Here is a 56,969-nt window from a genome sequence, read left to right on the forward strand (position 1 = left end):
CCCCACAAAATGAGCGCAGTACCTAGAAACGCAAAAAAGATGGTGGTGACACCAAAGAAACCCACGTAAAAAGGGCCAATCCAAAAATCGAACAAGTCACCGCCCACCAAGGTACCCCCTCGGACTCGGTATTTTTTTTCAAAACTGAGCATGGACATGATCGCGCCCCTTACTAGGAAAATTGAAATCAAATTTCAGATGAAGCACTGGCAAGGCCAGGGCTCCATCTGAAACAGCATCAGGTCGATTAAGACTTGACCGCTGGTACGGCGGGAGGCATCGGTGCGTTTTGCACTGATGCTGTGCCAGCTGCTTTGCGTGGGCCGTCGAGCCAATTGAACTTGTTGGTGCTGAGCAAGATCAGATGAATCATTGCGGCCAGTCCGAACAAGAAAATGCCTTGAACAACCATTGCCCGAAGCGGGTCGTACAGTTTCCAAATACGCCACATATTTCTTCTCCTAAGTGATGTGTGACATGAAGGTGTAAACAGCTGCTTTCACGCCAGCCACCAAACCCTTGGCGCTCTCCGCACCTGGCAAGTAATTTCTCCAGTTGATGCCCATCATGGTGGCCATGAAAGCGATCGTGAAAAAAACCAAAAAACCAAGTGCAAAAATGGCCGCAAATGTTTGTGATTCATTGGCACGTGCGTGCCTTTGATCAAGTTGACTGGTGTTAGACATGCTTAACCCCTTCAGATGAAAGAAAACGGCGTTAGAACCAGGGACGCCATGCCCAGACCAGGATGTGTGCCAACACAGCTACCGCCGTGAAAGACACTGTTCCTTGAATCCAGAATGCATGGAATTCCTGAGCCTCTTCGTCCGTCAAGCCAGAGATGGATGTCCGCTGTGACATAAGACTGCTCCTTCACAATTTGACCTTGCGGCCATTGCTGCGCTCAACCCGCGCAACTTGAGTAGCCGCAGCAGAGCGCCACGACATTCCTGATTTGCAAACACATGGGTTTGCAATGACATTCCATTTCTTCATGCGGGTACCGCTGCCAGACCCAAATCTTTGGCTGCCGCGTGCACATGCCCGCTGTCAACCACGTTGCCGCCGGCCTCGCGTGTGATTTGTTCGGACAAATCACGCAATCGCTTGGCCGCTGAAATTTGCACCAACACCGGTTGGCTTTGCACCAGTTCCCGCAACAAACTTTGCGCCTCGTCTTGCCAGGCTGCGTTGGGCACCACCACGCCGCGTGCATGGGTGGCTTCGACCTTGTCCATCTCGGTACCCAAAGGCAGGATGTGGAACAAGGCATCAAACAAGGCGTTGCAGACTTCTTGCACCAGATAGCTGGCACCGCTGTAACCCATGAAAGGTGTACCGGTGTGGCGGCGAATGACGGCGCCTGGGAAAGAAGCTGGGATGAAGGCCGCACGCATGGGACCACCCGATATCTCGGACAAGTACATGCGTTCGTTGTAGCTGCCAAACATGATGAGCGGCGTTTGCTGGTGGCACATCTTGCGCACGCTTTGGTTGTCTGTTTTGGTGCCAGCCGTGCGTGACACGCTGAATTTGCAAGGCAGACCCATTTCCACTTCCAAGAAATTTTTCAAGCCACGTGCATAGGTTTCACCTGCAACCACGGCGAAGCTGGCAGTTGAGAAAAAATCTTGCGTCACCGACCGCCACAGATCCCACAGGGGCTTGAGTGTGGTGTGGCGCTCTCGTTCAATGAAAGGCTCGGGATCGAGGTTGAGCAAACTGCCTAGTTGACGCAAGAAAGCGGTGGTGCTGTGCAAGCCGATCGGTGCTTGCAAATAAGGCCGCTCCAAAGCTTCACACAACATACGGCCAAATTCGCGGTACATGCAAATATTCACATCAGCTTCCACCAAGCGCGACACATCGGCCAAGTGACTGCCCAAAGGAAACACCATGTTCACTTCAGCACCAATGCCGTTGACCAGTCGTTTGATTTCCGCCAAATCGCTGGGACAGTTGAAGGTGCCGTAGCTGGGACCAATGATGTTGACGCGTGGTTTTTCACCGGCAGGACGCTCGGCAAACGGTTTGCGAGCTGGTACTTTTTTCAGGCCATACTCGGTCCACAACCAATACATGGCCCGGTTGGAACACTGCCATTGGTCTTCGTCAATCGTGCGCGGTAAGAAGCGTTGGATGCCGGTGCCCTCGGGCGTGACACCCCCACCAATCATCTCGGCAATCGAACCCGTGACCACGACCGCAGGCAACTCCGGGTCCAAGGTGGCATGGGCACGTTTCATCGCACCTTCGGTGCCCTCGCGGCCCAACTGCTCTTCGGCCAATCCGGTGACCACGATGGGCAATTCGTGCGGCGGCAGTGCATCGGTGTAATGCAGCACCGAAGTGACCGGCAGGTTTTCGCAACCCACGGGTCCGTCGATGACGACTTGCAAACCTTTGATGGCGGTGAACACATACACCGCTCCCCAATACCCGCCTGCGCGATCATGGTCATGTACCAGCATCAGCCCATCTCCTCTGCTTTGCGTTTTTTGGCAATGCGTTCGAGTTGTCGTTTGGTTTCGGCTTTGAACTCGGGGCGATCGACCGGCACACCTTGCCAGACGCCAGTGGCGTGGCCCATGCCGGTTTCACCGAAGAAATCTTTCATGCGGTCAAAGCGGGCTTGATTGCCGATGGCCGACTGCACCACTTGCACCAGCGAGCCCGCTCCTGCAATGCCCATCAGCGGGCGTGCAGAAATCAGATTGGTGAAATACAAGCTGGGAATGCTGATTTCTTTGGCTTTTTGCACCACAGGGGTGGTGCCGATGGCCAAGTCGGGTTTGTATTCGTACACAGCCGCCATGTCCTGCTCGAGAGAGGCACGAAATTGAACCTGCACGCCTTTGCTTTGCAACCAGTCGGCATCGTGTTTGTTCCATGCGGTGGCAGGACAAGCCGAGCCCACATAACGCACATCCGCACCGCATTCAATCAACAAGCGCGCAACCAACAACTCAGAGCCTTCATAGCCGCTGAGGGTGATGCGCCCTTTGATGGGTTTGGCATCCAGCATGGCACGCATAGGCGCCAAGGTTTGATTGCGTGCCAGATCGATCTTGGCTTGTGACACGCCCAAGCTGCGGCCTATCGCTTGCAACCAGTCGTGTGTGCCTTCCACCCCCACCGGCGCGGAACCCACAATCGGCCGACCGGCCGCTTCAAACTCGCGGATGCTGGCGGTGTAGAAAGGGTGAATTGCAGCCACTGCTGCGCAGTCCAAGGCCGCATACAACTCGCGCCATTCGCGTGTGGGCACAACGGGTCCAGCCAAGATATCCATGGGGGCCAGCATTTGGCCAATGATGACCGGATCGGCAGGAAACATTTCACCCAACAGGGCCACACTTGGCTTGTCCTGACGACCACCGCGCGGCGCTTGTACCGGCCCGGACATGATTTCTTGGCGGGCATAACGCAACATGGCGCCAGCCAACACGTCTTTGGCCTCGGCATGGGTGGGCACACCAAAGCCCGGCACGTCGATGCCGATGACGCGAACGCCGTTGATTTCTTTGGGCAGCAACTGCAAGGGCACACCACTGGCGGTGGGCACACACAGGTTGATGATGACGATAGCGTCTAGTTTTTCAGGGTCGGCTTCGGCATGCACCGCTTCGCGGATGTCCTCGAACAACTTGCCGGTGACCAAGGTCTCGGAGTTGAACGGCACATAGCCCACGGTGCGGCGTGCCCCGTAGAAATGCGAGGTGAAGGTCAGGCCATACACACAACAGGCCGAGCCCGACAAGATGGTGGAGGTGCGCTTCATGCGCAGACCCACACGCAGCGAACCAAAGGCGGGGCACATGCTCTGCGGTTGGTCATGGGGGCCAGCGGCTTGGTTGCGCGGATAGTCTTTGGCGTATTGGTCCAACACCTCCGACTTGCCGGCTTGCTTGGCGGCTGCCAACAAGGTTTCACCACCAGCGTGGCAACCCATGCCGTCGCCCTCCAAGGCGGTGCTCACCAGCTTGTCAGGCGCCGCAGGGGTGATGGGAATGGTGCGTGCCATGGCTCAGGCCTCGTCGTAAACAACTTCAAGGCTGGGCTTGACGACATCGTGGCGGCCCACCATGTCGAAGGTGGTGGCGGGCTCGAGCACCACATTGCGTCCCACCACATCAGCGCTGAACAGGCCCAGCAATTCGTCTTGGGTTTGCGGTTTGGGGCGCACTGGCGGGGCCAAGCCCACATTGGTTGCGAGCTCTTCAAACATTGGACCCCAACGGGTACCAGGGATGCCAATAATTTCGTAGCTGGCACTCTTGCGGCGAATGTCTTCGTCGGCAGGAATGGCGGCGAGCACAGGAATACCTGCGTTGGCAGCAAACGCTTGAGCTTCACCCGAGCCATCGTCTTTGTTGATGACCATGCCTGCCACGCCGACATTGCCGCCAAGTTTGCGGAAATACTCCACAGCCGAGCACACATTGTTGGCCACATACAGGGACTGCAAATCGTTGGAGCCGACCACGATCACTTTTTGGCACATGTCACGGGCAATCGGCAAGCCGAAACCGCCGCACACCACGTCGCCCAAAAAGTCGAGCAACACGTAGTCAAAGCCCCAGTCGTGGAAGCCGAGTTTTTCAAGGGTTTCAAAGCCGTGGATGATGCCGCGACCGCCGCAACCGCGACCGACCTCGGGGCCCCCGAGCTCCATGGCAAACACGCCATCGCGCTTGAAACAGACATCGCTGATGCTGACCGCTTCGCCCGCGAGTTTCATGCGCGACGAGGTTTCGATGATGGTGGGGCAGGCCTTGCCGCCAAACAGCAAACTGGTGGTGTCGCTCTTGGGGTCACAACCAATCAGCAAGACTTTTTTGCCTTGCTGGGCCATCATGTAGCTCAGGTTGGCCAAGGTGAAGCTTTTGCCAATGCCACCCTTGCCATAAATGGCAATGATTTGGGTTTCTTTGGTCGGCGCATCGGTGTGCACCGGATCAGCATCCACTGAAGCCTCTTGGCGCAAACGATCAACGAATGTGATCGGATGAGAATTTCCGTTTGCTTGCGTAGTCATGCGTTGGCACTCCAGTCCAAAACCATCTTCAGGCACAAAGCATCATCAAAAGCCGTTTCATAAGCCGCTTTGGCTTGCGAAGGACTTCCGTGGTGCGTGATCAAGCCGTCAAGGGAGAGTCGGTCTGTGTTGACCAACTCGGTGACGGCCAGTAAATCGGGGCGCTTCCATTCGGCGGCGGTGCGGATTTGCGCCTCGCGCATGAAGGCCGGGGCGTAGTCAAACGCCAGCTTGTCTTTGTAAAAACCAGCCAACACCACTTCGCCGCCTGGGGCCAAGCGCAGGATGAGTTGATCGAGCAATTTGGCGTCGCCGCTGACGTCGTAGATGGCTTGGTAGTTGCGGCGATCGTCCTCATCGGGGTGAAGCACTTGGTAGCCCAGTGCACCAGTGCGCCGCGCCGCTTGGGTTTCCCACACGGTGGGGGCGGCAAAACCAGCGGCCACCGTCATCCGGGCCAACAAGCGACCCATGATGCCGTGACCCACGATCAGATCCGGCGGAATGATGTGTTCACGCTTGCCGCCCATGGAGACCGCGTGATAAGCCGTGGCAGCCAAGGCCAACAAGACGGCTTTGGGACCCAAAGCATCCGAGACGGGCATCACACGGCTGTGGTTGGTGACCAGTTGCGATGCAGAAGCGCCGAACAGGCTGCGCACGCCTTCGAAACAATTGGCTCCCGGGACAAACACCCGCTGACCGATGTCCATCGGTACATCTGCGCCAGCTTTGACCACCCGGCCCACGGTTTCGTAGCCTGGTACCAGCGGATAACCCATGCCGGGGAACGGTGGCATGCTGCCATCCCAGAGCAAACGCTCGGTGCCGGTGCTGATGCCGCTGAACTCCACCTCGATCTGAATGTCCTCATGCCCCAGTTCAGGCAAGGTCAATGCCTCCAGCGCCAATTGCTGGGGGTTTTTGAAGACGATGGCGTTTGCGTGCATGAGTGTATTTTTTGTCTTACATTGATTTATGTCAATTTATATTTACAGTTTCAGGTGTTGTACTAGGGGAAACACTTAGGCCTTGCGGCCCAGCAGGATCCGGGCGTGGACCGGCATCGGGTTGGAGAGCAGTTCCACTTGGTTGAATCCGGCCTGGTGCATCAAATGCATCAGCTCCATCGGCGTGCGCAGTCGGCCAGAACCCATGGCCAGCAGGTAGAAATGAAAGTAAGCATCGCCTTCAGGCCGCTGCCCCGGCTCGGAGGCCATGGGCTCGGCCAGCACAAATCGGCCGCCCACAGGAAGGGCCTGGTAGATGGCTTTCAGCAACGCCAGCACCACAGCGTCGGCGTGGTCATGGGCGATGCGCACCAAGGTGATCACATCCGCGCCGCTGGGCAAGTTGTCTTGGGTGAAATCGCCAGGCACGGCCTGCACGCGCTCAGACAGTCCCCTGCCCGCGATCTGCTGCTGACTGACCTGACAAACGTTTGGCAAATCGAAGACCCGCACCTGAAGCTGTGGGTAAGCAAGGGCCAATTCACAGGCGAAACGACCCATGCCGCCGCCCACGTCCAGCGCCGCGCGGTGCCCGTCAAACGCATAGGCCGCCAAAATTTCCTCGATGACAAAGGTTTGCGACGCCGCCATCAGCTCGGAGTAGCGGGCGTAGGCCTGGGCGCTGGTGTTGTCGGGGGTTTGCTCGGCGTTGCCGGCATAGGGCCAGTAGTCGCTCATCGCACCTTGCCAAGAAGCTTGCAGGATGGCCACCGGGTCGTGCAAGTCTTGGTAGAGCAGCTGGTTGTGCTCGATCATGGCTTGGATGCCCGGGTGGCTGACCACCGGTGCCCCCAAGGGTCCCAAGCCATAACGCTGTTGGCTGCGCTGCTCGAGCAAGCCCAGCGACACAGCCGCTTGCACCAAGCGCTGCAAGCCAGCAGCAGGCACCCGTGTGAGAGTGGCCAATTCCTGCAGGGTTTTGGGGGCCTGCTTGACGTGCGTGAGCAAGTTCAGCCGAACACAGCCCAGCAACACCTGGGTATGGACAAAGCCCGCCATCAGGTTGAACACCTGGCGTGTTCGGTATTGGGTGAACCAACGGGAGAACGGGTTTGACACAGCCCATCTGTAAATACCCGGGCGGGTCATCACATCGTCAAACCAAGCGGCAAAACGATCCCGCCAAGCGGGTCGGTCCAGGTGCGTCAGGTCAGCACGGGACAGGTCGAGGTGGCGCATGTCGTTTCTCTCTTGCCCGAATCAATGCTGCAAACTGGAAGCGTTGGCGGCGGTTTTGTAGGACTGGCAAACACTGCTGGGCACCAAGCGCTCGGACTCCATGCGCACAATTTGACGCAATTTGTCGGCACTGGCCACATGCGGCACCGAGTCCACGGCCCGGTCGATCAGGTTTTCAAAGTAGCCAATCGCCCCGCTCAAGCCCAATTCATGGGCCACACTGGGGCGCCCGTGCTGCGCGTCTTGGCCGGTGGGCTTGCCCAAATCGGCGGACTGCCCGATGACGTCCCGGATGTCGTCGGCCACTTGGTAGGCCTCGCCCAAACAATCCCCCAGCGCCCGCCATGGCAACGGATCAGCGCCTGCCGACTCGGCTCCCGCACAGGTGGCGGCCACAAACAAGGCGCCGGTTTTGGCACGCTGGTATTGGCTCAGATCGGCGCGTGGCTCGCACTCCCAGGCCTGACCGGCCACGATGCCGTCAGGCACCCCCACCGCATCGGAGATGGTTTGCATCAAAGCGATCAGCCTGTCTGGGTGGGTCTTGCCTGCATTCAACAGCACCTGGTAGGCCATGACGATCAAACCGTCACCGGTCAGCAAGGCCAAGGCTTCGCCGTAGGCTTTGTGAACGCTGGGGCGGCCACGCCGGGTGTCGGCATTGTCAAAAGCGGGCATGTCGTCATGCACCAGAGAGGCGCAATGCATCAACTCGATGGCCACGCCAGCGGCTTGCGTGAGGTGTGGGGCGTTCATGCCGCAGGCATGGGCCACCGCGGTGCAAAGTTGGGGCCGGATACGGGCACCGCCAGAAAAAACAGCATGTCGCATGGCTGCAACCAGCCTTGGCGGTGCATGGGCACCGATGGCTTGGTTGACATGTGCCGCCAGCGATTGCTCGGCCAGTTGGTGTAAGTCCATTCTGCCCCCTGAAATGTGTTGTCAATTTGAATTGACAGATTATGTTGTAAATGTATCAACACATTTACATTTGTCAACCGTGGTTTTCAGGGTCTCAAAACTGACGTTTCAAGGCCTTTAAGGCGAAAAAAAACACAGGCCGAGGCCTGTGTCTGGGAAGTGCAAGTCAAGCGTTGTGATCTTCAACGATTGCGCTTGTCTCTGAAGTAATTCAGAAGGAAAAAGCCAACCATGACCAGCCAAAGGATCAACAAAATATGGTGCGTTTTCATGGGAATCTCCTTTTTAAAAAATACCTTACGGGCGTTGCTCTGAAGAAAACGGGGAGGTGGTCACCTGCCGAACCAAGGGGGACAGGACAACGGCGGTGAAGATTAGCACGAGCAACTCCACCGCATAGACACTGACATAGCCATTGGACGCCGCCCCCCCTAACAGGTCCACCAGATCGCGCATGATGCCACCCAAGGCCATGGCCAATCCAGCGGCGGTGGCTTGCACAGCCCCCCATGCGCCCAGCGCCAAGCCGCTTTGGTCCTTGGGCGCCAAGTTCATGCATGAAGTCAATGTGCCATGACTGAACAAGCCGCCGCCCAGGCCAATGCCAAACACGCCCAGCGAAAACAACCATTCGGTTTGCAAATAACCGGAACAAATCACAGCCAAAAAGGCAGGTGCGCCAATCAGGACGCCGGTGCGCGCCATCCGGTAAGGGTCTGCGCCTTGGCTGAGCACTTTCGACGCCCAGGCAAAACCAAACAAACCACCCAGCGACAAGGTGGCGGTCAACAGGGTGGTCGCACTCACGCTCATGTTCAAAATCTGTCCGCCATAAGGCTCAAGCAAGACGTCTTCCATGCTGAATGCAAAGGTACCCAAGCCCACCACGACCAAAGTGCGCAGCGCTCGGTGGTCTTTGGTCAAACCGGCCCAGGCTTCTTTGAAGGAAGGCTCCACAACCGGCTTGCCTCGTCGCAAACGGCTGCGCGGCTCTTGCTTCCAAAGGGCAATCACGTTCAACACCAAGGTGGTGACAGCGCAAGCTTGGATGACTTGGATCAATGCCCCAGGGGAAAAGTCAGCCAGCAACACACCAAACATCAAGGCACTGATGATCATGCCCACCAGCAACATGACATACATCAGCCCAACAACTTTGGGCCGAGATTCTTCAGCGGCCAAATCATTGGCCAACGCCAAGCCCACGGTTTGGGTGATGTGCACGCCAGCGCCCACCATAAAAAAAGCAATGGCTGCACCCAACTGTCCCACCCACGCTGGTTGCCCAGCAGATTGACCGGCACCGGCCAACACCAGCAAGGCGAAGGGCATGATGGCCAAGCCCCCAAACTGAATCATGGAGCCCATCCACATGTAGGGGACACGCCGCCACCCGAGCTCCGAGCGGTGGTTATCCGAGCGAAAACCAATCAAGGCCCGCAAGGGGGCAAACAACAAGGGAATAGCCACCATGATGGACACGATGGAAGAGGGTACTTTCAACTCGACGATCATGACCCGGTTCAGAGTGCCAACCAGCAGCACCAAGGCCATGCCCACACTGACTTGAAACAATGACAAGCGCAGCAAACGCGAGAGCGGCAAGTCTTCGGATGCAGCATCCGCAAATGGCAAGAATTTGGGCGCCAGCTCTCCCCAGATCTGCAGGACTTTTGGGTGTTTGGTGGTCATGAAAAAGGTGCAGGTCAGGCGAACGAATCACCCGACCTGCGAAGAGAAAAATTTAACTTTTCCCCGTGGACGTTTCCGTCATGGTGACAGCTGCAGTTGCGCTGCCATTCAGAAATTTCTTAACCCAGGTCGTGTTGGACACGATGGCCAGGTGAACACTGAATGACGCGACGGCGACGGCAGCGATGAACAAAGGGATGCCAACCGAAGGTTTGACAACACACCACATTTTTCCGTAAATCATGATTTACCTCCTTCTGTTACTTCAGCCAAGGGGAATAGATATAGGCCAACAGGTGCGCCAATGCGGCAATCATGCCGAAGATTTGCGTGCCCTGAATCAGCTGTCTATGTATTTCCTCTGATTCGGCCTCGGTTAAACCGGTAGGCCAGACTTTCTGGTGGTCAGACATGGATGACTCCTTGTAGTACTCCAAAACGTGCTCAAACCGCACGAGGTATCTGCGCCCCCCATGGGCACAAATTCTGTGAAAACCTTGGTCTCAATTTGTCATTATAAATTGACACGACTGAGTGTAAGGACAAGTTAACATCATAATGCTTGGCTTGTCAACGAAAACGGCTTGATCGGCCGATAGAGACCTTTAAATGGGGATTTTTCCTAGGGTATTCCCTTGCGGGCGTTTACCTGCTTGCCTAATTGCGTGGGGCTGGCTAAATTTGGTTCAGCAACGGCCATCTTGCTCTTGCACAAGTTCACAGAGCACCCCCCTCCCATGAACCCAAGCGCTGTTTTGCACAAGTTTCATCAGTTTGGTGCCATCTCCAAGATCACTTGGATGGCCATGTCCATGTTTTCCAAGGGCGCACCCGCCTCCAACGACGACTCGGTCAAGCCCTTTAAAGGCAACCCATCGGAATGCCAGTCGTCCATCTTGTCAATCATTGAAGCCGAGATCATCCCCCGACTGCTCAAGGCAGAACGCATCAATTCGATGCGCCTGAGCTTGGTGCCGACCAGCCGCGCCTTGCCCAACGCTGAAGAAATCGAAGAATTTGTGCGACATTGCTTGTCGATGGACCCACTGGCTGCGCAAGCCTATGTGGCCCAAATGATGGAAGAAGGTTTGAACACCGAGCATGTGTTTTTGGAGCTCATCACCCCAGCAGCGCGCTATCTGGGCACGCAATGGGAAACCGACCGCATGGACTTCACCCAAGTGACGCAAGGCTTGGTGCGCTTGCATGCCATCGCCCATGACATTGGCTTTGAGTACAAAGACGGTCCCTTGGTGCAAGGCGACACCAAGCGCATCATGATCGCCTCGGCCCCAGGCTCAGAGCACATCTTGGGCCCGACCATCGTGGCCGAGTTTTTCCGCAAAGAAGGCTGGCAGGTGGTGGTGGAAGTGTCGCCCTCTGCCAAAGAATTGGCCCACGCCGTCACCAATGAATGGTTTGACGCGGTCGGCATTTCGGTCAGCATCGAGCAACAGCTGGCGGGCTTGGCCAAACTTGTGGATCAAATCAAAGCCGCTTCACGCAACCCCCGCTTGGCGGTGATGCTGGGTGGCCCCATCTTTACGCTGCAAAACTTTGAAGCCGCCCAATTTGGCGCGGGCGGCATCTGCACCGATGCCCGGGATGCTGCAGCTTTGACACTGTCTTTGTTGCCCCAAGACTGAGGTTGCTTTCAAGCTTTGAAAGGTGCAGCCAACAGCACATAGCGTGGCGGCATGGCGGGGCTGTCTTCGTTGAGCAGCCCGACCCAATCCAAGGCTTGCAGGTTTTCCAGCACCACTTCCAGTTGAAGTGGATCGACCTGAAGCCGCTGCGCCAATTCCAAATGACCCATCCCATGGCGAGGTGTTTGCCGCATCTCTTGCAGCACTTTCAGCACCTCGGTGGCCAACTGAAAATGCCACCCTGGTGCATCGCTGTGCCGCAAGGCCCCCATCATCAGGCTGGGCCAACTGGCCACCAGTACCGCACCCAGCAACACGATCACCCAGTTCATGTAAATCCAGACCAGCAAAATGGGCACCGTGGCGAACGCGCCATACACCAGCGAAAACGTGGACATGCTGCCCAGATACCAAGTAAGCAAGCCCCTTGCGGCCTCCAATACCACCGTGGTTGTCAAACTGCCCCCTAACACCTGTCGCCAAGGCACATGGGTATAGGGGACGAACCGATACAAGCAGGTGATCCCGGTCCACAACAAGACAAACTCCAACACGTCCAGGGCCAGTTTCATCCCCGGTGCTTGACTGCGCAGTGAGCCTCCAGACCAACTGATGACCGAGGCCATGGTGACCAGGCCCGCTGTCAGCAGCAATGGGCCCAAGGTCAACACGGCCCAATACAACAACACCCGTTGGCCCATGGGTCTGTGTTTTCGCACCCGCCAAATCGCGTTCAAACTCCGGTCGATGGTGAAAATCAGCACCAAGGCGGAAAACAGCAAGACAGCAAAACTCACCGAACCCAAACGACTGGCCTTGGTGGTGAATTGCGTCATGTAACCCAACACTTGGCGAGAGATGCTTTCAGGAATCAGGCTTTCCACAAGCCAGCGTTGCAGCACGTTTTGGAACTGATCGAAGATGGGAAAAGCGGTCACCACGGCCAAGGTGACCGTGACCAGCGGCACCAAGGCGATGGTGGTGGTGAAGGTGAGCGCCCCAGCGGTTTGACCCAAGCGGTCATCGGCAAAACGCAGTCGCAAACTGCGGGCGGCCATGCGCCATGGGAATTCTTGCAAGCCCTGCCAACTGTTTTTCAGATACGAGACAATCATCCGCATATCATGCCATTGCCACCTCCCCCCCTGACCCCCACCGCCCTGCGCCATGTGCAGCTCACCCGTTTCATGGCGGTGGGCAGCTTGCTCGGGCTCATTGTGTTGTCGCTGTGTTGGGAGCTGTGGTTGGCGCCGCTGCGCCCCGGCGGCTCTTGGTTGGTGCTCAAAGCCCTGCCCTTGCTGTTGCCGCTGGTGGGCTTGCTGAAAAACCGCATGTACACCTACCGCTGGGTCAGCTTGGTGGTCTGGTTGTATTTCACCGAAGGCGTGGTGCGGGCCCAAGGTGACCGTTGGCCCAGCAACCTGTATGCAGGCATCGAAATTGTGTTGTGCTTGATCCTGTTCACGGCTTGTGCCCTGCATGTGCGACTGCGCTTGCGCAACGCGGCTTTGGCTGCCGCCCCATTGGACGCCACGAATGGCTGAGCTGCTGGCCCATTTGCGTGCCATTTGCGGCGACGCTCATGTTCTGACCGACCAAGACCTGAGCGCCTTTGAACGTGATTGGCGCGGCCGAGCCCAAGGCAAAGCCCTGTGCGTGGTTCGCCCCGGCAGCACAACTGAGGTGGCCGCCGTGGTGAAGGCCTGTGCCGCCGCTGGCATACCGATGGTGCCGCAAGGCGGCAACACCGGTTTGGTGATGGGCTCAACGCCCGACGATTCTGGCCGCGAGGTGGTGCTGAGTTTGCAACGCATGAACGCGGTACGAGCTTTGGATGCCGCCAACGCCACCCTGACGCTGGAAGCCGGTTGTGTGTTGGAGCGCTTGCAGCAAGTGGCCGACGACGCGGGGTTTTTGTTTCCCTTGAGCCTGGCGTCGGAGGGCAGTTGCACCATCGGCGGCAACCTGGCCAGCAACGCCGGTGGCACTCAGGTGCTGCGCTACGGCAATGCGCGGGACTTGTGCTTGGGGCTGGAAGTCGTCACGCCCCAAGGCGAGGTTTGGCACGGCCTCTCGGGCTTGCGCAAAGACAACACGGGCCTGGATTTGCGCAACCTGTTCATTGGCAGCGAAGGCACGTTGGGGGTCATCACAGCGGCCACTTTGAAACTCTTTCCCAAGCCTGCGGCACAACGCACCGCTTGGGCGGCTGTGCCCTCCGTGCAAGCGGCAGTGGATTTGCTGGGTTTGGCACAACAGCAATTGGGCGCAGGCCTCACTGGCTTTGAAATGATGGGACAGGTGGCGCTGGGTTTGGTGGTGAAACATTTCCCCAGCATGAGCGTGCCGCTGTGGCAAAGCGCGCCCTACTGTGTGTTGCTGGAACTCAGCGACACGGACAACGAAGACCATGCCCACCAGCAGTTGGAGCGCTTGCTGGAAACCGCCTTGGAGCACGGTTGCGTTGTGGACGCGGTGGTGGCCCAAAACATCGCGCAATCCAAAGCACTGTGGCATGTGCGCGAAAGCATCAGCATGGCGCAGGCCGCAGAGGGCCTGAACATCAAACATGACATTGCCTTGCCGGTGTCGGCCATTCCCGCGTTTGTGGCCCAGACCGATGCACTCTTGGCCCAGCATCTCCCGGGGGTGCGCATGGTCAATTTTGGCCACTTGGGCGACGGCAATTTGCACTACAACGTGCAATGCCCTCTCAATTCTGATGCCGCTGTGTTTTTGCAAGCGCATGAAGCGCAAGTGAACCACTGGGTGTATGAAGCCGTGAAAAACTTCGGTGGTTCGATCAGCGCCGAGCATGGCATTGGCCGCTTGAAGGTTGAGACCTTGCCGCATTACAAAGACCCTGTTGCATTGGCCATGATGCGCAGCATCAAGCAGGCCTTGGATCCACAGAACTTGATGAATCCGGGCAGGGTTCTAACCCTCGGTTAGCGCAATGGCTTTGACATAACGAGCCAGCCCTTGTGTCGATCTGATTATTTGACCGTTTTACACTCTCAGCATGAGTTCCACCACCCACCCCCAGCCCATCCCCACGCCCTACGAAGATTTTATGCGCCATGTGTACACGCAGGGGGTGGAAAAGTCCGACCGCACCGGCACCGGTACGCGCAGCGTGTTCGGCCACCAAATGCGCTTTGACTTGCGCCAAGGTTTTCCACTGGTCACCACCAAAAAAGTGCACCTGAAATCCATCATCGTCGAGTTGCTGTGGTTCCTAACCGGTTCAAGCAACAACAACTGGTTGACCGAACGTGGCTGCACCATTTGGGACGAATGGGCCCGCGCGGATGGCGATTTGGGACCGGTGTACGGCGTGCAATGGCGCAGTTGGCCCACGCCCGAGGGCGGCCACATCGATCAAATTTCCGATGTCATCAAGACCCTGAAAACCAACCCCGATTCCCGCCGCATCATCGTGAGCGCTTGGAACGTGGCCGACCTCTCCAAGATGGCGCTCATGCCTTGCCATGCTTTCTTCCAGTTTTATGTGGCACCGCCCACCACCGCTGGTGGCAAGGGCCAACTGAGTTGCCAGCTGTACCAACGCAGCGCCGACATCTTTTTGGGTGTGCCCTTCAACATCGCCAGCTACGCTTTGCTCACCCACATGGTGGCGCAGCAATGCGACTTGGAGGTGGGTGATTTCATTTGGACCGGTGGCGACTGCCACATCTACAGCAACCACCACGACCAAGTGGAACTGCAACTCTCGCGTTCGCCCTTCCCTGCCCCCACACTGCACATCAAACGCCGCCCTGACTCCATTTTCGACTACCAGTTTGAAGACTTCGAGGTCCGCGATTACCAGTGCCACCCTGGCATCAAAGCACCGGTCGCGGTTTAACAGCCATGCCCCTGCATCTGATTTACGCCCGCGCCCGCAACAACGTCATCGGCCTTCAAGGTGATTTGCCTTGGCATCTGCCCGAAGACTTGGCGCATTTCAAACGCACCACCTTGGGGCAACCGGTGGTGATGGGTCGCATCACCTGGGAGTCCATTCCCGAAAAATTCAGACCTCTGCCTGGTCGCCGCAATGTGGTGGTGAGCCGCCAAAGCAACTACCCCGCTGCAGGTGCCACGGTGGTGGACTCATTGCAAGCTGCCTTGGCCTTGTTCCCTGCTGATGAAGTGGTTTGGTTGATTGGGGGAGCACAACTTTATGCACAAGGCTTGCCGCTCGCTTCGCAAGTGGTGGTGACGGACATCGATGCCGACTTTGAAGGCGACGCGTATGCGCCCTTGTTGTCTGCAGATTGGCAAGAGCAAAGCCGAAGCACACACACGTCGGCCCAAGGTTTGAATTACAGCTTGGTGACGTTCAAACGTTTCATCTCAGCTTGATGGGAACCCAGTCAAATGGGCTGCCGCTGCCGCGGCATCAGGCTGCACGAGCCTAGGGATGCTGCCCAACAAAGGCGCATGGATTCTTTGCGCAATGGCTTGTATGTTTTCTTCCAAGTACAACATCTGGGGATCCACCACATTGGCCACCCAGCCCAGCAGATCCAAACCTCTGGCGCGAATGGCCTCTGCTGTTAGCAAGGCTTGGCTGATGCAACCCAAACGCATACCCACCACCAAGACCACCGGTAACCCAAGGTCACGTGCCAAATCTGCGGTGTCATAGTGGTCGTTCAAAGGCACACAAAAACCGCCAACCCCTTCCACCACAACGGCTTGGGCTTGTGTGCGTACATGCTCAAAACTGCGCAAGATCAACGCTGGATCAATGTGTACCTGTTGGGCAGCAGCTGCCAAGTGCGGCGCTGCAGGCGTTTGAAAAATATAGGGCGAGGTATCGCTGACGGGCAAATCCACTGAGGCCACTTGGGCCAAGGCGTCCACATCTTCGTTGCACCAGCGGCCTTCATGCAGATAGGCACCAGCAGCGACTGGCTTCATGGCGGCCACCCTGAACCCTTGCTGGGCTTGCCGATAAACCAAGGCACTGGCCACCAATGTTTTGCCGATTTCAGTATCGGTGCCAGTGACAAAACAGGAAAACGGTGTTTGAAGATGGAAGTTGTTCATGGCTTGTGCAAGGCGACTAAGGCGTTTTTCAGCTGATCAAGGTTGTTCATGGTGTGGCCTGCTGACAAGGTGATGCGCAGCCTGGCTGTGTTTGGCGGAACAGTCGGCGCACGAATAGCGCTGACCCAAATGCCTTGTGACTGCAAATCTGCCGAGGCCTGCAAGACGGCGGCATTGCTGCCCACCACCAGCGGTTGAATGGCAGTTGTTGAAGCCAGTTTGCGCCAATGCGAGGGGATCGAAGATGCAGAAAATGCATCAATCAACTTTGTCAAATGGGCTCTGCGCTTTTGACCCTCTTCGCCGCCAATGATCTGCAGACTGGTGAGCAAGGCATGCGCTAATGCAGCGGGTGCGGCGGTGGTGTAGATGTAGGGTCGCGAACGTTGCACCATCCACTCGATCAACATGCTGTGGGCAGCCACGAATGCACCGGCAACGCCAGCAGCCTTTCCAAGCGTGCCCACATAGATCAACTGTTCTGAACACAATCCCGCATGCTGCAACAAACCAGCACCCTTGTCCCCAAGCACGCCAAAGCCGTGCGCATCATCGATCAACAACCAAGCACCATGCTGCTCGCAGATGGCCAGCAGTTCCTTGGCCGAAGCCAAGTCACCATCCATGCTGAAGACGCCATCAGAGACGACCACCTTGGTTCCGCTGCCTGAATCCATCAAAAGTGATCGCAGTTGCTGCAGATCACTGTGGGCATAGACCTGGTAGTTGGCGCGTGACAAACGGATGCCATCAATCAAGGACGCATGATTGAGCGCATCGGAAAAAAAAGTCAAGTCACCCTTAGACAGGTCACCCAGCGCCGACAGCACGCCCAGATTGGCCATGTAGCCGGTCGAGAAAAAAAGTGCACGCACGGCAGGAATGTGGTCGGCCAACATGCTGGCCAACACCGTTTCAAGCTGGTCGTGCGCTTGACTGTGGCCGCTGATCAAGTGAGAAGCGCCACTGCCAGCGCCATAAATTGAAACGCCTTCACGCAAGGCTTCCATGACCCCAGGATGGGCTGCCAGACCGAGGTAATCATTGCTATTGAAAGCCAATAGCGGTTGCCCGTTGACCAACAATTGCGGTTGGCAAAGCGATGCGGTCATGCGTCGTTGCCGGTGCAAACCTTGTTCATTCAGAACCGACAGCTTCTGGGTCAAATGACTCAATGCCTGGAAATTCATGCAGCCACAACTTCCTCGAAAACAGTTGCCAAGCGTTCAGCGAGGAACTGAATTTCAGCATCGCTCAAGATGTAAGGCGGCATCAGGTAAACCGTTTGGCCAATCGGGCGCAGTAAAAGTTCGTGCTTCAATGCAGACGCAAAAAAACGGCGTGAAAAACTTGCTGCCAATGCAGGGTCTTCAATCAGGGCATCAAACGCCCAGATCATGCCTTGTTGTCGAAAATGCCTGACCTTGGCGTGTTGCTGCAAAGAAGACAGTGCTGTGCTGAGTTTTGCTCCAAGAACGGCATTTTGTGTGAGCACATCATCTTCTTTGAAAATGGCCAAGGTGGCCAAGGCCGCACTGCAAGCCAAGGGGTTGCCCGTGTAGGAATGCGAATGCAGAAAACCTCGCGCCAATGAATCAGCGTAAAAACTTTGGTAAATCTCTTCGCGGGTCATGACCAAGGACAAAGGCAAGTAGCCACCGCTGATGCCTTTGGACAAACATAAAAAATCAGGCCAAACACCTGCATGCTCACAAGCAAAAAAGCGGCCAGTGCGACCACAGCCCACGGCAATTTCATCGGCAATCATGTGAACTTGGTAATGGTTGCACAAACGCCTGACTTCTTGCACATACAAAGGGCTGTGCATGGCCATGCCGCCCGCACACTGAACCAAGGGCTCAAGGATCACGGCACTGATCAAATGAGCACGCTCTTTGAGCAAGGCTTCAAGCACTTGGGCCGCCTGCATGGCCACCTGATCGGCTGAATCACCCGGCGCCGCCGTGCGAGCATCTGGCGATTGGACGCAATGTGCGGCTTGCAACAGGGGCGCATAGGCGTCACGAAAAATGGGGACATCGGTCACGCCCAAGGCCCCTACAGTTTCGCCGTGATAGCCGCCTTGAAGACAGACAAATTCTTGTTTTTGCTGCAAGCCTTGGTTGCGCCAACTGTGAAAACTCATTTTGAGGGCGATCTCTACGGCCGAGGCACCGTCAGACGCATAAAAGCAATGCCCCAACACATGATCAGTCAAGGCCGACAGCTCTTCAGACAAGCGCACCACAGGTTCATGGGTGAAGCCGGCGAGCATGGCGTGCTCGAGTGTGTCGAGTTGATTTTTCAGGGCGGCATTGATACGTGGATTGGTGTGACCGAATAAATTCACCCACCAAGAACTGATGGCATCCAAATATTTGTGACCGTCATGATCAAACAACCATGCACCACTGCCTCGGTGAACAGCCACCAAAGGAGTTGATTCATGGTGTTGCATCTGGGTGCAAGGATGCCAAACATGACGCAAGCTGCGTTGCATCAAATGAATAGATGGATGGTCCAGAAACGAGCCTCTTGAAATCAATAACAGAATACGCCTATCCATTATCACCTTGAATAACAGGCTTGCAGGCAAGAGGATTATTTGTTGCTATATTCGTAGAACTCTTTTATTTACTGATATTGCCATGCCAGCCATTGAAACCCCAGAGCAAACTGTTCACTTCGTCAAGCCCAAGAAGTTGTCCACGGATGCCACGTCCACCTGGTCGTTGAAAGCCATTGAAGACCTTTTCAATTTGCCCTTCAACGATCTGATGTTTCAAGCGCAGCAAGTCCACCGCTTGCATTTCGACCCCAACGAAGTTCAACTATCGACCCTGCTCTCCATCAAGACGGGTGGTTGTCCCGAAGATTGCGGTTATTGCCCGCAGTCCGTGCACTACAACACCGGTGTGGAAGCATCCAAAATGTTGGATGTAGAAGAAGTCAAGCAAGCGGCAGTGGAAGCCCAAAAAAATGGGGCCACTCGTTTTTGCATGGGTGCAGCATGGCGAGAGCCGAAAGACCGTGATATTGAAAAAGTAGCTGAACTCATTCGCACCGTCAAATCATTGGACATGCAAGCCTGTTGCACCCTGGGTATGTTGAGCGAGTCGCAAGCCCACACATTAAAACAAGCTGGGCTTGATTACTACAACCACAATTTAGACACGTCACCCGATTTGTATGGCGACATCATCACCACGCGCGACTATCAAGAACGCTTAGATACTCTGGCGCATGTGCGGACTGCGGGCATGCATGTTTGCAGTGGCGGCATTGTTGGCATGGGTGAAAACAGAGCGCAACGCGCGGGTCTGGTTTTTCAACTGGCCAATCTGCAACCCTATCCAGAATCCGTGCCCATCAACAACTTGGTGCAAGTCGAAGGCACGCCTTTGCACGGCACCGAGTCCTTGGATTTGCTGGAATTTGTCCGCACCATCGCCGTGGCCCGAATCACCATGCCCCAAGCGCGGGTGCGATTGTCCGCGGGTCGCCAACAAATGGGCGAGGCGATCCAGGCGCTGTGCTTCATGGCTGGAGCCAACTCGATCTTCTACGGCGATAAATTGCTCACCACCGGCAATCCCGACTGGCAACGCGATCAAGCTTTGCTGGGCAAACTCGGCATGGTCACCGCTTGAACTTGGATTGATGGTGCATGAAACTGGCCACTTGGAACGTCAACTCCCTCACCGTGCGTTTGCCACAGGTGCTGGACTGGTTGTCTGCGCAAACCGAGCATGGCGGCATCGATGTGCTGGCCTTGCAAGAAACCAAAACCACTGACGACAAATTCCCCAAAGCCGATATTGAAACAGCGGGTTATCAAGTGGCTTTCTTCGGCCAAAAAACCTACAACGGAGTGGCCCTGATCGCCAAGCACCCCATCACTGATGTGGTGCACAACATCCCCGGCTTCAGCGACGACATGGCACGCGTCATCACCGGCACCATCAACGGTGTCCGTGTGGTGGGAGCGTATTTTCCCAACGGCCAAGCACCGGACAGCGACAAGTTTGTCTACAAAATGGCTTGGCTCACTGCACTTCATGCCTTCATCAAAGATGAACTGACGCGGTACCCCAAGCTGGTGTTGATGGGCGACTACAACATCACTTGGGATGATTTGGATGTGTGGGACCCAGTGGCCTTGGCTGGCAGCATCCATTGCACCGATGAAGAGCGGGCTCACTTCAAAGCCTTGCTCGAATTGGGGCTGCATGATGCCCACCGCTTGTTTGAGCAAGCGCCCAAAAGTTATTCCTGGTGGGATTACCGCGAGTTTGCATTCCGAAGAAACCGGGGCTTGCGCATCGACCACATCTTGGTGTCCGATGCTTTGAAACCCAACGTCACCGCTTGCGTGATTGACAAAGCGCCGCGCAAAAACGAACGCCCCAGCGACCACACGCCGGTGGTGGTGACGATCGCCTAAAACTTGCAGGCCTTGCGCTTGTGCAAGGTCTGGGGTTACTCCAAACCCAATTCTTGAATCTTGCGGGTGATGGTGTTGCGGCCAATGCCCAGCTTGTGCGCTGCGTCTATGCGTCGTCCCTTGGTGTGGGCCAATGCGGTTTGAATCAACGTGGCTTCAAAACGTTTGGTGAGTTCATCCCACACATCGGTGCGACCCTCCACCAGCAAATTCATGGCTTGCACTTCCAAGCCGCCTTGCCAATCATCCCCCGTCAAATGCAGCACGCCAGGTTTGGGCATGGGCACACTGGCAACAGCTGCAGTGCCGTTGTGGCTGGTGGCTGTGAAGGCATTGGCCACCTCGGTGCTGGGCGGTGGTGCGGCGAATGGGTGAGCAGCACCCCCTTGCATCACTTCGGGCGGCAGGTCTTTGGGCTCGATGGCTTGGGCTGGTGCCATGACGGTGAGCCAATGGCAAATGTTTTCCAACTGGCGCACATTGCCTGGAAAAGCAAACGCTTGCAGCAATTCAATGGCGGATTCTGAAATGCGTTTGACCTCGACGCCCAACTGCTGTGCGCTTTGCTGCAAGAAGTGACGCGTCAGCACAGGAATATCTTCGCGCCGCTCACGCAGGGGCGGCAAGCGCAGGCGAATCACATTCAAACGGTGAAACAAGTCTTCTCGGAAGGTGCCCTCTTGCACCCGCTGTTCCAGGTTTTGGTGGGTGGCCGCAATCACCCGCACATTGGTTTTGATGGCGCTGTGGCCGCCCACGCGGTAGAAGTTGCCATCGCTCAAGACCCGCAGCAAGCGGGTTTGCAAATCGAACTTCATGTCACCAATTTCATCCAAGAACAAGGTGCCGCCATCGGCTTGTTCAAAGCGGCCACGGCGCATGGTTTGCGCACCCGTGAAGGCTCCGCGTTCGTGTCCAAACAATTCGCTCTCGAGCAAATCTTTGGGGATGGCTGCGGTATTGATGGCGACAAACGGACCACTGGCACGCTGCGAATGTTTGTGCAGTGCACGTGCCACCAGTTCTTTGCCTGAGCCGGATTCTCCGGTGATCATCACGGTCACATTGCTTTGGCTCAAACGGCCAATGGCGCGAAACACGTCTTGCATGGCCGGGGCTTGGCCCAGCATTTCAGGTGTGCTGTCCACGTCCACCGCGCCCACGGCTTCGCGCTGACTTTCATCCACGGCGCGGCGAATCAATTCGATGGCTTTGGTCAGGTCAAAGGGTTTAGGCAGGTACTCAAAGGCACCACCTTGGAAGGCTGAGACGGCGCTGTCCAAATCAGAGTACGCCGTCATGATGATGACCGGCAATGCAGGCAACTGCTGTTTGAGTTTGTCCAATAAATCCAAGCCTGAACCACCGGGCATGCGAATGTCACTCACCAAGACTTGGGGCATTTCTTCAGGCGTCACGCTGCCCAGGGCTTGCAACACCTCGCGTGGATGCGTGAAGCTGCGGGTGGGCAAGCCTTCGCGCATCAAGGCTTTTTCAAGCACAAAGCGAATGGACTGGTCATCATCAACGATCCAAATCGGTTTCATGTCAGTTCATCACCTTTTGTCTGGCGCAGGGCGCTTTGTCATTCTTGTTCAGGGCAAGGGAATCAAGATTTTGAAATCCGTTCGCCCGGGCTGGCTGTCACATTCAATCAAACCTTGGTGCTGTTGCACAAAGGATTGCGCCAAATTCAGGCCCAAACCCGAGCCGCCATCACGGCCCGACACCAAGGGGTGGAACAAACGGTCCTTGATCTCTTCCGGGATACCAGGACCGTTGTCAATCACATGCAATTCCAGTGCCAATCGGTAGCGTTGTTTCACAAAAGTCACTTGTCGGGCAATCCGGGTGGACAACACGATTTCAGCATCCCCTTGCAGCATCCGATCGCTCAGCGCTTGGGCGGCGTTGTGGGCGATATTGAGCACGGCTTGAATCAACTGCTCCATGTCGCCGCGAAACTCGGGCAGCGAAATATCGTAGTTGCGGCGCACCTGCAAGCCGCGCGGGAATTCAGCCAAGATCAGGGTGCGTACCCGTTCACACACCTCGTGGATGTTGACGTTGCCCACCACATGCGGGCGCCGGTGCGGTGCCAACAAGCGATCCACCAAGGTTTGCAAGCGGTCGGCCTCGCGCACGATCACCTGGGTGTATTCGGTCAAATCCTTGGAATCTAGCTCGAGTTGCAGCAATTGCGCCGCGCCCCGGATACCGCCCAAGGGGTTTTTGATTTCGTGCGCCAAATTGCGGATGAGCTCTTTGTTGGCCTGGGCATGCTCCAGCTGTCGCTCTTCGCGGTCTTGGCGGCTTTGGGTTTCTTGTGGCAGCAGCTCAATCAATACCTCGTCGGGGTTGTCGCACGAGGCCACGACCACATGCACCGCAAAGGGCTCGGCCCCTGGTCGCTTGAGATGGTCGTCAAATCGCAAGGCTGAAAAATCATGTCGTCGTGCGCCATCCATGGCTTGTTGCATCTTGAACTGATCGACAAACAAAGCCGGTGCATCCACGCCTTGCAGGCTGCGACGTGACAAACCCATCACGTCTTCGAAGGAGGCGTTCACAAACAAGACCCGGTTGTCAGAGCCCACCACCATCACCAAGGTGGCGAGCAAGTCAAATGCTGTGAATCGGTGGTCAGCCATCTGATCCAACTCAGGGCAAACGCGCCAATTCGCGGCGCAATGCGGCCTCGTCGGCTTGGCATCGCACCAACTCGGTGCTGTTGGTCGGCAATTGTTGGCAGCGTCTTTGCTGCTTCCTCAATTCTTCATTCAAGATGTGTTGCGATTGAAGATTGCGTGCGCGTTGGGCCGCGCTGTCAATGCGAGGGACATCAACGATCACCGCAGGATTGGGCATGGGAACAGGTGCTGGCGGCACGGCACGGAATTGACGCGGCGCAGTGGTGATCACATCGGCCTGCACCGGCATACGTGTGCAAGCTTGGCCTTGTTTGGGTTGATTGGTGTACTCGTTGCCACAGCGCCAAACGGCTGGGCCTTCTTGGGCAAACACGTTTTGATAAGAGAACAGTGCGAACAACACGCCGATGCAGATTGCTTTGTTCATGCTGAGCCTCTTTCAAATGCAGGGTTAAAAAAAAGGACGGCACCAGGCCGTCCTCGGTGTGCCCAGCGCGAACGCTTGGCAACTGCTCTGATGCCTGGGCTCAGAGTGAGTAGTACATGTCGTATTCGACAGGATGCACGGCCTGACGGAAACGGGTCACTTCTTGCATTTTCAGATCGATGTAGGCATCGATCATGCTGTCGGTGAACACGCCACCCTTGGTGAGGAACGCGCGGCCTTTGTCCAGGTGTTCCAAAGCTTGGTCCAAGCTGTGGCAGACGGTGGGCACCAATGCGTCCTCTTCAGGTGGCAAGTGGTACAGGTCTTTGGTGGCGGCTTCACCGGGGTGGATTTTGTTTTCGATGCCGTCCAAACCAGCCATCATCAGTGCGGCAAAGCACAGGTAGGGGTTGGCCATGGGATCGGGGAAGCGGGCTTCAATGCGACGGCCCTTGTCAGACGCCACGTGGGGAATGCGGATAGACGCTGAACGGTTGCGGCTGGAGTAAGCCAATTTCACCGGGGCTTCAAAGCCAGGCACCAAACGCTTGTAGCTGTTGGTGGTGGGGTTGGTGATAGCGTTCAGGGCGCGGGCGTGTTTGATGATGCCGCCGATGTAGAACAAAGCGGTGTCGCTCAGACCAGCGTAGCCTTTGCCTGCAAACAGGTTTTTGCCGTCTTTCCAGATGGACTGGTGAACGTGCATGCCAGAGCCGTTGTCGCCGACCAAAGGCTTGGGCATGAAGGTGGCGGTTTTGCCATAGGCATTGGCCACGTTCCACACCACGTACTTCAGTTTTTGCGTCCAGTCGGCGCGCTCAACCAAGGTGCTGAATTTGGTGCCGATTTCGTTTTGACCAGCGCCAGCCACTTCGTGGTGGAACACTTCAACGGGAATGCCCATTTCTTCCAAAATCATGACCATTTCGGCACGCAAATCTTGGGTGCTGTCCACGGGGGGCACGGGGAAGTAGCCGCCTTTGACGGTGGGACGGTGACCACGGTTGCCGCCTTCGAGCTTGGCACCGGTGTTCCAAGGTGCTTCGTACTCGTCGATTTTGAAGAAGGCGCCGGACATTTCATTGCCCCATTGCACGTTGTCAAAAATGAAGAACTCGGGTTCTGGACCGAAGTAAGCGGTGTCGCCAATGCCTGAGGATTTCAAATAGGCTTCAGCACGTTTGGCGATGGAACGGGGGTCGCGGTCGTAGGCTTTGCCGTCACCGGGTTCGAGAACGTCGCAAGACAACACCAGGGTGGATTCTTGGAAGAAGGGGTCGATGAAGGCGGTGTTGGGGTCAGGCATCAACAACATGTCTGAGGCTTCGATGCCTTTCCAACCAGCGATGGATGAACCGTCAAAAGCATGGCCTTCTGTGAACTTGTCTTCATTGAAGTGAGAAATGGGCACGCTCACGTGCTGTTCTTTGCCACGGGTATCGGTAAAACGAAAATCCACAAATTTGATTTCGTGTTCCTTGACGTCCTTCATGACGTCGGCGACGGTCTTGGCCATCAATTTCTCCTGGAGAGGTTGGTTTGAAAAAAATCAGAGATGGACATTGTCTTGCATCTTTTGTGCCACACCCAGCTTGCTGACAGAAAGTTGAAAAAGATCAACCGACATGCACCAGGCGCCCGCATTTCAGGCGCAAACCCAGCCAGACACAAGCAAGTTGGATGATTCCAGACGATCCATCGATGCACCTTTTTAAGGCATTTTTAATTTCGCACCAATTCAGGGCCTAATTTTGCACCAATTTCGTGCAACCCTGCCAGCATTTGCAAAAAAGCTGGTTCAACCAAGTCTGGCGGGCCTTTGACCCCCAATTCGATGTGGCGGCCGTATTCGGGGTGGTCCACGCTGGGCAAGCTGAACACCTTGATGCTTGCAAACTGCGCCTCCAGGCGCTGCATCAAGGGCGTGAGCGTGGCTTCCATGCTGCCCATGACGATCACCGACTTCTCTTGGTAGGCCCCGCGTTGGAAAAACGCTTTGTAGTGTGTGTCCAGCACCCAGGCCAACATGGGCCAAGCCATCACCGGAAAGCCAGGGACGAAATGCACCCGCCCCGCCGAGCCTTGGCAGCTGAAGCCGGGGATCTTGTTGTAGGGGTTGGGAATGATGTCCGCACCTGCAGGGAAACGCCCCATCTCCAGGCGGTGTTGATGCGTGGCTTGGTAGGTGTCGAACGCCACGCCTTGTTCAAGGGCTATCTCGCGAGCGCGTTCTTCAATCAGCAACTTGGCCTCGGGGTGAAGCACCAAGTCTTGGCTCAACGCCAAGGCAGCGCATTGACGGGTATGGTCGTCGGGCGTGGCCCCGATGCCGCCGCAGGAAAAGACCACACCTGGCGTCTCAAAAGATCGGCGCAGGGTTTGGGTCAAGCGCACGGGGTCGTCGCCCACATAGTCGGCGTGACCCAGGTGCAACCCGCGTTCAGACAGCAGTTCGATGACCTTGGTCAAATGCTTGTCTTGGCGCTTGCCTGACAATATTTCATCGCCAACGACGATCAAGCCAATGCTTGGAATGGAATCGGTTGCTTGCATCCAATCAATATAACAACTGGGACAGACATGAAACGCAGACATCTTTTGGGCGGCATCGCCCTGGGCACAGGGGCTTTGGTGGTGGGTTGGAGCGTGCTGCCACCCCGCCAGCGTTTGATGCCCTCCGCAGACTTGCCCGAGGTGCAGGGACAAACTGCCTTGAATGGCTGGGTGCGGATTGGCAGCGACGATCAGGTGAGCGTGGTCATGGCCCGCAGCGAAATGGGTCAAGGCGTCTACACCGGTTTGGCCATGATGCTGGCCGACGAGTTGGATGCCCGCTGGGACCAAATCCGCTTCGAAACATCCGGCTTTGACCACATTTACAACAACCAATCGGTGGCCGCCGATGGCCTACCCTTTCATCCTGATGATCAAGGCCGAGTGAAGCAATTTGCCCAATGGATGACGAAGAAAACCATGCGCGAAATTGGCTTGAATGCCACTGGCGGTTCTTCCAGCATGAAAGACCTGTGGTTGCCCATGCGCCAAGCCGGTGCCAGTGCCCGCGCCATGTTGGTGGCCGCTGCTGCCAAGCAATGGCAAGTGCCTGCTGCCGAGTGCATGGTGAAAGACGGTGTGGTCAGCCACCCTGCCGGCCAATCAGCGCGTTTTGGTGAGTTGGCAGCCTTGGCGGCGCAGCAAGATCGCCCCAGCAACCCCGTGTTGAAAACACCAGCGCAATTCAAATTCATCGGCCAATCCACGCCGCGGCTGGAAGGCCAAACCAAGGTGGATGGCACGGCGGTGTTTGGCATGGACGTGCGCCCCCAAGGCCTTTGGTTTGCCTGTGTGCGCATGAACCCCGAATTGGGTGCGCCTTTGCAAAGCTTTGACGCGAGCAAGGCGCTGCAAATGCCGGGCGTGCAAAAGGTGTTTGCGGTCGATGCGGTGAAAGGCAGCACGGCGGGTGTGGCGGTGGTGGCGCAGTCCACGCACCAGGCCATGAAAGCCCTGTCGCAGGTGCGCACGGTGTGGGGCACAGGCCCAGCCGCGGCTTGGTCCAGCGCCGACATCCAACAGAATTTGATGAAAGCCTTGGACAGCCAAGACGCCCACACCTATTTTGAGCAAGGGGACGCCGCCCAAGCCTTGAAGAGCGCCAGCAAAACCGTGCAAGCCGAGTACAGCGCACCCTATTTGGCACACGCGACCATGGAGCCCATGAACTGCACCGTGTGGCTGAAAGACGGCGCGGCAGAAGTTTGGGCCCCGACACAAATTCCGGATGCGGCCCGCCATGTCATCGCGAAGATTTTGGAGGTTCCCAAAGACAAATTGACCCTGCATGTGACGCTGCTGGGCTGCGGCTTGGGGCGACGCTTGGAACTCGACTTTGTGGCGCAAGCTGCCCACATCGCCAAAGCATGCGCCGGTCATCCGGTGCAAACCGTGTGGGACCGCAGCCAAGACATGCAACATGATTTCTACCGCCCGGCCTGTGTCAGCCGCTACAGCGCAGGTTTGAACGACCAAGGTCAGGTGGTGGCATGGCACAACCGATCGGCCAGCCAATCGATTGCCGAAGACATGGTGGCGCGTTTGCTGGGCGCACCCGCCGCTGGCCCCGACAAAACCACCGCCGAAGGGGCCTTTGACCAAGCCTACGAATGGCCGACAGCGCACATCAGCCACAGCAAGGTGCAACTGCCGATTCCGGTGGGCTCATGGCGTTCGGTGGGGCATTCGCACCAGGCTTTTTTCAAAGAAAGTTTTGTCGATGAAGTGGCTCATGCCAGCGGTCAAGACCCGCTTGCTTTTCGCTTGAACTTGCTGAAAAACCACCCTCGCCACGCAAGGGTGTTGCAACTGGCCGCTGACAAAAGCGGCTGGGGCAAACAGCTCGCCAACACGCCTGAAAAAAGAGCCTTGGGTCTGGCCTTGCACGAGTCCTTTGGCAGCATCGTGGCGCAGGTGGCCGAGGTGTCGGTGAGTGACCAAGGTATCCGGGTGCACCGTGTGGTGTGTGCGGTCGATTGCGGCATGGTGGTCAACCCCGACGGTGTGGCCCAGCAAATGGAAGGCTCGGTGGTGATGGGCCTGACAGCTGCACTTTACGGCGACATCCGCTTCGAAAAAGGCCAGGTTCTGCAAAGCAATTTCCACGATCAACCCTTGTTGCGCATGGGGGAAGCCCCACTGGTTGAAACCCATGCCGTGACCAGCGACGCCCATCCCGAAGGCATGGGCGAACCCGGCACGCCGCCGATTGCCCCAGCGGTGGCCAACGCTGTGTTTGCCCTCACCGGTGAGCGTTTGCGCAACCTGCCGCTGCGGCTGACAAGCAGCTCAGCTTGAGGCTGTTCGTGTCGATACTTCACGATGGGCAGGTTCGATCTGGCCCAAAACCGAACAAAATCTGTATTATTTTGGGTTAGGATGAAATTCGATAACGGTTTTGTCATTTAAGGAAGGTTGGAGATGGTTGCGTTTGCAATGATGGAAAAGTATGGCGGTGTCAAAAAGATCAATAAAGTGATCGAACAGCTGTATGAGGCTGTGGGTGAAAAACGCGACCTGCGCCACTACTTTTTCAACATCAAGCTGGAAAACCTGATCCGCGATCAGTTGCAGTTCCATGCCTATTCGATGCGCAAACCTGACCGCTTTTACCGCGAGCAGCTGCTGCAAACCGCCACCTCTGAAATCCAAGTCAGTGTCAACGTGTTCGATGAGGTGATGCTCACGCTGGATGACATCTTGCGCAAAAACGGTGTACACAAAGACGAATCCCCTCGCATTGCCGTGCACTTGATTGAAATCATCGAAGAAACACGCAGCCAAGCGGGGGACACCGTGGTCACGGTTTGGAAGCCGGTGGACATCACCAACGAAACCGTCAACACCTTCTACAACAACAACCGCACAGACTCCCGGATTGAAAAAAATGGTGATGTCTACGCAACCCGTAATTTCTTCTACCCCTTCTGGACCCGTGTGCTGCCCGAGAAACGCCAGATTGTGTTCATCGCCCAGGCGTTTGCCCGGGATGGCGTGAACCTTGAACAGGTGGAAGAGTTGGCCCAGAATGCGAACGAAAAAGTAGGCACCTTGAAGCTCGAAGCCCGCGATGGCCCGAATGGCCCTGTGTTGTTTACCCGCTATATCCTGCCCTTTGAGCATGGCATCCCCACGCGACTGCTCATGCGAGCAGCCAAGCAGTTTTCCCGGGGCTTTGAAACTGCGATGAGCATGGACAAGGAAGAAATTCTGAAGAATGTGCTGAAGTAAGTGAGTGCCTTCAACGCCATGCTGGCTCCCCATGGCCTTCAATCAAAACGCATTCAAACCAAAACCGGGTTGAACATGCATGTGTTGGAAGCTGGTTCGCCGTCCAACCCTTGCGTCTTGTTGCTGCACGGCTTTCCCGAGTTGGCCTTCAGTTGGCGGCATCAACTGACCGCGTTGGCCAACGCAGGCTTTCATGTCATCGCGCCCGATCAACGCGGTTATGGCGACACCCTTGGAGGTGATGACCACTTCGATGGTGATTGGCAAGCCAGCGGCATGCTGCATCTGGTGGATGATGTCTTGGCCTTGCTTGAGGCCTTGAACATCGGACACGTGAAAGCGGTGATCGGTCACGACTTTGGGTCACCCGTTGCCGCTTGGTGCGCCCTCACCCGCCCCGATGTGTTTCGCGCAGTGGTGATGATGAGTGCGCCGTTTTCAGGCCCACCGGATGCCGTGCATTGGGCGACCACGCACGCCGCAATCGTTCAAGAGGTGGTGGCTTTGGGCGAATTAGACCCACCCCGCCAGCATTACCAGTGGTATTACTCGGATGCCCAAGCCAACGAGGACATGTGGCAGGCTCCGCAAGGGTTGCATGCTTTTTTGCGCGCTTACTACCATGTCAAAAGCGCCGATTGGGCAGTCAACCAACCCCATGCGCTGACAGCATGGCAGGCCGCAGAACTTGCGAAGCTGCCCCACTATTACGTGATGCCTGCCGATCAAACCATGGCGCAAGCAGTGGCGGTCCATGCGCCCAGCGCAGCACAGGTGAGTGCATGCACATGGCTGAGCGAAACCGATTTGGCGGTCTATGTGGCCGCCTACCAAGCCCGCGGTTTTCAAGGTGGTTTGCAGTGGTACCGCTGCGCCACCAGCCTGAAGCAGTTTGAAGTGATGTCACGCTATGGCGGACAAACCATTGACGTGCCCGCCGCCTACATCGCTGGCCAGGCGGATTGGGGCGTCTACCAGTTCCCAGGGGCTTTAGAAAAAATGAAAGCGCAGGTCTGCAAAGACATGCGCTTCATCGAGTTGCTGCCCCAAGCCGGTCACTGGGTGCAGCAAGAACAGCCCGAGGCCGTCAACAAGCTCTTGTTGAACTTCCTCGGCAGCCTCTAACCGATCAGGTCAACTTTGCCGTTGGTGTCCATCACGCCCGTGATGACACTCAATTTGGGGTGACGCTTTTTCACGGCCTCGCGGAACATGGACAAAGCCTCGCCGTGGGCTGCAGATTCGTTGTCCTTTTTGGCCACAGCGGCTTCGCCAAAAGCCAGTTTCGCCGCGCCACAATCTCGGTGAGACAAACCGACAACGCGCTTGATTTGGTGCAAGGACACAGTGATGTCCAAGTTTTCCCAAAAGGTTTTGTGCCAAGCTTCAAATTTGGGATGCACCGCGCCAATCGGACCCCCGGCCATCACAAAGTGGCTGTAGTTGTCTTCGAGTTTGTCGCGGCTGACGCCTTGCAACAAACCCATGTACTGCCAGCTCAGCGTGGTGAAGCGGGGATCAATGCAGTTGACCAGCATGGATTCATACTGACCGCTGGCAGCCCAAGCGCTTTGTGGGGCCATCAAAGACAAACCTGAGGCCAAGGCGCCAGCGGCGCCCCAACCCAAGAAACTGCGGCGGTCCAGACCTGCTGCAGGCTGCAGACCATGCGGGGTGCAACAGGCGCAAGAGGCCATTCGGTTGGAAATGTTTTGAAATACTTTGTCGGACATGGCGGGACCTTTTGATGTAACGGATCAATACTTTTGAATTGTTTGCACCCCCAAGACAGCCTGTAAAGCCGCACGGCAAGCAAAACCGAAAAGTCAGATTTCATTCAAATCGACAAAATCTGATAAACCTTTAAGAGCTTTTGGTAAATATACCCAAATTATTTTGTGGCTTCAAAAACCACAGGCTCTTTCAAATGGGTGTACTGGGAGCGACGCTCCGCCAATACCAAGCGGTTCACTTCCTCGACGGGCAACCCCAGTTGCGTGAGGGTATGCGTGGCCAGGCTCAGACTGACCTCAAACGCATCCGGAATCACCTCGGTCGCCCCAGCGGTCTTGAGCATGGCCATGTCTTTGTCGAATCGGGTGCGCACAATCACCGGCACGTGCGGCATGTGTTGCTTGATCAAGTCCAACACACGCAAGGCCGTGGGCGTGTCATCGAAGCTCACCACCACCGCAGAGGCCCGCGCCAAGCCAGCCGACATCAGGTACGAAAGCTGGAATGAATCACCAACCTCGACATGGTGGCCTGCCAAGACACCCGCTTTGACCACATCCGGGTTCACGTCCAAGGCGATGTAGGAGACCGATTCCATCTCCAACAACTGGCACAAATGCCGACCAGTGTTGCCAAAGCCGCAGACGATGACGTGGTGATCGATGCCAATGGACTCTTTGGCCACACGCGTGATTTGAAGAGACTGCGCCATCCAGTCGTCGGGGGAAAATCGAAAAATCAAGCGGTCTGCGTTTTGAATCAGCATGGGCGTGGCCATCATCGACAACACCATCGCTGCCAAAACAGGGTTGGACCAGCGTGGGTCAATCAACGCATTGTCCAAGCCCAAGGTGAGCAACACAAAACCAAACTCGCCCGCTTGCGCGAGATAAATACCGGTGCGGGCAGCCACGCCATTGCTGGCCCCCCCCGCATAGGCCAAGATGGTGATCAAGAACGCTTTGACCAGCACGGGAATAACGGCCAATACCAACACCCATGGCCACTGAACTTGAAGCACATGCCAATCAAGCTTCATGCCCAGCGTGATGAAAAACAAGCCTAACAACACATCATGAAAAGGGCGAATATCGTCTTCCACACGCTGCTTGAAGTCGGTTTCTGCGATCAACATACCCGCTAAAAAAGAGCCCATCGCCAAGGACAATCCGGCGTGCTCGGTCAGCCAAGCCAGTCCCAGTGTCATGAGCAGGATGTTGAGCATGAACAGTTCGTCGCTGTTGCGTCGATCCACAATCTCGAGCCACCGCCGCATGATGCGCTGGCCACCCCACAACAACAAGCCGACCAACACGCAAGCCTTGGCCAAGGCCCAACCCAACTCGCTCCAGACATTGCCTTCGTTCATTCGACCTAAAGCGGGAATCAACACCAGCAATGGCACAACCGCCAAGTCTTGGAACAACAAAGCACCGATGACGCGCCTGCCATGTTGAGAATCTATTTCAGAGCGTTCGGCCATGAGCTTGACCACGATGGCCGTGCTCGACATGGCCATGGCAGCACCCAACACCACCGCGCCTTGCCAAGTCAGGTCCCAAGGCAGTTGCCAAAAAGTCAGCAGTTTGAAAAGCAGCAAATGGCCCAGCAAGGTTCCCAACACCATGACCAACACCTGGGCCATGCCAAAACCAAACACCATTTTTTTCAGTCGCAAGAGCTTGGGCAGGTTGAACTCCAGGCCGATGACAAACATCAACAGCACCACACCCATTTCAGCCAAAGAAGCCACAACAGATTCATTCTCATGAACCAAAGCGCCGCCTTGACTTAAAAAGACGCCCGCGATCAAGTAGCCCAACAAAGCAGGCAAATGCAACAGCCGACAAGCAACAACACCGGCTACGGCAAATAGCAAATAAACAAGGGCAATGTCTAGAGCGCTCATGATGAAGTCCCATGATAGTGGCAGATGGTGTCAGGCACTTTCATGGTGCATCTCAGCACGATGCACTAGTTTGGTGACCACTTCTCACAAGCCATCAATTCTTTGACCTCAGGGTAATGGGTCATCAACTTGAATTTACGCGCCAACACTGACGCCTTGAAGTAATCAAAACCACAACGCAAACCCGTTTTTGATGACTCTGAAGGCATCAAAAAGACACATGTTTTGCATTGCGGTGATTGTGGCAAGATCTGGTTTTCCATTGGAGCTTTGTGTTTCCAGATACATTGCAAAAGACATGCCACGACAAATTCTCGAAGAACACCAAATCCACCCTGCTGTTCGTGATCAAGTTGCCCAGCATCACCAAGACATCGTTCAAAAGGTGCAAGCAGCCATCGCCAGCCACGACTGTGTGGTGGTGGGCATGGCGCAAAACCCAGAAGTGACCAAGGTGCGAAAAGCTCTGACCGAGGCAGGCATCGACCACACCTATTTGGAGTTTGGCAGTTACTTCAGCCAATGGCGACGTCGCAATGCCTTGAAGATGTGGACGGGTTGGCCCACTTTCCCCATGGTGTTTCACAACGGTGTTTTGCTGGGTGGGCACAAAGACACCAAGGCTTTGCTGGCGCAAGGTGCCTTAAAGTCCAACTCCTAGTAAACCAGATTGATGGCCACACAAAGTTGGTAGCCCACGCCCCAGACTGATTTGATAGCAGGTTCGGCCTCTGCGCCTTGCGCGGTTTTGAATTTCTTGCGCAATCGGGCAATCAATTCTTCGAGCGCGTGTTTGCTCATCCCATCGTCTGAATCTTCGGCAGAAAATAAATCACAAAGGGCACCCGATTCCAGCGTGTTGTCCTTGGCATGACTAAGGGCTACCAACAAGGTTTTTTCTCGGCTGGTCAGTCGGATTTTTTGCCAAGGGTCTGGGCCGAGCAAAATACGATCTCGCAAACTCAGATTCCATTCGCCAACAGTGCTTATTTTTTTGACGCGCCGCCCCAAGCTCATCAACACCATCACCAATTCATCGGGCGAGATGGGCTTGGTCAAATAAAAATCTGCACCTCCGTGGCTGTAACCTGCCAAGCGATCGTGCAAAGCAACTCGGGCTGTCATGATCACAATGCCTGCATTAGGCAAGGTTTGTCGCAAGCGCTTGCAAATACTCAAGCCGCCTTCACCGGGCAAATTCAAGTCAATGATGAAAATATCAATGGGCTCAGGGGTGACCAGGTCATCTAAAGCCGACCCACTGGACACGCCGTGCACGGTGAAATGATTGGCTTGCAAATGGGTTTCAATCTCTTGGCGCAGCATGCGGTCGTCCTCTACCACGGCAACCACCAGTTGTGGCCGTTCGTCAAGTTTTTTGTGGGGACTGTTTTGATTCATCTGGGCACCTCAACCGTGAACGCGACTCTTTGATTTTCAACCTCACAACTGACTTTGGCGCCAATTTTTTCAGCTGCCGTTTCCACCAAACTCAAACCAATGCCCATGCCGGGCAAAGATTGCACGTTGTCATGGCGGTAATAGCGTTCGAATAACTTGTTTTCATCGGGCCGAATGGTCGAGTCGATGCTGTTTTCAATTTCAAAAACAGTTGCGTTCTCAGTAGTGTGCACTTTGATGGAGATGGGGACTCGACGGTCATCGTATTTGTAGGCATTGTTGACCAAGTTTTCTATCACCACCGAAAGCATGTTGCGGTAGGTGTGAAACTTAGCGCCTTCTTCCACCATCAAAGAGAAGCGTCCATCCAACTGGTAATCTGAAGTGAATTCATCGATCAATTCCTCAGCATCAACCCATTCCTTGTCTTCACTCAACTCAAACCGGTCAATTTTGTTGGAGTGGGCCACGTGCTCAATCAATTCATTCATTCTTGCAACCGATCGGTCCATCCGGGTCACACGCGCCAAGGAATCTGAATCAATGCGGGTTTGTTGTTTAAGAGAAGCCAAGACAAAGCGGATGGTCCCCAATGGATTTTTCAATTCATGGGTCAACATGTCGATCAATGTTTGCCGCTCTGTCAACTTTTCCTGATTGGCTTGAGAAGTGGCCGCATCCAAACGCAATTTACCTATTTCTTGGTTGATGGCCAATTTACGTTCAGCTTGTTGAATGATGACAATCAAGAAAATGATGATGCCAGCTGGTCCGCCGTTGGTGCGCCAATCCGTATAACTATTGACTAAATTGGCTGTCGCCACGGGCATCAGTTGCCCAAAGATCACCAGCAACGCCCCGATCAAAACAACCATGTAGACCAAGTAGGCAAACATCAATAATAGTTTGATCCGAAAGGTCATCTTCGAAGCCGTCAAAATACCATACGCCTGAACACCCAAATTGCTTACAGCAACCAGCAGATAAATGAAGATACCTGCTTGTACATCACCCATTTGAATCATCAGATTGCTCAGCACCAACAGGAATAGCAAGCCCATCAACATGAATTTATAGCGGGGGCTGGGGGTGTAGGGTGCCAAACTGGCCCATCCCAACAAGATGAACATCAACACCCGCAAACTGAATAAATGGTGGGTCAAGGTGTCAAAAAAAAGCGGTGACATTTCAGGCAGCATGGCCTGTAATCGTCCTGTGGTTGTCAAAATGAAAATCACCACCAGCGCTTGAAAGCAGCTGAATGTGAACAGCAGCATGTTGCGTTCAATGATCAACAACACCAAAGACATGAACAGCAAGCTGCCTGCAATCGCGACCGAGGCACTGTTGCGCCCCGAGTTTTTGGCCACGACCTTCGACAAATCCCTGTAAGGCAAAACTTCTGCACGAACAGAAAAAATACCGCGTTGCTTGACTTTCAAAAACAAGGTCACCGCTTGATCCGCTGGACTTGACAAGCCCACACAATGGGTGTCATCTGGACAAATACGGTTGTCCATATCAACCCTGTCGCCAGCCCTGTGAATTCGCCATCCGTCGGCAATCGGTTCATACAGTTCAACCGAATCAAGTTGGTAGGGTGCCAAGCGCACAATGATTTGACTGTCACTGGCCGGGGCGAAAAGCCGGACTTGTCTGTGCTCTATGGGTTTGATGTCAAAACGAAGCCAAATGGGCTGATCTTGAAATCCGAGATTCAAATCGTACTGATAGGGCTTGAACGCCTGTTGAGGCAATTCATCTACAGACATGGCCTCCGGGGCATTTAAAAGAAAGCTTTTTTCTAGGCTGTAAGTGAAGTCTTGGGCGGCCAACACGCTGGAAAAACAAATTCCGCACAAGAGACAAATGAGTTTTCTCATCGTTATAGCCAACACTCCATTCACAACTGTGGAAGATGCTAGAGCCCGAAGACACACCGAAACATGGGTTATTGAGAGGTTTAGCGGTGATTCATGGGTGCGGTTTGGTCTGCTTGACCTATTGTGTCGCAATGGAAACCGAACTGTCTGAGCCGATTCAACTGACGCCAATGCTGTCATTGGCGGTGGCGTTGCTCTACATGATGACGGCCGATGGGGACATTGAAGAACACGAGAGCAGTCAATTGCAAGCTGTGTTGGGCGGCAATGATGAAGCGCTGGAATTGGCGATGGAGTACGTGGAAACATGGCCACTGACGCAATTTCTGAAAGAATCCCCACCGCAGTTGAGTGAGGCAGACCGTTTGTGCATTCTTTGCAATGCATGCGACTCGGTCATGTCTGATGGCAAGATTGAAAGCGCAGAGTTGGCCATGTTCCAGCAAATGTCTGAAGCGTTTGGTGTTTCAGCGCAAGCCTTCGCCCCCTACTTCAAAGCGATTGAATTCAAAAACAATAAAAGTATTCTCGGGCCATACGATCCAGAAAGCCTCAATGCGGTCATCATCAAACCACATTTGGCCATGGCTGCAGCGATCATCTACATGATGTCAGCCGATGGCAAGATCGCCAAAGAAGAAATTGGTCAGCTCAAATTGATGATTGGTGAGTTTGAAGGCTTGCAAACGACAGCCATGAAGTATGTGCGCAACTTCAAGATGTCGCAGTTTTTAAAAGAATCCGCACCCTACTTGAACGATCAACAAAAACTATTGATCTTGACAGTTATTTTTGATGCCATGCAATCCGATGGCCAGGTTGAGGATGATGAACTTGATTTGTTCAAAACCATTCAAAAAGCCTTTGGCATCAAAGACGACGCTTTTCAAAGCCTGGCTTCTGCTATGACGACCAAGAACATCAAACCCTTTGGGCTTGATGTCATTGACCCTAAAACGATCCATAAACGTCGCGCCAAACGCAAGCCTCGATCAGATGGAGGCTTGTTCAGCTTTAAGAAGTCCGCGGACCAGTCAGACCCAACGGATCAGCGCCACCTGAAGGGATCCTCCGCCGGTGCATGGCAAGCGGATGGGTCGGTTGATGCCAAAGGCAACATCATTCAGCAAACCCTCGACAGCAATATCCAAGATGTCAGTGAATCATTCAAAAATCAAGCTGATATCGATTTAATCTCCGACAACGCCAAACAGAAAGACCAGCAACCCAAGCTTGCCCGAGATGCTTCAACTGACAACATTCAAAACATTCAAAGCGACGGCGCCAAGGCCAACATCCAGGGCATTCCAACAGATGCAAGCAAGGCCAATATGCAAGGCATCTCCAACGAAGCTATCAAAGCCAATATCCAGGGCATTCCAACAGATGCAAGCAAGGCCAATATGCAAGGCATCGATGTCAAAGCATTGAAGAGCAACAACCAAGGCTTGCCAGTCGATCGCTACAACGACATCATGGCTGAGATTGACCATGATTCACGCATGGAAAGTTTGCAAGCAGAAATCAAGTATTTGCATGAAAAGTTAGACCAAGTCAAACCCACCAAACAATTTGTCTCTCTTGACACCTTGTTCTCTAGAAAATCACAAAAACAAGAAGTTCAAGTTGGCAAAGATGCGAATGACGAAAACATCCAGTTGATTCAAGCGAATCACATCTTGGACAGCGAAGCCATCGCCTCAAACCACAAGTCCAAGTTAGGTGACATCTTGCACCAGCGAATCGGTTCATTGCTTCCTTTGGACGAACATCCATCAAAAGCTCCAACAGCAACTGTGCAAGAAGCAGCGGATGGGCTGCCAGCCCATGATCCTGCAAGCATGGCGTCGACTGTCCAACCGAATGAAGATGGTGAAAGTCTGAATCTCGAACTTCCAGTTGAAGAGGAATTGGATGGCGGTATCCGTTTGCGCAGCTTGCTTTTGTTATTGGCTGTCAGCTGTCCACTGGTTGTGTTTGCCTACGGTTGGATCTATCCCACCATGGTTTGCCAAGGCCAGGCCCACCAAGTTCAAAGTTGGTCGCCAGATGGGGAATTGAGTGAACCCAGAGTGATTGAAGATGACCGACAACCTGAGCGTCACTTGTTGCAAATACGGCGGGGCGAGGTCAATATCAACAACCAGCGCTTTCCTTTGTTCAAAGAACTCAACCCCAGCAATCATTTCGCGCAGAACACACCAGAGGGCTTCAATGGTTCTTATACAAACCATGTTGTTGATCGCATGGACTATGCCTTTTCCTACAACAAGCGCAATAGTGAACTGAGCATTGTCAGCAAGTCGGACGGCGTTCGATACTTTGATGGTCAATCCGGACGTGTGGAAATTACTTTGAATTTCAAAGGGCAATGTGAAAATCGTTGGTTCTAACGCTTGGGTATGGAAGCGTCTTTCTTTTGTCGTGCTCGTGTTTGCAAGCACGGCCTGCACTGAGGCGCCGGTCAAAGAGTTTTTTTGTGAATCAACCGATCCCAAGGGCGGCATCCATTTTTACAAGCAGCAAGTTGTTCAACTCAGCAACCAGCAAATGTGTGTCCTGTGGCCAATGGATACACCTGTTTGCGTTCAAGCCAACAAGCCCTTGAAAACGGCTTGGCAAGACAACCCTGAAACGCAAACCAGGCATCAAGAAACCTTGGAGCTTCGCCTGTCCAAAGAATCTGCTGTCCTGCAAATATTGCAAAGTCAACAATCTATCAACGCTACTTCCGTGAATGAGATCCCAGTCAGCCCCTTGGTGCGATTCGAATTCAAGAAACGCGCCGAAGTTTTGATGGTCTACACCAGTGCAGTTGATAAAGATGCACGCGAATTCGCTTGCCAACCTTGGGCCAAACGTTCTTGGTGGCAATGGATCTGACCTAGGGAATACCCGAAGCGAAAAATCTCCCAGACCAGTCAGTTAGCATAGTCGTCTGGAAATCAAATCTTTTGAAAATTCGTGCCACATGATGAGCATGCTTCTTGCGCTGTCTTGGCACCCAGAACCGTTATGTCTCATTTTCTAGGTTAATCATGTCAACCGATTTGATGCTGTTGGCTTTGGCTGACGGTGTTTCTTATGCTGCTTTGCTGTTCATGGTCTCCTTGGGCCTGACATTGATTTTTGGTGTCATGGGCATTGTCAACGTCGCCCACGGTGCCTTGTACGCATTTGGGGGCTACACCGCCTCTTACCTCACACTTTTGGTTGCCAGTCACGAGCCTTCAACATTCACATTGTTTGCTTGTTTGGTGGGTGCAGCATTGTTGGTAGGCGTGGTCTTGGGTACGGTCCTCGAAACTGGATTGCTGCGCCGGGTGCAACTGCGCGACCCTGTGCAACAGCTCTTGATGACCTTTGCCGCTTTCATGGTGCTTGAAGACGTGCAGCGCTTGATATGGGGAACCCAGCCCTACTCAGCACCTGACATCATTGGTCGATTAGGTACTGTGAATTTTTTCAATGTCACCTACACCGCCTATCAACTGATAGTGATTCCCCTCGTGGCCGTGTTCAGCTATGCAGGCTTGTTGCTCTTTTTGCACTTCACATCTTTGGGCAAACAAGTGGTGGCGGTCACGCACCACCGCGAGATGGCCACCGCGCTTGGAATCCATGCCAAGCGCATTGGTTGGTTGACCTTTGTGCTGGGCGCCTGCTTGGGGGCATTGGGTGGTGCCATGGCTGCTCCGACCACGTCTATGGTGCCCGGGGCGGGTGCTGACATGATCGTCTTGTCGTTTGCAGTGGTTGCAACCGCGGGCATGGGGCAAATTTCAGGGGCCTTGTTGGCTGCCTTGCTGATTGGTTTAGCCCGCTCCTTGGCTGTTTATTTGGCGCCTGAGTGGGAAGTGGCGGTGCCCTACTTGATCATGGTGATGGTCTTGTTGATACGGCCCAATGGACTGTTTTCTGTCGCGCAAGCACGTAGGATTTGACATGATTCGTGGATTGGCTTGGCTCGGTTTTCTCACTTGCTTTGTGCTGGGTCTGCTGTTTCCCTGGAGCAAAACACCACTCATCATGGCACTTTGCTATGGCATGGCCAGTTTGGGCGTGGCCATCATGATGCGGGCTGGTCAAGTCTCTTTTGGACATGCGCTGTATGCAGCGATTGGCGCCTATAGCGTGGCCTTCACAGCACGCAGCTTTCCAGGCCTTGACGGCATCTTGCTGTTGGTCATCGGTGTCATTGGCAGCATGTTGGCTGGCGGCGTGGTTGGCTTGTTTGTGGTGCGTTACCGTGGTATTTTTTTTGGCATGCTGAACTTGGCACTGAGCATGGTGGTTTTTTCCATGCTCGGCAAACTCTACGACTTGACCGGGGGTACGGACGGTCTGCGCATCAACCGACCCACATTCTTCAATCAAACACTAGAGCGTGATGCTTTTGAAACCAGTTTGTTGCTGCTGAGTTTGTTGTTTGCGGCCCTGTTGGTTTGGGGCGTACAACGCTATTTCAAATCAGCCGCCGGAGAAGCCTTGGCGGCCATCAAATCCAATGAAACCAGGTTGGAGTATTTGGGCCTTTCAGCGCGGCGAATTTTATGGAATGCTTACCTGTTATCAGCGGCACTGGTGGGTTTGTCAGGCGCCATGTTTGGCCTGGTGCAGGGTTTGGTGACGCCCGATATTGGCGCTTGGTTCCGCTCCGGAGAGTATGTCTTTATCAGCATCTTGGGCGGTAGCGGCCATGCCTTTGGTGCTTTTTTGGGAGCGGGTGTTTTTGAGGCGGTGAAACTCTTTGCCGCAGCCTACATGACTGGCGTCTGGCAACTCATTTTGGGGGTGACATTGATCATCGTGATTTTGGTGGCCCCCGATGGCATCGTGGGCTTGCTGCAAAAACGTCGCTCCTCGGCTGGAGGTCAACCATGACCCCTTTGCTTGAAACCAAAGGCCTTCAATTGTCCTTTGGTGGCGTGGTAGCTGCCGATAACATCGACTTTGCATTGCATCGTGGTGAACGCTTGGCAGTGATTGGTCAAAACGGTGCAGGCAAGACCACTTTTATCAACATCTGCACTGGTTTTCTCAAACCGACTGCTGGGCGGGTGTTTTTCGATGGCCATGACGTGACCGACAAATTACCCCGTCAAATTGTGCGACTTGGATTGGGTCGATCATTTCAGTTGCCTCAGTTATTTTTGGACCACAGTGTTCGTCAATGTTTGGAGATTGCAGCAGTTGGACGGTCTGGGCAGTTGCCATTTTTCAAGTCCTTGTCGAACGCAGTGGACCAGCACGAAATCAATGACACCTTGCACTTGGTCGGTCTGTCTGAACGCGCCCATGAACCCGCATTGGCCTTGCCTGAAGGTCAGCGTAAATTGTTGGATATCGCCATGGCTTTGATGTTGCGCCCCAAATTACTGATCATGGATGAACCGACCAGCGGTGTTGCTTCGGAAGACAAGATGGCCTTGATGGACACGGTGATGCAAGCCCTCAAGGAGCGAGAAGTCACCAGTTGGTTTGTTGAACACGACATTGACATCGTGAATCGCTATGCCACTCGGGTCGCGGCATGGATTGCAGGCAAAGTTGCAGCCGATGGATCGCCCGCAGATATCCTGGCCCTGCCTCAAATTCAGCGTGAAATATTAGGTCATCCATGATGTTGACACTGGAGCAACTCTGTGTGGATATCGCAGGCGTGAAAGTTCTGCGGAATATTTCTGCCCATCTCCAAGCTGGCACAACAGTCGCTGTGGTCGGGCGCAATGGCGCAGGCAAAACAAGCTTGCTGCGCAGCATCATGGGCTTGCTCAAGGCCGATTCCGGCCGAATTCAACTCGGAGAACATGCATTGCTGAGCCTGCCAGCGCACCAACGCGCTCACTTGGGTATTGGCTATGCGCCTGAAGACCGCATCATCTTTCCAACCTTGAATGTGCAAGCGAATTTGCGACTGCCTTGTGAAGTGCTTGGTATGACACCCCATGCGTTGCAACAACGGCAAGATGCCGTGCTGGAGGTGGTGCCTCAACTCAAAGACATGCTCAAGCGATCTGGCGCAGCGCTTTCTGGCGGCCAGGGCAAGATGGTTGCCCTTGGACGCGCGCTCATGGTGGGACATCGCTTGGTGTTGCTGGACGAACCGCTGCAAGGACTGGCGCCGGTCTTGGCGCAACAATATGTGGAGGCCATAGGCCGTTTGCGCCAATGGCAGCCCGGCTTGTGTGTGCTCATCACTGAATCCAATGCTGGTCTGATGGCCGACATGCCCGATCAAACTTGGACGCTGGAACGTGGTTCCTTGTCGTTCAACGCTCCCCCTCACCCCTGAACAATTTGATGGAGAACAACACGTGGCCCAGATGATCATTGGCGGCAAAGCCGTTCAAGCGCTAAGTGGCAAAACCTTGGAAGTTCGCTCCCCAGTGGATGGTTCGGTTTTTGAAACCATCCCCCGAGGAGAGGCTGCAGACATTGATGCCGCTGTTCAAGCTGCGCGGCAGGCCTTGGACGGTGCCTGGGGTCAGTTGTCGGCACTAGAGCGTGGTCGCTTGATGTTGAGGATGGCGCAAAAAGTGTTGGACAACGCCGAAGAATTGGCGCTGCTTGAAGCACGCGATACCGGCAAACCCATGACCACGGCACGCAACGACATGATCGTGCTGGCCCGTTACTTCGAGTTCTATGGGAGTGCTGCCGACAAAATCCATGGCGAGGTCATACCTTTCTTGAATGGCTACCAAGTCAACTTGCTGCGCGAGCCCTTGGGCGTCACCGCCCACATCATCCCTTGGAACTACCCGGCGCAAATGATGGGGCGCAGCATTGGTCCAGCGCTGGCCATGGGCAACGCCGTGGTGGTCAAACCCGCTGAAGACGCCTGCATGAGTTGCTTGCGAATTGCCGAATTGGCCTTGGAAGTGGGCTTTCCCCCCGGGGCGCTCAACATCGTCAGTGGTCTGGGCGAAGAAGCCGGTGCGGCCTTGTCCAAACACCCTGGCATCAACTTCATCAGCTTCACTGGCTCGAATGAAGTGGGTGTGTTGATTCAACAAGCCGCCGCTTTGAACGCTGTGAAATGCGTGTTGGAGTTGGGTGGCAAATCGCCGCACCTGGTGTTTGCGGATGCCAATCTGGAACTCGCCGCCAGCACCGTGGTGCGCGGCATCATTCAAAACACAGGACAAACCTGCACCGCAGGCAGTCGCTTGCTGGTGCAAGCCGATTTCTATGATGAATTCCTGAGCGTCGTGGCCGAGAAATTCTCCAAGGTGCGTGTGGGCACACCAGAGATGAATTTAGACTGCGGCCCGGTGGTGAATTTGGCCCAGCAACAACGAGTCAAGCGATACATTGAGCAAGCACAACAAGACGGTTTGCATATCCTCGCCCAAGGACAAATAGATCCAGGGGTTCCGTCAGCGGGCTATTACGTGACACCCACCTTGTTTGGTCCCGTCGCTGCCAATAACCGACTGGCACAAGAAGAAGTGTTTGGCCCGGTGTTGGCTGCCATGCCTTTCACAGATGAAGCCCATGCCATCGCCTTGGCCAATGGCACTGACTATGGTTTGCTGGCCGCCATTTGGACTGAAAACGGGGGCCGTCAGCAACGTGTCGCCAAAGCGTTGAAATGTGGTCAAGTATTTATCAATTCGTTTGGCGCTGGCGGCGGAGTTGAATTGCCCTTTGGCGGCGTTAAACGCAGCGGCCATGGCCGTGAAAAAGGCTTCATGGCTTTGGAAGAAATGAGCACGACCAAAACCGTGATTCAGTTCCACGGTTGAACAACCCACAGAAAGAAACAACATGAGTCAACTTCAAAACAAAATTGCCATCATCACCGGCGCAGGTGGTGGTTTCGGTGAAGGCATTGCGCAAGCCTATGTGCGCGAAGGTGCCAAAGTCATCGTGGCCGACATTCAAGACGCCGCGGCCAAACGCGTGGCCACCAGCTTGGGTGCCCATGCCAGCGCTTTCACCTGTGACGTCACCCAGGGGCCGCAAGTGCAGGCGCTGGTGCAGCATTGCGTCAACACCTTTGGCATTCCAGACATCATCGTCAACAACGCTGGCACCACCCACAAAAACCGGCCCATGCTTGAAGTGGATGAGGCCATGTTCGACAAGGTGTTCAATGTCAATGTGAAGTCCATCTTTCACATGACCCATGCCGTGCTGCCCTATCTGCGCCAAAACGGCGGCGGTGTGATTTTGAACATTGGCTCGGTGGCTGGCATCCGCCCGCGCCCTGGCCTGACTTGGTACAACGCGTCCAAGGGAGCGGTGAACCTGATGTCCAAGTCCATGGCGGTGGAACTCGGGCCCGAAAAAATCCGCGTCAATGCCATTTGTCCGGTCATGGGCGTCACGGGTTTGTTTGAAGACTTCATGGGCTTGCCCGACACCCCTGAGAACCGTGCCAAGTTCATGGGCACCATTCCCTTGGGGCGTTTTGCTCAAGCCAGTGATGTGGCCGCCGCTGCGGTGTTTTTGGCCAGCGATGCAGCCGAATTTTTCACAGGCGTGGAATTCCCCGTTGACGGTGGACGCACCATTTGAAGAATTTCCATTCTTTCCCAGGAGACGAGACATGAACACATTGAACAAACTGTTGTTGGCCGCATTGGTGAGTGGCTTGAGCCTGACCAGCATGGCGCAAACCAAGCCCACTGAATTGAAAATTGGCATCACCACATTCATGTCTGGACCAGCGTCTGTCTTTGGCGTGCCCGCCAAAGCAGCTGCTGAATTGATGATTGAGGACATCAACGCCCAAGGTGGCATTGGTGGCGTGAAGCTGTCGGCCACTTACATCGACGAAGGCGCTGGTGCCGACAAAATGCTGTCCGAATACCGCCGTGTTGTGCAAGAGATGGGTGTGAAAACCATGTTGGCCTCCATCTCCAGTGGCAATTGCAATATCGTCGCACCCGTGGCTGAGGATTTGAAAGTGCTCAACATTGCTTGGGACTGTGGCACCGAAAAATTGCTGGAAGAAAAACGCTACCAATATGTGGTGCGCACCCAAGCCAACGCCACCACCGAGATGGTGGCCACGGTTTTGTATTTGATGAAAACCAAACCCGATTTTGAAACCATTGCTGTGGTCAACCAAGATTACGCATGGGGACGTGATTCCTGGGAGATCTTCATCAACACTTTGCGGGTTTTCAAACCCAATGTCAAAGTGGTTGCCGAGATGTTTCCCAAAATGGGTGCGGCTGACTTCTCAACAGAACTGAGCCGATTGCAAGCGCTTAAGCCGGATGTGGTGCTCAATACTTCTTGGGGTGGCGATCTGGATACCTTTGTCCGGCAAGCATCTCAGCGCGGTGTGTTTGGACAAAAAACTTTGTTTGTTTTGCCCTTGCTGGAGAGTTCGCTTGAACGCTTGGGCGGCACGGTGCCTGCAGGCATCATTGCTGGCGCCCGAGGTGATCACTACTTCTTGCATCCAGAAACCAAGAATGATTCAAAACACAAAGCGTTCATCAATCAATTCAAAGCCAAAACCGGGGCCTATCCCATCTACTCCACCTACCACATGGCGCAAGCCTTGGTAGGGCTGAAGACGGGCTATGAAAAAGCCATCAAGACCAATGGCGGCAAGTGGCCCAGCACCGAGCAAGTGGCCGAGGCCATGCGCTCCATGGAATTCAAAACCTTTGGTCGCCCCATACGCATGCGTGCGGATGGCCAAGGCTTGGAAGACCAACTACTGGGCATCACCAAGCGCGTTCCTCAATATCCTTTTGCCGTGATGGACAAGATGATGATCGTTCCTGCCGAGTTGATCACCACACCGGTTGGTCAAAAATCACCTGCGTGGGTGAAAACCATCAACCCCGCTGTGTTGCAAAACAGTGCCTTGAAGATGGTTGACTTCAAGTGAGCCTGGCATTCAACGCCACCAGTTCACCATGACACGCTCATCTGTCAAACCCCTGGACCACGTGACGGTGGTTTCCCTGGAGCACGCCATTGCCGCGCCTTTTTGCACCCGTCAATTGGCAGACTTGGGCGCACGTGTCATCAAGATTGAGCGGCCCGAGGGCGGTGACTTTGCGCGAGGCTATGACCAACGTGCCCGCGGTGCCTCATCCCACTTTGTCTGGGTCAACCGATCTAAGGAAAGTTTGGCACTGGACTTGAAGAATCCAGAACATTTGAATGTCCTCAAGTGCTTGATTGGCAAGGCTGATGTGTTGGTGCAAAACCTGGCGCCTGGCGCAACTGCACGGATGGGTTTAGATGCTCATGGCTTGCGCCAGCAGCATCCTCGCTTGATTGTGTGTGACATCTCGGGTTACGGAAACGAAGGACCCTACAGAGACAAAAAAGCCTACGACCTGTTGATTCAAAGCGAGGCCGGTTACTTGTCGGTCACAGGTACCCCTGACACACCCAGCAAAAGTGGCAACTCGATCGCTGACATTGCAGCAGGGATGTATGCCTACACCAACATCCTGAGTGCGCTGATGCAACGCGACAAAACAGGTGAAGGTGCGCACATCGATGTCTCCATGCTGGAATCTCTGGCCGAGTGGATGGGCTTTCCCATGTACTACGCCATGGACCATGCCAGTCCGCCGCCACGCACGGGTGCATCGCACGCCACCATCTATCCATATGGCCCGTTTTTGGCAGGCGATGGTGTGAGCGTGATGTTGGGCTTGCAAAACGAACGTGAATGGCTGAGGTTTTGTGAAGTTGTGTTGCTGATGCCCGAACTGGCTAGCGACCCGCGCTTCAACACCAACAGCTTGCGCAATCAAAACCGACTGGACTTGCAAAACATCATCTTGAATGTGTTTGCTTCGCTCACCGCGAATGAGGTGATTCAACGCTTGGACGACGCGCCGATTGCCAACGCCCGCATGAACAGCATGGATGACTTGTGGGCGCATCCGCAACTCCAAGCCAGGCAACGCTGGACCCAAATCGATTCTCCTGTCGGCCCTCTTCCCGCGTTGCTCCCGCCCGGTGTGCAATCTGGTTTTGACTACACCATGGGGCCGATCCCCAGCGTTGGACAACACAATGCGCTCATTTTGCAAGAGCTGGGGCTGACCCTGGCTCCCTAGAATGGGCCCATGAAGATCTCATCGCTTCCGGTGTTGGTAGCAGGAGGCGGCATTGGCGGCCTGGCAGCTGCTTTGGCGCTGGCCCAGCAAGGCTTTGAAGTCAAAGTGCTGGAGCAAGCTTCGCAGATTGGCGAAATTGGTGCGGGCATGCAATTGGGTCCGAACGCCTTTCATGCTTTCGATGCACTTGGTGTCGGCGAACAAGCCCGCAGTCGGGCGGTCTACACCGACTACATGGTCATGCACGATGCCCTTGATGAATACCAAGTGGGCCACATCCCCACTGGCGACGCCTTTAGAAAACGCTTTGGCAACCCGTATGCCGTGATTCACCGGGTTGATGCGCACACCGCATTGCTCGAAGGTGTGAAGGCACAGGGACAGGTGGCGTTGCATACCAACACTGCTGTTCAAACCATCGAACAAGATGACAAGCTTGTCAGCGTCATTGATCAACACGGTCAACGACACCAAGGACAGGCCTTGGTGGCAGCCGATGGCGTGAAGTCGGTGGTGCGGGCCCAGTTGGTGGGCGACCCGCATCGCGTCACCGGCCATGTGGTGTACCGCGCGGTGGTTGACAAAGCAGATTTCCCACCTGCGTTGCAGTGGAACGCTGCCAGCATTTGGGTGGGTCCCAACTGCCACCTGGTGCACTACCCGCTCAGAGGGGGCGAGCAGTACAACGTGGTGGTGACTTTTCACAGCCGTGAAGTTGAAGAATGGGGCGTCACCGAAGGCAGCGCCGAAGAAGTTCAAAGTTATTTCAAAGACATTTGCCCCAAGGCCCGTCAATTGATTGATTTACCCAAAAGTTGGAAGCGTTGGGCCACGGCTGACCGTGATCCTGTTGCGCAGTGGACTTATGGTCGAACTACGTTGCTTGGGGATGCCGCTCACCCCACCACACAGTACTTGGCGCAAGGTGCCTGCATGGCGATTGAAGATGCCGTTACCTTGCGGGAAGCATTGAAAGCACATGACAACGATGTGCACCAAGGGTTTGATCTGTACCAACGCTCACGCATTGCGCGTACCGCCCGCATCGTGTTGGCATCCAGAGAAATGGGCCGCATCTACCACGCCAAAGGGGTGGAGCGCTTGGTACGCAACGATTTGTGGCGCGGCCGAACACCCGAGCGTTTTTATGACGCCATGGAATGGTTGTATGGCTGGCGTGTAGACAACTGCCTGCTGCCGTCTTGAACCCCAAAGGAATGGCTACATGACTTCAATCTTCGACCAACACCTTGATAAAAATCCAGCCAACTTTGTGGCGCTCTCTCCTGTGAGCTTTGTTGAACGCAGCGCCGAGGTGTTTGCCGATTTGGAAGCCGTCATTCATGGACAGCGTCGCTACAACTGGGGGCAGCTGCGCGACCGTTCCGCCAGACTGGCTGCTGCCTTACAAGCCGCTGGCGTCAAACGCGGCAGCACTGTCAGTGTGATGCTGTCCAACACGCCTGAAATGGTTGAAGCACATTACGCGGTACCCGCTTTGAATGCGGTTCTCAACACCCTCAACACGCGTTTGGATGCCGGTTTATTGGCATGGCAAATGAACCATTGCGAAGCCTTGGTGTTGATCACCGACACCGAGTTTTCGAGCACCATGGTCCAAGCCTTGCAGATTTTGAAGAACGAATTTCATCGCGATCTGTTGGTGATCGATGTGTGCGATACGGAGTACCAAGGTGCGGGTGAACGCATTGGCCACCACGACTATGAACACTGGTTGTTGCAACACGAACCTGTTGAAAAATTGCAAGGCCCCGCCGACGAATGGGACGCCATCGCGGTCAGCTACACATCGGGCACCACTGGCGACCCCAAAGGTGTTGTGACCCACCATCGCGGCGCGTATTTGAACGCGGTCAGTAACGCGGTCACGTGGCACATGCCACACTTTCCACGCTACCTGTGGACACTGCCCATGTTCCATTGCAATGGCTGGTGCTTCCCTTGGACGATTGCCATGCTGGGTGGTGTGCATGTGTGTTTGCGACGCGTTGAAGCTGCGCCTATCTTGCAGCGCATGATTGAACATCAAGTGGATCACTACTGCGCGGCACCCATCGTCCATAACTTGCTGCTGGCGGCACCTGCAGCCATGCGCAGCGGCGTGACTCAGGCAATCAAGGGCATGGTGGCTGGTGCAGCACCCCCTGCATCCATGATCGAAGGCATGGCCCAAATGGGGTTTGACATCACCCACGTTTACGGCCTCACCGAAGTTTATGGACCTGCATCGGTGGCTGTGAAAAGAGATGCGTGGGCAACCGAGTCGTTGTCGGAACAAGTGCGTCTCAATGGCCGTCAAGGTGTGCGGTATCCCTTGCAAGAAAGCATGACGGTACTAGACCCTGAAACCATGCAAGCTCTGGATGCAGATGGCACCAGCATGGGTGAAATCATGTTCCAAGGCAACTTGGTGATGAAGGGCTACCTGAAAAACCCGGCAGCCACGGCCAAGGCTTTTGAAGGCGGCTGGTTTCACACCGGTGACTTGGCGGTGCTGGAGCCAGACCGCTATGTGAAGATCAAAGACCGCAGCAAAGACATCATCATCTCTGGAGGTGAAAACATCAGTTCCATTGAAGTTGAAGATGCGCTTTACCGACATCCGTCAGTCATGGCCTGTGCCGTGGTGGCCAAGCCGGACAGCAAATGGGGGGAAGTGCCGGTGGCATTTGTAGAACTCAAGCCCCAAAGCGCTGTGACCGAAGCTGACTTGATCAGCCACTGCAAAACCTTGCTTGCCAGTTATAAAGCGCCCAAAGAAATACGTTTTGAGCTTATTCCAAAAACCTCAACAGGCAAAATTCAAAAGTTTCAGCTTCGGGAAAAATTGAAAACTTGAACCAACACTCAGACAGCATCAGCAGCAGCGGCTGATTCTGGTGGCGCCCTCGCCAAATCTGGCAGCTTGCCGTTCTTTGAAAAACTCCTCGTAATTCATGACCACTTTGTCTTCGCCATGAACCGTCTTCATGTGGTCAAGGTAATTTTGATAGCTGGGCACGCCCACCATCAGGTGGGCGGTTTGCACAAAATAGCCGTTGAGCGCTTTGAGCTTTTCAAGCACGGGGCCCGCCATGATCAGGCTGACTTCAAGTCACCAACCGCTTCTTGCGTCGTAGGTTGGTTGGATTTCAAGGCGATCAAACACTGCTTGATGCCATAGAAGACCACCGACAACAACACCAGCATGAACAGCGCTGCAAGACCAGCGTTGAGGTAGTTGTTGAAAATGATTTGATTCATTTGGGCCACAGACTTGGCAGGCGCCAAAATTTGATCTTGTGCCAAGGCGGCTTGAAATCTTTCGGCATTGGACAAGAAGCCAATTTTTGGATTGCTATGGAAGATTTTTTCCATGCCAGCGGTGATTGTGCAAATCAGCAACCATGTGGTGGGCACCAAAGTGACCCATGCATACTGTTGGCGCTTCATTTTGAACAACACGACAGTGCACAAGGTGAGTGCAATGGCAGCCAGCATTTGGTTGGAAATACCAAACAAAGGCCACAAAGTGTTGATGCCACCCAAGGGGTCAGAAACACCTTGGTACAGGAAGTAGCCCCAGGCACTGACACACAACACAGAGGCAATCAGGTTGCCTGAAATAGACTGCGTGTTTTTCAAGGCGGGGACAAAGGTACCCATCAAGTCTTGCAGCATGAAACGACCTACGCGGGTACCGGCATCCACCGCTGTCAAGATGAAAAGAGCTTCAAACAAAATAGCAAAGTGGTACCAGAAAGCCATCATGCCGGGCCCGCCAATGGCGGATGCAAAAATTTGCGCCATGCCCACCGCCAATGTGGGCGCACCACCTGTGCGTGAAATGATGGTGGATTCACCCACGTTACGGGCTGTTTCTTGCAACATTTCTGGGGTGATGAAGAAGCCCCACTGGCTGATGGCGGCGGCTGCTGATTCAGGCGTGGTGCCAATCAGCGCAGCTGGGCTGTTCATGGCGAAATACACACCAGGCTCGATGATGGAGGCAGCGACCAAGGCCATGACGGCAACGAAAGACTCCATCAACATACCGCCGTAACCAATCAAGGGAGCGTGCATTTCGTTTTCGAGCAACTTGGGCGTGGTGCCAGAAGAAATCAGGGCATGAAAGCCAGACACAGCACCACAGGCAATGGTGATGAACAAGAAGGGGAACAAGGAGCCGGACCAAACCGGTCCGCTGCCATCGACAAATTGGGTGACGGCGGGCATTTTCAAATCAGGAGCGACCACCAAGATGCCAATCGCCAATCCAATGATGGTGCCAATTTTCAGGAATGTAGACAGGTAATCGCGCGGTGCAAGCAACAGCCAAACAGGCAGCACAGAGGCCACTACACCGTAGGCCAACAACATCAATGTCAGTTGCTTGCCATCGAAGGTGAACATCGGTGCCAAGGTCGGGTCAGCCGCAATCTGTCCACCATAAATGATGGACAGCATCAACAAAACAAAACCAATCAATGAAACTTCTGCAATGCGCCCCGGCCTCAGGTAGCGGGAATAGATCCCCATGAAAATCGCAATAGGAATGGTGGCCGCTACCGTGAATGTGCCCCATGGACTTTCAGCCAAAGCCTTGACCACGATCAAAGCCAGAACAGCCAACAAAATCGTGATGATCATGAACGTGCCAAACATGGCAATCACGCCTGGAACCACGCCCATTTCCTCTTTGACCATGTCGCCCAAGGAGCGGCCATTGCGTCGAACAGAAATGAAAAGCACCATGAAATCTTGCACCGCGCCAGCCAAAACAACACCAACCAGCAACCAAAGCAAGCCAGGCAAATAACCCATTTGTGCTGCCAGCACGGGGCCGACCAAAGGACCAGCGCCCGCAATCGCTGCGAAATGATGGCCGAACAACACATTTTTGTGGGTCGGCACATAGTCCAAGCCGTCATTCAAACGCACGGCCGGTGTGAGCCTGTTGGCATCCAAACGCATCACGTTTTTGGCGATGTACAAGGCATAAAAGCGGTAGGCAATCAAGTAAATCGATATGGCCGCAGTCACGATCCACAAGGCGTTGATGCTCTCGCCTTGGGTCAGTGCAACAACACCCAGTGAAAACGCACCAAAGATGGCAATTGCCAACCACATTAGATGTTTACCAATATTGCTCATCGCACACTCCTCGCCAGTTGAACTGCCAAAAACTTACTGAATTCTAACAATCAAAAAAAAGTGGTCGACTTCAACGATTCACCAACTTACCGGGGATGGTCAACGTGATGGCCGCGCCAATGAGTAAAACACAAGCCAACATGTACATGCCTGAATCGGTCGACTGCGTGATCTGTTTGAGCCAGCCCACCACATAGGGCGCGACAAAACCAGCCAAATTGGCTATCGAGTTGATGGCAGCAATACCAGCAGCCGCCGCCGCTCCGGCCAGAAAAGAGGTGGGCAGACTCCAAAACAAGGGAATGCCTGAGACGATGCCCATGCAGGCCAAGATCAGTGCAAGAAAAGACAAATACACATTGCTGGCAAGGAGAACTGACAAGACCAAGCCAGTCGCCGCCATCAACATGGGAATGACCAGGTGCCAGCGGCGCTCTTTGTGTTTGTCAGCACTGCGGCCAAACCACAACATCGAAAAAACCCCCGCCAACCAAGGCACAGCTGACAGCAGACCAATGGTTAAATTGTCTTTGACACCCATGCCATTGATGATAGTGGGAAGCCAAAAGCTCACGCCATACAAACTCATGGCCAAACTGAAATAGATGGCGCTCATCACCCATACCCGTTTGTTCTTCAGCACAGCCATGACAGGCATGTGCTCTTTGGTTTGGTCTTCTTCTTCGATGCGCTGCGCCAGCATTTGACGCTCTGACTCGGAGAGCCACTTGGCATCGGTGATGCGATCGTCCAAATACCAATAAACCATGAATCCAACCACAATGGCAGGCAAAGCTTCTAGCAAAAACATCCACTGCCAACCTTGGTAACCCCAAACTTGGTCCCATGTTTTCATGATCCAACCCGACAAGGGGCCACCAATCACGCCCGCCAAGGGGATGCCCGTCATGAACAAGGAAACGATGCGGCCACGGCGTTGCGCAGGGTACCAGTAGGTGAGGTACAAAATGATGCCGGGGAAGAAACCAGCTTCGGCAACACCCAATAAAAAGCGAATCACATAAAACTGCATTTCAGTTTCGACAAACATCATGCTGGCTGAAATCACACCCCAGGTGACCATGATGCGTGCAATCCATCTGCGGGCGCCAACCCGATGCAAGATGATGTTGCTAGGTACTTCAAAAAAGAAATACCCAATGAAAAACATACCTGCGCCCAAGCCATAGACCACATCTGAAAAGCCCAAAGCGCTTTGCATTTGCAGTTTGGCAAAGCCGACATTCACCCTGTCCAGGTAAGCAATGATGTAACAAACCAAGAGAAAGGGGATCAACCGCCAAGTGACCTTCAAGTAGGTCGCGTCCTCTGAGGCACTGACCGAACTGGTGTTTGCTAGAGCTTGATTCATTGGATACCCTTTGAAGAAATGCGGTGCAGCAGTTCGCCAACAATCCCGCGACGGAACATCAACACACAAACCACGAAAATCAGACCGGTCACGATGGTCACAGACTCGCCCAAATTGGCAAACCACTCAACACCAGTGATGTTTTGCAAAAGCACACCGATTTCACCCATTTTGTTTTCCAAAACAGTGATGAAAAACGCGCCCAAAATCGGGCCCAAGACCGTTCCCAATCCACCAACCAAGGTCATCAGGACCACCAAACCAGACATGCTCCAGTGCACATCGGTGAGGGTTTCAAAGCCAAGCACCAACACCTTGGTCGCGCCAGCCAACCCAGCCAGTGCGCCAGACAGTACAAACACCAAGAGCTTATAGCGATTGACGTCATAGCCCAAGGAGATGGCACGCGGTTCGTTTTCCTTGATCGCATGAAGCACTTGGCCAAATGGTGAATGGATGGTGCGATGGATGAGCCAAAAGCCAAAAACAAAAATCGCCAACACCAAGTAATAGAGCGTCAAATCGTTTTTCAAATCGATCAGGCCAAACAAAGCACCCCGGGGAATTCCTTGCAAACCGTCTTCGCCGCCCGTGAAGGGCGCTTGCAAGAAAAAGAAATACAGCATTTGTGAGAGGGCCAAGGTGATCATCGTGAAGTAAATACCTTGTCGACGGATGGCCAAACCACCCATCAACCAAGCCATGACAGCGCCAAACAGGGTCCCAGCCAAGATGCCCAACTCGGGTGACCAGCCCAAATCACGCAGGACATAACCCGCGGTATAGCCTGCCCCACCTAAAAAAGCAGCATGCCCAAAGGACAGCAAACCGGTGTAACCAATGAGCAAATTGAAGGCGCAAGCAAACAAAGCAAAGCACAACAACTTCATCATGAAAACGGGGTACACCACCATGGGGGCCAACACGCCTGCCAACAGCAACAATGTGAAAACAATGGCTTTGTTCATCTGCATCAGTCTCTTTTATTTCTCTTTTCCAAACAGGCCAGCAGGACGCAACCACAAGACCACGGCCATGATGATGAAGACCACCGTGCTCGAAGCCTCGGGATAAAACACCTTGGTAAAGCCTTCGATGACACCCAAGCCCAGCCCCGTGAGGATGGAGCCCATGATGGAACCCATGCCACCGATGACCACCACAGCGAACACGACGATGATGAGGTTCGAGCCCATCAGCGGGGCCACTTGGTAAATGGGTGCTGCCAAGACGCCAGCAAAAGCGGCCAAGGCCACCCCGAATCCATAGGTGAGTGTCACCATCAAAGGCACATTGATGCCAAAGGCTTCGACCAATCGTGGGTTTTCAGTACCCGCGCGCAAATAGGCGCCCAACTTGGTTTTTTCAATCACAAACCAAGTGGCAAAACAAACCACCAAGGACGCAACAACCACCCAAGCGCGGTAGTTGGGCAAGACCATGAAATTCAAATCGGTGGCGCCTTGTAAAGCCTCTGGCACGCTGTAAGACAACCCCGATGACCCATAGATCAAACGAAACACGCCCTCAATCATCAAGGTCACACCAAAGGTCAATAACAAACCATACAAGTGATCCAGTTTGTACAACCACTGCAGCATGGTTTTTTCAATCAACACACCAAACGCCCCGACCACCAAAGGGGCTATCCACAACATGTTCCAGTAAGACAACTCGAAATAGGTGAAGCCCATCCAGGTGACCATGGCACCCATCATGAACATAGCACCATGCGCAAAGTTGATGACATTGAGCAACCCAAAAATGACGGCCAAGCCCAAACTCAAAATGGCGTAAAAAGAGCCATTGACCAAGCCAAGCAAAAGTTGGCTTAGAACAGCGGACAGCGGGATGCCGAAAAGTTCCATGTTGAATGCGATCTGATGGATGAAGGATTGCTTATTTTTTCAACAAAGCGCACTTGGAATCAGACAAGGGCGTGAAGGCTTGTGCGCCAGGCACCATGGTGAGTTGCTTGTAGTAGTCCCAAGGCTTGGTGGACTCAGACGGTTTTTTGACTTGCAACAAGAACATGTCGTGAACCATGCGCCCATCTTCGCGGATAAAGCCGTTTTTGGCATACATGTCGTTGATCTTGTTTTTCTTCAACATCGCCAGAACTTTGTCCGCGTCATCTGAATTGGCGGCCTTGACAGCCTTCAAGTAGGTGAGTGCCGCAGAGTAATTGCCCGCTTGCACACTGCTGGGCATGCGCTTGAATTTTTCAAAAAAGCGCGCAGCAAATTGGCGTGTCTCCTGATTCTGGTCCCAATACCAACTGTCGGTGGTCAACAAACCTTCGGTGTTTTTCAAACCCAAGGCGTGGATGTCGTTGATAAAGACCAGCAAACCAGCCATCTTCATTTTCTTATCCACGCCAAACTCTTTGGCAGCCTTCATGCTGTTGACGAAGTCGCCACCGGCATTGGCCAAACCCAATACCTGCGCTTTGGAACTCTGGGCTTGCAACAAGAAGGACGAGAAATCAGAGGCATTCAGAGGATGTCGCACCGTGCCCATGACACGACCGCCATTGCCCTTGACCACATCAGAAGAATCTTTTTCCAAGGAATGTCCGAACGCATAGTCAGCCGTGAGAAAGAACCAATCTTTGT

At 54.5% G+C, this 56,969-nt stretch carries 55 protein-coding genes and 1 pseudogene (2 of these 56 running past the window's edge); 24 read left to right on the top strand and 32 right to left on the bottom strand.

From position 1 onward, the window contains the following. The 13 genes from pufL to pufB (AC8GFP_RS11520) form a co-directional block, all read right to left on the bottom strand. On the bottom strand, positions 1 to 158 hold the start of the coding sequence (gene pufL / locus AC8GFP_RS11460; protein ID WP_506613291.1) for a photosynthetic reaction center subunit L. The gene continues 667 nt to the left of window position 1, outside the view; only the first 158 of its 825 coding nucleotides appear in the window; the start codon lies at positions 156 to 158; its stop codon lies beyond the left edge, outside the window. An 89-nt stretch (positions 159 to 247) separates the two neighbouring features. Next, entirely contained in the window at positions 248 to 451 is a 204-nt protein-coding gene (gene pufA / locus AC8GFP_RS11465) for a light-harvesting antenna LH1, alpha subunit (protein WP_506613294.1), read from the bottom strand. A 10-nt stretch (positions 452 to 461) separates the two neighbouring features. After that, entirely contained in the window at positions 462 to 686 is a 225-nt protein-coding gene (locus AC8GFP_RS11470; protein ID WP_506613296.1) for a hypothetical protein, read from the bottom strand. A gap of 31 nt (positions 687 to 717) precedes the next feature. Then, on the bottom strand, positions 718 to 861 hold the full coding sequence (pufB, locus tag AC8GFP_RS11475; RefSeq protein ID WP_506613298.1) for a light-harvesting antenna LH1, beta subunit: 144 nt from the start codon (positions 859 to 861) through the stop codon (positions 718 to 720). Positions 862 to 992: 131 nt separating this feature from the next. After that, a complete protein-coding gene (gene bchZ / locus AC8GFP_RS11480) occupies positions 993 to 2,471 on the bottom strand; it encodes a chlorophyllide a reductase subunit Z (RefSeq protein ID WP_506613300.1) in 1,479 nt (492 codons plus the stop codon). Continuing rightward, a complete protein-coding gene (gene bchY, locus AC8GFP_RS11485; protein WP_506613302.1) occupies positions 2,471 to 4,024 on the bottom strand; it encodes a chlorophyllide a reductase subunit Y in 1,554 nt (517 codons plus the stop codon). The genes bchZ and bchY overlap by 1 nt, the downstream gene beginning before the upstream one ends. A 3-nt stretch (positions 4,025 to 4,027) precedes the next feature. Next, positions 4,028 to 5,038, bottom strand: coding sequence for a chlorophyllide a reductase iron protein subunit X (locus AC8GFP_RS11490; protein WP_506613304.1), 1,011 nt, complete (start codon positions 5,036 to 5,038; stop codon positions 4,028 to 4,030). Then, on the bottom strand, positions 5,035 to 5,988 hold the full coding sequence (bchC, locus tag AC8GFP_RS11495; protein WP_506613306.1) for a chlorophyll synthesis pathway protein BchC: 954 nt from the start codon (positions 5,986 to 5,988) through the stop codon (positions 5,035 to 5,037). The genes AC8GFP_RS11490 and bchC overlap by 4 nt, the downstream gene beginning before the upstream one ends. Positions 5,989 to 6,063: 75 nt before the next feature. Beyond that, a complete protein-coding gene (locus AC8GFP_RS11500; RefSeq protein ID WP_506613307.1) occupies positions 6,064 to 7,227 on the bottom strand; it encodes a methyltransferase in 1,164 nt (387 codons plus the stop codon). A gap of 21 nt (positions 7,228 to 7,248) precedes the next feature. Then, a complete protein-coding gene (locus tag AC8GFP_RS11505; protein WP_506613309.1) occupies positions 7,249 to 8,148 on the bottom strand; it encodes a polyprenyl synthetase family protein in 900 nt (299 codons plus the stop codon). 297 nt (positions 8,149 to 8,445) lie between these two features. Next, positions 8,446 to 9,840: a PucC family protein gene (locus AC8GFP_RS11510; RefSeq protein WP_506613311.1), complete on the bottom strand. Its 1,395-nt coding sequence runs from the start codon at positions 9,838 to 9,840 to the stop codon at positions 8,446 to 8,448. 52 nt (positions 9,841 to 9,892) lie between these two features. After that, on the bottom strand, positions 9,893 to 10,084 hold the full coding sequence (locus AC8GFP_RS11515) for a light-harvesting protein (protein ID WP_506613313.1): 192 nt from the start codon (positions 10,082 to 10,084) through the stop codon (positions 9,893 to 9,895). Between the two features lie 16 nt (positions 10,085 to 10,100). After that, entirely contained in the window at positions 10,101 to 10,253 is a 153-nt protein-coding gene (gene pufB, locus AC8GFP_RS11520) for a light-harvesting antenna LH1, beta subunit (protein WP_506613314.1), read from the bottom strand. A 324-nt stretch (positions 10,254 to 10,577) separates the two neighbouring features. On the opposite strand from pufB (AC8GFP_RS11520), the gene AC8GFP_RS11525 reads away from it, so the two are divergent. Beyond that, positions 10,578 to 11,486 (top strand): cobalamin B12-binding domain-containing protein, encoded by a 909-nt coding sequence (locus AC8GFP_RS11525; RefSeq protein ID WP_506613316.1) that lies wholly within the window; start codon positions 10,578 to 10,580, stop codon positions 11,484 to 11,486. A gap of 8 nt (positions 11,487 to 11,494) precedes the next feature. Here the strand turns inward: AC8GFP_RS11525 and AC8GFP_RS11530 are convergent, their stop codons facing one another. After that, complete coding sequence (locus tag AC8GFP_RS11530) at positions 11,495 to 12,607, bottom strand: YihY family inner membrane protein (RefSeq protein WP_506613318.1); 1,113 nt, start codon at positions 12,605 to 12,607, stop codon at positions 11,495 to 11,497. Positions 12,608 to 12,610: 3 nt separating this feature from the next. Between AC8GFP_RS11530 and AC8GFP_RS11535 the strand changes: the two genes are divergently transcribed. From AC8GFP_RS11535 to AC8GFP_RS11550, 4 genes are all read left to right on the top strand, one after another. Next, a complete protein-coding gene (locus AC8GFP_RS11535; protein ID WP_506613320.1) occupies positions 12,611 to 13,030 on the top strand; it encodes a DUF2069 domain-containing protein in 420 nt (139 codons plus the stop codon). Further along, positions 13,023 to 14,438 carry an FAD-binding oxidoreductase gene (locus AC8GFP_RS11540; protein ID WP_506613322.1) on the top strand — a complete coding sequence of 472 codons (1,416 nt, stop codon included), beginning with the start codon at positions 13,023 to 13,025 and terminating at the stop codon, positions 14,436 to 14,438. Before AC8GFP_RS11535 ends, AC8GFP_RS11540 begins: the two co-directional genes overlap by 8 nt. 70 nt (positions 14,439 to 14,508) lie before the next feature. Then, on the top strand, positions 14,509 to 15,354 hold the full coding sequence (locus tag AC8GFP_RS11545) for a thymidylate synthase (RefSeq protein WP_506613324.1): 846 nt from the start codon (positions 14,509 to 14,511) through the stop codon (positions 15,352 to 15,354). Positions 15,355 to 15,359: 5 nt separating this feature from the next. Further along, complete coding sequence (locus tag AC8GFP_RS11550) at positions 15,360 to 15,854, top strand: dihydrofolate reductase (protein ID WP_506613326.1); 495 nt, start codon at positions 15,360 to 15,362, stop codon at positions 15,852 to 15,854. Here AC8GFP_RS11550 and bioD read toward each other — a convergent pair. From bioD to bioA, 3 genes are read right to left on the bottom strand one after another with little or no spacing between them, the layout of a single operon-like run. Then, complete coding sequence (gene bioD / locus AC8GFP_RS11555; RefSeq protein ID WP_506613328.1) at positions 15,846 to 16,544, bottom strand: dethiobiotin synthase; 699 nt, start codon at positions 16,542 to 16,544, stop codon at positions 15,846 to 15,848. The two genes, AC8GFP_RS11550 and bioD, sit on opposite strands and share 9 nt — an antisense overlap. Continuing rightward, on the bottom strand, positions 16,541 to 17,734 hold the full coding sequence (locus AC8GFP_RS11560) for an 8-amino-7-oxononanoate synthase (protein ID WP_506613330.1): 1,194 nt from the start codon (positions 17,732 to 17,734) through the stop codon (positions 16,541 to 16,543). The genes bioD and AC8GFP_RS11560 overlap by 4 nt, the downstream gene beginning before the upstream one ends. After that, positions 17,731 to 19,044, bottom strand: coding sequence for an adenosylmethionine--8-amino-7-oxononanoate transaminase (bioA, locus tag AC8GFP_RS11565; protein ID WP_506613332.1), 1,314 nt, complete (start codon positions 19,042 to 19,044; stop codon positions 17,731 to 17,733). Before bioA ends, AC8GFP_RS11560 begins: the two co-directional genes overlap by 4 nt. Positions 19,045 to 19,192: 148 nt before the next feature. On the opposite strand from bioA, the gene bioB reads away from it, so the two are divergent. Together bioB and AC8GFP_RS11575 are read left to right on the top strand one after the other, a co-directional pair. Then, positions 19,193 to 20,194, top strand: a complete 1,002-nt coding sequence (bioB, locus tag AC8GFP_RS11570; protein ID WP_506613334.1) for a biotin synthase BioB — start codon at positions 19,193 to 19,195, stop codon at positions 20,192 to 20,194. A 17-nt stretch (positions 20,195 to 20,211) separates the two neighbouring features. Then, a complete protein-coding gene (locus AC8GFP_RS11575) occupies positions 20,212 to 20,988 on the top strand; it encodes an exodeoxyribonuclease III (protein WP_506613336.1) in 777 nt (258 codons plus the stop codon). A gap of 35 nt (positions 20,989 to 21,023) precedes the next feature. Here AC8GFP_RS11575 and ntrC read toward each other — a convergent pair whose 3' ends face one another. From ntrC to AC8GFP_RS11600, 5 genes are all read right to left on the bottom strand, one after another. Then, a complete protein-coding gene (gene ntrC / locus AC8GFP_RS11580; protein ID WP_506613338.1) occupies positions 21,024 to 22,535 on the bottom strand; it encodes a nitrogen regulation protein NR(I) in 1,512 nt (503 codons plus the stop codon). Between the two features lie 48 nt (positions 22,536 to 22,583). Further along, positions 22,584 to 23,639, bottom strand: a complete 1,056-nt coding sequence (gene glnL / locus AC8GFP_RS11585; protein ID WP_506613340.1) for a nitrogen regulation protein NR(II) — start codon at positions 23,637 to 23,639, stop codon at positions 22,584 to 22,586. A 10-nt stretch (positions 23,640 to 23,649) separates the two neighbouring features. Continuing rightward, positions 23,650 to 24,066, bottom strand: coding sequence for a hypothetical protein (locus AC8GFP_RS11590; RefSeq protein WP_506613342.1), 417 nt, complete (start codon positions 24,064 to 24,066; stop codon positions 23,650 to 23,652). A 100-nt stretch (positions 24,067 to 24,166) separates the two neighbouring features. Next, a complete protein-coding gene (gene glnA / locus AC8GFP_RS11595) occupies positions 24,167 to 25,582 on the bottom strand; it encodes a type I glutamate--ammonia ligase (protein WP_506613344.1) in 1,416 nt (471 codons plus the stop codon). Positions 25,583 to 25,788: 206 nt separating this feature from the next. Next, a complete protein-coding gene (locus AC8GFP_RS11600) occupies positions 25,789 to 26,619 on the bottom strand; it encodes a competence/damage-inducible protein A (RefSeq protein WP_506613346.1) in 831 nt (276 codons plus the stop codon). A 27-nt stretch (positions 26,620 to 26,646) separates the two neighbouring features. On the opposite strand from AC8GFP_RS11600, the gene AC8GFP_RS11605 reads away from it, so the two are divergent. The 3 genes from AC8GFP_RS11605 to AC8GFP_RS11615 all read left to right on the top strand — a co-directional run bounded on the left by AC8GFP_RS11605 (position 26,647) and on the right by AC8GFP_RS11615 (position 30,975). After that, positions 26,647 to 28,917, top strand: a complete 2,271-nt coding sequence (locus tag AC8GFP_RS11605; RefSeq protein ID WP_506613348.1) for a xanthine dehydrogenase family protein molybdopterin-binding subunit — start codon at positions 26,647 to 26,649, stop codon at positions 28,915 to 28,917. 123 nt (positions 28,918 to 29,040) lie between these two features. Beyond that, a complete protein-coding gene (locus tag AC8GFP_RS11610; RefSeq protein ID WP_506613350.1) occupies positions 29,041 to 29,850 on the top strand; it encodes a globin family protein in 810 nt (269 codons plus the stop codon). Further along, positions 29,851 to 30,975 (top strand): alpha/beta fold hydrolase, encoded by a 1,125-nt coding sequence (locus AC8GFP_RS11615; protein WP_506613351.1) that lies wholly within the window; start codon positions 29,851 to 29,853, stop codon positions 30,973 to 30,975. Here the strand turns inward: AC8GFP_RS11615 and AC8GFP_RS11620 are convergent. After that, positions 30,972 to 31,583, bottom strand: a complete 612-nt coding sequence (locus AC8GFP_RS11620; RefSeq protein ID WP_506613353.1) for a twin-arginine translocation signal domain-containing protein — start codon at positions 31,581 to 31,583, stop codon at positions 30,972 to 30,974. The two genes, AC8GFP_RS11615 and AC8GFP_RS11620, sit on opposite strands and share 4 nt — an antisense overlap. A 158-nt stretch (positions 31,584 to 31,741) precedes the next feature. After that, on the bottom strand, positions 31,742 to 33,493 hold the full coding sequence (locus tag AC8GFP_RS11625; RefSeq protein WP_506613355.1) for a cation:proton antiporter: 1,752 nt from the start codon (positions 33,491 to 33,493) through the stop codon (positions 31,742 to 31,744). Positions 33,494 to 33,791: 298 nt separating this feature from the next. Between AC8GFP_RS11625 and AC8GFP_RS11630 the strand changes: the two genes are divergently transcribed. Beyond that, positions 33,792 to 34,154 carry a glutaredoxin gene (locus AC8GFP_RS11630; protein WP_506613357.1) on the top strand — a complete coding sequence of 121 codons (363 nt, stop codon included), beginning with the start codon at positions 33,792 to 33,794 and terminating at the stop codon, positions 34,152 to 34,154. Here AC8GFP_RS11630 and AC8GFP_RS11635 read toward each other — a convergent pair. After that, complete coding sequence (locus AC8GFP_RS11635) at positions 34,151 to 34,894, bottom strand: response regulator transcription factor (RefSeq protein WP_506613359.1); 744 nt, start codon at positions 34,892 to 34,894, stop codon at positions 34,151 to 34,153. The two genes, AC8GFP_RS11630 and AC8GFP_RS11635, sit on opposite strands and share 4 nt — an antisense overlap. Beyond that, complete coding sequence (locus AC8GFP_RS11640) at positions 34,891 to 37,086, bottom strand: sensor histidine kinase (RefSeq protein WP_506613475.1); 2,196 nt, start codon at positions 37,084 to 37,086, stop codon at positions 34,891 to 34,893. The genes AC8GFP_RS11635 and AC8GFP_RS11640 overlap by 4 nt, the downstream gene beginning before the upstream one ends. Between AC8GFP_RS11640 and AC8GFP_RS11645 the strand changes: the two are divergent. The 13 genes and pseudogenes from AC8GFP_RS11645 to AC8GFP_RS11705 form a co-directional block, all read left to right on the top strand. Continuing rightward, positions 36,981 to 37,202: pseudogene (locus AC8GFP_RS11645) on the top strand (hypothetical protein); the annotation flags it as partial. The gene AC8GFP_RS11640 and the pseudogene AC8GFP_RS11645 overlap by 106 nt on opposite strands. A gap of 9 nt (positions 37,203 to 37,211) precedes the next feature. Beyond that, positions 37,212 to 39,170 carry a tellurite resistance TerB family protein gene (locus tag AC8GFP_RS11650; RefSeq protein ID WP_506613477.1) on the top strand — a complete coding sequence of 653 codons (1,959 nt, stop codon included), beginning with the start codon at positions 37,212 to 37,214 and terminating at the stop codon, positions 39,168 to 39,170. Between the two features lie 175 nt (positions 39,171 to 39,345). Continuing rightward, the gene (locus tag AC8GFP_RS11655) at positions 39,346 to 39,660 is read left to right on the top strand and encodes a hypothetical protein (protein ID WP_506613361.1); all 315 of its coding nucleotides are present in this window, start codon (positions 39,346 to 39,348) and stop codon (positions 39,658 to 39,660) included. Positions 39,661 to 39,815: 155 nt separating this feature from the next. Beyond that, positions 39,816 to 40,721 carry a branched-chain amino acid ABC transporter permease gene (locus tag AC8GFP_RS11660; protein WP_506613363.1) on the top strand — a complete coding sequence of 302 codons (906 nt, stop codon included), beginning with the start codon at positions 39,816 to 39,818 and terminating at the stop codon, positions 40,719 to 40,721. A gap of 1 nt (position 40,722) precedes the next feature. After that, entirely contained in the window at positions 40,723 to 41,661 is a 939-nt protein-coding gene (locus AC8GFP_RS11665) for a branched-chain amino acid ABC transporter permease (protein WP_506613366.1), read from the top strand. Continuing rightward, entirely contained in the window at positions 41,658 to 42,401 is a 744-nt protein-coding gene (locus tag AC8GFP_RS11670) for an ABC transporter ATP-binding protein (RefSeq protein ID WP_506613369.1), read from the top strand. Before AC8GFP_RS11665 ends, AC8GFP_RS11670 begins: the two co-directional genes overlap by 4 nt. Further along, positions 42,398 to 43,072, top strand: a complete 675-nt coding sequence (locus AC8GFP_RS11675; protein WP_506613371.1) for an ABC transporter ATP-binding protein — start codon at positions 42,398 to 42,400, stop codon at positions 43,070 to 43,072. The genes AC8GFP_RS11670 and AC8GFP_RS11675 overlap by 4 nt, the downstream gene beginning before the upstream one ends. Positions 43,073 to 43,094: 22 nt before the next feature. Further along, positions 43,095 to 44,528 carry an aldehyde dehydrogenase family protein gene (locus AC8GFP_RS11680; RefSeq protein ID WP_506613373.1) on the top strand — a complete coding sequence of 478 codons (1,434 nt, stop codon included), beginning with the start codon at positions 43,095 to 43,097 and terminating at the stop codon, positions 44,526 to 44,528. Between the two features lie 22 nt (positions 44,529 to 44,550). After that, positions 44,551 to 45,303, top strand: coding sequence for an SDR family oxidoreductase (locus AC8GFP_RS11685; RefSeq protein WP_506613374.1), 753 nt, complete (start codon positions 44,551 to 44,553; stop codon positions 45,301 to 45,303). Positions 45,304 to 45,334: 31 nt separating this feature from the next. Continuing rightward, entirely contained in the window at positions 45,335 to 46,636 is a 1,302-nt protein-coding gene (locus AC8GFP_RS11690; RefSeq protein ID WP_506613377.1) for an ABC transporter substrate-binding protein, read from the top strand. A gap of 28 nt (positions 46,637 to 46,664) precedes the next feature. Continuing rightward, the gene (locus AC8GFP_RS11695; protein ID WP_506613379.1) at positions 46,665 to 47,828 is read left to right on the top strand and encodes a CaiB/BaiF CoA transferase family protein; all 1,164 of its coding nucleotides are present in this window, start codon (positions 46,665 to 46,667) and stop codon (positions 47,826 to 47,828) included. 9 nt (positions 47,829 to 47,837) lie between these two features. Next, positions 47,838 to 49,034, top strand: a complete 1,197-nt coding sequence (locus tag AC8GFP_RS11700) for a 3-hydroxybenzoate 6-monooxygenase (protein ID WP_506613381.1) — start codon at positions 47,838 to 47,840, stop codon at positions 49,032 to 49,034. Between the two features lie 19 nt (positions 49,035 to 49,053). Beyond that, positions 49,054 to 50,688 carry an acyl-CoA synthetase gene (locus AC8GFP_RS11705; protein ID WP_506613383.1) on the top strand — a complete coding sequence of 545 codons (1,635 nt, stop codon included), beginning with the start codon at positions 49,054 to 49,056 and terminating at the stop codon, positions 50,686 to 50,688. A gap of 18 nt (positions 50,689 to 50,706) precedes the next feature. Here the strand turns inward: AC8GFP_RS11705 and AC8GFP_RS11710 are convergent, their stop codons facing one another. The 6 genes from AC8GFP_RS11710 to AC8GFP_RS11735 all read right to left on the bottom strand — a co-directional run. Beyond that, on the bottom strand, positions 50,707 to 50,925 hold the full coding sequence (locus tag AC8GFP_RS11710) for a YbdD/YjiX family protein (protein ID WP_506613385.1): 219 nt from the start codon (positions 50,923 to 50,925) through the stop codon (positions 50,707 to 50,709). 2 nt (positions 50,926 to 50,927) lie between these two features. Next, positions 50,928 to 52,982, bottom strand: coding sequence for a carbon starvation CstA family protein (locus tag AC8GFP_RS11715; RefSeq protein WP_506613387.1), 2,055 nt, complete (start codon positions 52,980 to 52,982; stop codon positions 50,928 to 50,930). Positions 52,983 to 53,052: 70 nt separating this feature from the next. After that, on the bottom strand, positions 53,053 to 54,354 hold the full coding sequence (locus AC8GFP_RS11720; RefSeq protein WP_506613389.1) for an MFS transporter: 1,302 nt from the start codon (positions 54,352 to 54,354) through the stop codon (positions 53,053 to 53,055). Further along, positions 54,351 to 55,322 (bottom strand): branched-chain amino acid ABC transporter permease, encoded by a 972-nt coding sequence (locus tag AC8GFP_RS11725; protein WP_506613391.1) that lies wholly within the window; start codon positions 55,320 to 55,322, stop codon positions 54,351 to 54,353. The genes AC8GFP_RS11720 and AC8GFP_RS11725 overlap by 4 nt, the downstream gene beginning before the upstream one ends. 15 nt (positions 55,323 to 55,337) lie before the next feature. Then, positions 55,338 to 56,222 carry a branched-chain amino acid ABC transporter permease gene (locus tag AC8GFP_RS11730; protein WP_506613393.1) on the bottom strand — a complete coding sequence of 295 codons (885 nt, stop codon included), beginning with the start codon at positions 56,220 to 56,222 and terminating at the stop codon, positions 55,338 to 55,340. Between the two features lie 31 nt (positions 56,223 to 56,253). Next, positions 56,254 to 56,969: the 3' portion of an ABC transporter substrate-binding protein gene (locus AC8GFP_RS11735; RefSeq protein ID WP_506613395.1), read on the bottom strand. 481 nt of this gene lie beyond the right edge of the window; only the last 716 of its 1,197 coding nucleotides appear in the window; its start codon lies beyond the right edge, outside the window; it ends in the stop codon at positions 56,254 to 56,256.

The organism is Limnohabitans simekii (SeqCode) (genome assembly GCF_965234735.1).
Lineage (GTDB): Bacteria > Pseudomonadota > Gammaproteobacteria > Burkholderiales > Burkholderiaceae_C > Limnohabitans > Limnohabitans simekii.

Excerpts from the sequence above, each read along its gene's own strand:
- AC8GFP_RS11700 (WP_506613381.1), top strand. The coding sequence starts at position 47,838 with ATGAAGATCTCATCGCTTCCGGTGTTGGTAGCAGGAGGCGGCATTGGC.
- AC8GFP_RS11550 (WP_506613326.1), top strand. The coding sequence starts at position 15,360 with ATGCCCCTGCATCTGATTTACGCCCGCGCCCGCAACAACGTCATCGGC.
- AC8GFP_RS11600 (WP_506613346.1), bottom strand. The coding sequence starts at position 26,619 with ATGCAAGCAACCGATTCCATTCCAAGCATTGGCTTGATCGTCGTTGGC.
- AC8GFP_RS11655 (WP_506613361.1), top strand. The coding sequence starts at position 39,346 with ATGGATACACCTGTTTGCGTTCAAGCCAACAAGCCCTTGAAAACGGCT.
- AC8GFP_RS11640 (WP_506613475.1), bottom strand. The coding sequence starts at position 37,086 with ATGTTTCCACGTACTCCATCGCCAATTCCAGCGCTTCATCATTGCCGC.
- ntrC (WP_506613338.1), bottom strand. The coding sequence starts at position 22,535 with ATGAAACCGATTTGGATCGTTGATGATGACCAGTCCATTCGCTTTGTG.
- AC8GFP_RS11605 (WP_506613348.1), top strand. The coding sequence starts at position 26,647 with ATGAAACGCAGACATCTTTTGGGCGGCATCGCCCTGGGCACAGGGGCT.
- AC8GFP_RS11720 (WP_506613389.1), bottom strand. The coding sequence starts at position 54,354 with ATGAATCAAGCTCTAGCAAACACCAGTTCGGTCAGTGCCTCAGAGGAC.
- bioA (WP_506613332.1), bottom strand. The coding sequence starts at position 19,044 with ATGCAACGCAGCTTGCGTCATGTTTGGCATCCTTGCACCCAGATGCAA.
- AC8GFP_RS11540 (WP_506613322.1), top strand. The coding sequence starts at position 13,023 with ATGGCTGAGCTGCTGGCCCATTTGCGTGCCATTTGCGGCGACGCTCAT.
- AC8GFP_RS11505 (WP_506613309.1), bottom strand. The coding sequence starts at position 8,148 with ATGGACTTACACCAACTGGCCGAGCAATCGCTGGCGGCACATGTCAAC.
- AC8GFP_RS11690 (WP_506613377.1), top strand. The coding sequence starts at position 45,335 with ATGAACACATTGAACAAACTGTTGTTGGCCGCATTGGTGAGTGGCTTG.
- AC8GFP_RS11705 (WP_506613383.1), top strand. The coding sequence starts at position 49,054 with ATGACTTCAATCTTCGACCAACACCTTGATAAAAATCCAGCCAACTTT.
- glnA (WP_506613344.1), bottom strand. The coding sequence starts at position 25,582 with ATGGCCAAGACCGTCGCCGACGTCATGAAGGACGTCAAGGAACACGAA.
- AC8GFP_RS11525 (WP_506613316.1), top strand. The coding sequence starts at position 10,578 with ATGAACCCAAGCGCTGTTTTGCACAAGTTTCATCAGTTTGGTGCCATC.
- AC8GFP_RS11575 (WP_506613336.1), top strand. The coding sequence starts at position 20,212 with ATGAAACTGGCCACTTGGAACGTCAACTCCCTCACCGTGCGTTTGCCA.
- bioB (WP_506613334.1), top strand. The coding sequence starts at position 19,193 with ATGCCAGCCATTGAAACCCCAGAGCAAACTGTTCACTTCGTCAAGCCC.
- AC8GFP_RS11685 (WP_506613374.1), top strand. The coding sequence starts at position 44,551 with ATGAGTCAACTTCAAAACAAAATTGCCATCATCACCGGCGCAGGTGGT.
- pufB (WP_506613314.1), bottom strand. The coding sequence starts at position 10,253 with ATGTCTGACCACCAGAAAGTCTGGCCTACCGGTTTAACCGAGGCCGAA.
- AC8GFP_RS11470 (WP_506613296.1), bottom strand. The coding sequence starts at position 686 with ATGTCTAACACCAGTCAACTTGATCAAAGGCACGCACGTGCCAATGAA.
- AC8GFP_RS11660 (WP_506613363.1), top strand. The coding sequence starts at position 39,816 with ATGTCAACCGATTTGATGCTGTTGGCTTTGGCTGACGGTGTTTCTTAT.
- AC8GFP_RS11530 (WP_506613318.1), bottom strand. The coding sequence starts at position 12,607 with ATGCGGATGATTGTCTCGTATCTGAAAAACAGTTGGCAGGGCTTGCAA.
- AC8GFP_RS11675 (WP_506613371.1), top strand. The coding sequence starts at position 42,398 with ATGATGTTGACACTGGAGCAACTCTGTGTGGATATCGCAGGCGTGAAA.
- AC8GFP_RS11590 (WP_506613342.1), bottom strand. The coding sequence starts at position 24,066 with ATGAACAAAGCAATCTGCATCGGCGTGTTGTTCGCACTGTTCTCTTAT.
- pufB (WP_506613298.1), bottom strand. The coding sequence starts at position 861 with ATGTCACAGCGGACATCCATCTCTGGCTTGACGGACGAAGAGGCTCAG.
- AC8GFP_RS11695 (WP_506613379.1), top strand. The coding sequence starts at position 46,665 with ATGACACGCTCATCTGTCAAACCCCTGGACCACGTGACGGTGGTTTCC.
- bchZ (WP_506613300.1), bottom strand. The coding sequence starts at position 2,471 with ATGCTGGTACATGACCATGATCGCGCAGGCGGGTATTGGGGAGCGGTG.
- glnL (WP_506613340.1), bottom strand. The coding sequence starts at position 23,639 with ATGGCTGACCACCGATTCACAGCATTTGACTTGCTCGCCACCTTGGTG.
- AC8GFP_RS11650 (WP_506613477.1), top strand. The coding sequence starts at position 37,212 with ATGTTCCAGCAAATGTCTGAAGCGTTTGGTGTTTCAGCGCAAGCCTTC.
- AC8GFP_RS11630 (WP_506613357.1), top strand. The coding sequence starts at position 33,792 with ATGCCACGACAAATTCTCGAAGAACACCAAATCCACCCTGCTGTTCGT.
- AC8GFP_RS11710 (WP_506613385.1), bottom strand. The coding sequence starts at position 50,925 with ATGGCGGGCCCCGTGCTTGAAAAGCTCAAAGCGCTCAACGGCTATTTT.
- AC8GFP_RS11635 (WP_506613359.1), bottom strand. The coding sequence starts at position 34,894 with ATGAATCAAAACAGTCCCCACAAAAAACTTGACGAACGGCCACAACTG.
- AC8GFP_RS11625 (WP_506613355.1), bottom strand. The coding sequence starts at position 33,493 with ATGAGCGCTCTAGACATTGCCCTTGTTTATTTGCTATTTGCCGTAGCC.
- bchY (WP_506613302.1), bottom strand. The coding sequence starts at position 4,024 with ATGGCACGCACCATTCCCATCACCCCTGCGGCGCCTGACAAGCTGGTG.
- pufA (WP_506613294.1), bottom strand. The coding sequence starts at position 451 with ATGTGGCGTATTTGGAAACTGTACGACCCGCTTCGGGCAATGGTTGTT.
- bchC (WP_506613306.1), bottom strand. The coding sequence starts at position 5,988 with ATGCACGCAAACGCCATCGTCTTCAAAAACCCCCAGCAATTGGCGCTG.
- AC8GFP_RS11560 (WP_506613330.1), bottom strand. The coding sequence starts at position 17,734 with ATGAATTTCCAGGCATTGAGTCATTTGACCCAGAAGCTGTCGGTTCTG.
- AC8GFP_RS11620 (WP_506613353.1), bottom strand. The coding sequence starts at position 31,583 with ATGTCCGACAAAGTATTTCAAAACATTTCCAACCGAATGGCCTCTTGC.
- AC8GFP_RS11510 (WP_506613311.1), bottom strand. The coding sequence starts at position 9,840 with ATGACCACCAAACACCCAAAAGTCCTGCAGATCTGGGGAGAGCTGGCG.
- AC8GFP_RS11515 (WP_506613313.1), bottom strand. The coding sequence starts at position 10,084 with ATGATTTACGGAAAAATGTGGTGTGTTGTCAAACCTTCGGTTGGCATC.
- AC8GFP_RS11725 (WP_506613391.1), bottom strand. The coding sequence starts at position 55,322 with ATGAACAAAGCCATTGTTTTCACATTGTTGCTGTTGGCAGGCGTGTTG.
- AC8GFP_RS11715 (WP_506613387.1), bottom strand. The coding sequence starts at position 52,982 with ATGAGCAATATTGGTAAACATCTAATGTGGTTGGCAATTGCCATCTTT.
- AC8GFP_RS11490 (WP_506613304.1), bottom strand. The coding sequence starts at position 5,038 with ATGACTACGCAAGCAAACGGAAATTCTCATCCGATCACATTCGTTGAT.
- AC8GFP_RS11535 (WP_506613320.1), top strand. The coding sequence starts at position 12,611 with ATGCCATTGCCACCTCCCCCCCTGACCCCCACCGCCCTGCGCCATGTG.
- AC8GFP_RS11610 (WP_506613350.1), top strand. The coding sequence starts at position 29,041 with ATGGTTGCGTTTGCAATGATGGAAAAGTATGGCGGTGTCAAAAAGATC.
- AC8GFP_RS11545 (WP_506613324.1), top strand. The coding sequence starts at position 14,509 with ATGAGTTCCACCACCCACCCCCAGCCCATCCCCACGCCCTACGAAGAT.
- bioD (WP_506613328.1), bottom strand. The coding sequence starts at position 16,544 with ATGAACAACTTCCATCTTCAAACACCGTTTTCCTGTTTTGTCACTGGC.
- AC8GFP_RS11730 (WP_506613393.1), bottom strand. The coding sequence starts at position 56,222 with ATGGAACTTTTCGGCATCCCGCTGTCCGCTGTTCTAAGCCAACTTTTG.
- AC8GFP_RS11500 (WP_506613307.1), bottom strand. The coding sequence starts at position 7,227 with ATGCGCCACCTCGACCTGTCCCGTGCTGACCTGACGCACCTGGACCGA.
- AC8GFP_RS11665 (WP_506613366.1), top strand. The coding sequence starts at position 40,723 with ATGATTCGTGGATTGGCTTGGCTCGGTTTTCTCACTTGCTTTGTGCTG.
- AC8GFP_RS11670 (WP_506613369.1), top strand. The coding sequence starts at position 41,658 with ATGACCCCTTTGCTTGAAACCAAAGGCCTTCAATTGTCCTTTGGTGGC.